A 57,005-nucleotide genomic window follows, 5' to 3' on the forward strand; every position below is an offset into this window, starting at 1 on the left:
TCCATCACTACAATCATCATCGAGGCCACACCTCACTCAAAGGTCAGCCACCAGCCAGCCGCGTCACCAACCTCCGTGGGCAATACATCTAGGCCGCGCATAGTTGTTCCAACGCGGGGTCAGTTAGGGTCCCTCACCGCTGTCGGGAGGGTGCTTAAGTGACCCCGCGTTGTTCTAATCGTCCGGGGTGGAACCGTCGGCGGCTGCCCTTTGGACAACCGCTTCAAGCTCATCCTTGGTGAGCAGTTCGCGGTGCCCATGCTTGGTCCGGTAAGCGGAGCGGCCCACCATATGTGCGGAGACCGGCGCAGTCAGCAGCTGGAAAATCCAGGCCACCACCAGAACCGGCCAAACCCACCATGTGCGCATTTGCAGACCCATGGCTGCAAGCATGAGGAATAGGCCCAAGACCTGCGGCTTGGTTGCCGCGTGCATGCGGCTCATGAGATCGGGAAACCGCAGGAGGCCAATTGCGGCTCCGAGCGACATCAGGGCACCCACCACAAGAAACACGGCCGTCACCGCATCAATGACTGCATCCACTCCGGTCGCTTCAGGACTCATTGCTGTGATCCCTCCGATCCGCTACGAATCGGGCAAATGTTACCGAGCCTACGAAGCCAATTACCGCAAGAGCCACGAGCAACACCAGGTTGTTCAGGTGCCGGTTCATCGCCATGTCGATGGCAAGCGCTGCGCCAAGAATGGCCAGCAGGACGTCCGATGCCAAGACGCGGTCCAACAAGGACGGGCCGATGGCGATGCGGATGATCGCGCCCACCGCAGCCAAACTCAGGATCACCGCCGTTACCAGCAGAACAAGTTCTTTCACAGGGTTGCCCCTTCCATGCCCGCACCGGGTTCAGCCTGGAGTGCGTGGAGTTCCTCGCGCGTTCCCATGATCCGGATTAGCGCGGCCTCGATGTTCTGGACTTCCTGGCGGATCTTAGTGATATCAGCATCCTCATAAATGTTGAGCGCGTGCAGGTAAAGCGTGGACGTCGAGCGGTCCACTTCCACCACCAGCGAGCCCGGAATCAGCGAGATAACGTGCCCGGTTGCCGTGACTATGAGGTCAGAATGGCTGCGCAACGGAACACCGACGACGGCGCTGCGCACCTTTGGACCCTTCACTACGGCCAGGTAGAGGACCAGGAAGCTCGCTGCCGCCACTCTGCCCAGGAACATCAGGGCGAATGACATGGCGCGCAGCACGTTGAACCTGCCCCCGAGCTCCACTGGCGGAAGGTAGAAGAACTTGGCCACGAGCACGGCGATGAGCGCACCGAACAGCAGGTTTCCCGGACTGAAGTCCCTCCACAGGGCACCCCAGACGATGACCAGCCATATCAGCAGCGGCAGTTCAGTGCGGAAGGAGATCGGTTTACGGCTCATTTGGCAGCCCCTGACTGACCCACCGCTGGTACCTCCGCGGAGTCCCCCAGGACTGAATGGATGTAGGCAGTGCGGTCCAACATGATTTCCGCCGAGCCGTCGGCGAGGTGAAAGAGTGGGCCAGCAAAGACCGTGAGCGCAACACCGAAGGCCACAAGGCCAGCCGTGGAGCCCACCATTGTCCGGGGCAGTACCCCAACATTGCCTGGAGTCTGAAGCACGGGGTCCGGGTACTCGGCGTCCTCGGGCTTGCGCCAAAATGCCCTGTTCCAAACACGGGCAATTGCCAACAGCGTCAGGAGGCTGGTGACGACGCCGCCCACCACCAAAACGATGGCAAGCGGCGTACCCAGTTGCACGCCCGCTTGGAGAAGCCCGAGCTTGCCAAGGAAACCCGAGAATGGCGGGATGCCCGCAAGATTCATCGCAGGGACGAAGAACAGCAAGGCAAGGAGTGGCGAGAGTTTGGCCAGGCCACCCAAGCGGTCAATGGACGACGATCCGCCCCTGCGCTCAATCAGGCCAGTGACCAGGAACAGGCTGGTCTGCACTGTGATGTGGTGCGCCACGTAGAACACGGCAGCGCCAAGCCCCGCGACGGACGACATTGCCAAGCCGAACACCATGTAGCCGATGTGGCTGACCAGGGTGAAGGACAAGAGACGTTTGATATCGCTCTGTGCCAAGGCACCCAGGATGCCCACCACCATGGTTAGCAGCGCCACCACCATTAAGGGCACGTTGAGGGTGTCCCCGGGAAAGAGGAGTGTCTCGGTGCGGACCATGGCGTAAACACCCACCTTGGTCAGCAAGCCAGCAAAGACGGCTGTGACGGGAGCCGGGGCTGTCGGATAGGAGTCGGGAAGCCAGAAGGACAGAGGGAACACGGCCGCCTTGATCCCAAACGCCACCAGCAGCATCACGTGCAGGAGATTCTGGGTTCCTTGATCCAGTTCGGCCAGCTTGATGGCGAGGTCCGCCATAGTGATGGTCCCTGTAGCTCCGTAAATCATGGCGATAGCGATGAGGAACAAGACGGACGAAACCACGGAGACCACCACGTAGGTGACGCCGGCACGGATGCGCGGCCCCGTCCCGCCAAGGGTCATCAGCACATAGCTGGCCGTCAACAGGATTTCGAAGCCCACGTACAGGTTGAAAAGGTCACCTGTGAGGAAGGCGTTGGATACGCCCGCCACCAGGATCAGATAAGTGGGGTGGAAGATCGAGACTGGCGCTTCCTTGTCGCCATCTGCCATGCCCTGGCCGGTGGCGTAGATCAGGACCGCGAGGCTGACAACGGTGGAAACCACGAGCATGAGTGAGGAGAACTGATCCACCACTAACACCACGCCCCATGGCGGCAGCCATCCACCGAGCGTGACGGAAGTGGTGCCTCCCTCCCACACGGACGCCAGGAGCAGGCATTCGAGCAGGAGTGTCGCGCTGAGGATCACAATGCTGACTACCCGCTGCGCAGCCGTATGCCGGATCAGCACGAACGCGAGGGCCGCCCCGAGAATCGGAAGGAGGACGGCCAGTGGCGACAGGTTGGCGAGGTTCACGGGCTGCCTCCTTCCTTGGTCCTTACAGTGTTGGGCTTTTCGGTCGCGTCCGGCTGGGCGCGGTCTTCGGGGCTGGCCGGAGTGATCGCGAACTCCGATGTTTCCAGCGGGACAATGGCGTCGTCTTCCTTGTCGAAGCTGGGAGTCCGGGCTACGCGGCGGTCTTCGATGTCATCCTGTATCTCGTCTTGCCGTGCCAAGGCCCAAGTCCGGTAGATGATGCCGAGCATGAAGGCAGTGACGGCGAATGAAATGACGATCGATGTGAGGATGAGCGCCTGTGGCAGGGGGTCGTTGTACTCACTGGAGCCTGTTTCCTTGTCGAATAAAGGAGCGAGTCCGGCGTACCCTCCCGTACTGAGGATCAGCAGGTTGGTGGCGTTGGCAAGCAGCATCAAGCCAAGCAGGACGCGAGTCAGGCTTCGCTCCAAAATCAGGTAGATACCGCAGGCATACAGGACGCCCATGACGATCAGGAGGGTCAGGTTGATGCTCATGGGTTGCCCTTCCCGGAGGCGGCCGTTTCGGCGGACTCAGACTCGGCGGCTCGGGTCTTTACGGCCCTTGGCACCTTCCCTTCAAAATGTTCGTCGATCTCAGCGCCCAGGCTGCGTAGAACGTCGAGCGCCAGTCCCACCACCACGATGTAGACACCGATGTCAAAGATCGTGGACGTTACGAACTTGACGTCTCCGAATACGGGCAGCCAAAACTCGATGATCGCGCTCTGGAACACCTGGCCGCCGAGGAGGAGCGGCACGAAACCGGACGCTGCCGCCGTCGCTAGTCCTGTCCCCAACAGCGTTCCTGCACTCACTGTCGCCGCTTCACTCAACTCGAAGCGTCCTCCGGCGAGGTAGCGGATGGTGAGCGCGATGCCTGCGGTCAGACCGCCTGCGAAGCCGCCGCCGGGCAAGTTGTGACCCGCAAGGAGTAGATAGATGGAAAAAACGATCATCGAGTGGAAGATCAGCCGGGTGACCACTTCGAAGATAATGGACCTCCGTTCGGGAGCCAGCGTCCGGCCTGCTACGAGCCAGGCATCGCGGGTAACGTCCGTGAACTTCCTTGCCACGGCCAGCCGGGCACCGTCGCGGGAGTCGCGGTCGACGCCGGTGCGCCGCCCCACGCTACCTTCCGGTACTGCCTCTGAGGTTTTGATGCGATCGCCGCGGCTGCGCACGAAGATCAGGCTGGCAACGCCAGTGGCGGCCACGGCCAGGACCGAAATTTCGCCGAAGGTGTCCCACGCGCGGATGTCCACGAGGGTCACGTTGACCACGTTCAGGCCACCGCCGCCTTCGTAGGCCAGGCGTGGGAATTCAAGGGAGACAGGCGTGGCCACCCGGGCACCCATGGCGTAGATGGCAACGAAGATCATGGTGATGCCGAAAGCAGCACCTACGATCACGCGGATCACCCGGAGGCGGCCACCCGTTCGGTCCCGTAGTTCGGCGGGCAGGCTGCGCATGGCCAAAACGAAGGCCACCAGCACGATGGTCTCCACCAGCATCTGGGTCAGTGCAAGGTCAGGCGCTCCTTGCAAGGCAAACATGAGCGCGATGCCGTAACCGGTGACAGACACCATGAGCACCGCCAGGAAGCGCTTGTTGGCGCGGACAGCGGCCAGCGCGCCCACCACGATGCCCACTCCCGCGATCAACTGCAACGGTGAGTTCGGATCGATGAAATAGATGCCGTCAGGCAACGGTTTGTTGGTCACGAGCAGAGCTGCGAGGGGCACTGCGAAGGCAACCGTGAGGATGACCGTCAGATAGAAATACAGTGAACCACGCTGGGTGCGGCCCGTGACCCACACTGCGACGTCATCCAAAGCGCCAATCGTATGTTGGTAGGCGCGGTCGCCGTCCACCCAATCGGGAACCAGGCCTTGCACGCGTGAAACGACGTTGCGGCCGTAGAACATGGCGGCACCGACAACAAAAGTGATCGCGGTCAGTCCCAAAGCCGGAGTGAGCCCATGCCACAAAGCCAAGTGCCCGGCGTCGACGGCTTCCTCCCCATCTGCGAACAGCGCTGCGTAAGGCTGGATCCAACTATCCACCGGCGCGGGCCACAGTCCGTAAACAATGGTGAGGAAACTCAGAAGGGCAGGCGCAGCCAGGAAGGCGGGCTTGATGGCTTTGAACGGCGTGTGCTCTATACCGGGCTTCGTGGCAAAGGCACCCCACATGAAGCGTGCGCTGTACGCGAAGGTAAGGATTGAACCGATCACGAGCCCGATCAGAATCCAGATGCCCCAGGCAGGTGCGTCATGGCCCATGCCGTAGTGCACGAAGGCTTCAAACACGGACTCCTTGGCCACGAAACCCGCCAGCGGCGGCACGCCCGCCATGGAGGCGGCGGCAATCGCGGCCACCACCCCGAGGGCTCGTGAGGAGCGGAAGACGCCGGAGAGTTTCCGGATATCGCGTGTCCCCGACTGGTGGTCGATGACGCCGACCACCAGGAACAGTGCCGCTTTGAACAAGCCATGGGCCAGCAGAAGCCCAAGCCCGGCAAGGGCGGCGTCAGGTCTGCCCAGGCCCACCACCATGGTCAGGAAGCCGAGCTGGCTCACCGTTCCATAGGCCAGGATGAGCTTGATATCTGTCTGTCGGAGGGCCCTGTATCCGCCAACCAACATCGTGGCCAAGCCGAGGCCGAGGACCATTGGCGGCCACAATTGCGATTCCGCGAAACCTGGCGCCAGCCGCGCGACGATGTAAATACCGGCCTTCACCATGGCCGCGGCATGCAGGTAGGCGCTCACGGGAGTTGGAGCCGCCATGGCACCCGGAAGCCAGAAGTGGAAAGGGACCAGCGCCGATTTGGTCACTGCACCCACCAGGATGAGAACGACGGCGGCCCCCACCATCCCACTTGTGGTGCCGTTAACGAGCGTCCCGGCTTGGTCCAGGATGGAGGAGATCCGGTAGGTTCCTGCCGCTTGGCCAAGGATGATGAGACCCACGAGCATCGCCAGCCCGCCGGCTGTTGTAACCATCAGCGCCTGAAGGGCAGAACGCCGCGCGGCCAGGCGGGTCCGGGCATAGCCGATGAGCAAGTATGACAGGACGGTGGTGAGCTCCCAGAAGATGAACATCATCAGGAGGTCGTCGGACGTCACCAGGCCGAACATGGCACCAGCAAAAGCCAGGAGCTGGGCGCCGAACCCACCGAGCCCAGGGTCCTTGTTCTTGAAGTACCGGGCGCAATAGACCAACACCAGGGCGCCAACGCCGAGGATGAGCAGTGACATGACCCAGGCGAGTGCGTCCATCCTGAACGCAAACTCGAGCTTCAGGTTCGGAACCCAGGGGAATACTTCTTCTATACCGCCGCCGGAATATACGGGGCCATACTGCAGGACCAGCCAAACGAAGGCGATCGCGGGAACCGCTGCCAGGACATAGAAGGCGTTCCGACCAAGTTTTCTGAAGATCAAGGGCGCCACAGTTGCCGCTACAAAGGTGGTGGCGAGAACTGTGATCACTGTTTTCTCCGCAAAGTCAGAAAAGAATTGTCAAAAGTTGGAGCAGGCGGTCATACGTTGGGTTCAGTTGGACCAGTTTATCAAGGGGCCCGGACAGTTTTTGGCCGGAGCCGATGGGGCCTGCGAATGAATTCCCACTGCGTTATTCACATAGCGGTCTGTCATCTGCCCGCCACTGTCCGAGTCCCGATAGCATTCAGGCTATGAACGCGGCCGCAGTTCCCGAAGCCTCCCACCCAGCATCCGAGCTTGCCTCCGGACCTGCTTCCTCCAAGAAGGGCCAAATCCTTGCCTGGGCGTCCTGGGACTGGGGCTCGGCTGCCTTTAACGCGATCATGACCACATTCGTCTTCACGGTGTACCTGACCTCGTCTGCCTTCGGTGGAGAGGACGCCGCGTCTGCCGCACTTGGTGCTGCGTTGGCCGTCGCGGGCCTGGCCATCGCACTGCTGGCCCCGGTGACGGGCCAACGTTCGGATGCCGGCGGCCGGCGCAAGCTCTGGCTCGGAGTCAACACCGCTGCCACAGCCGTCCTCACGGCCCTGTGCTTCTTTGTGTTCCCGCAGCCGGGATTCCTTCTTCTTGGTGTCTGCCTGATCGCGCTTGCCAATATCTTCTTTGAGTTCGCCGGCGTGAACTACAACGCCATGCTGGCCCAAATCTCCACACCCAAAAACATCGGCAAGGTCAGCGGTTTTGGCTGGGGCATGGGATACCTCGGTGGGATCGTGGCCCTGTTGCTGGTCCTGCAACTCTTCGTGCAGCCATCTTTCGAATGGTTCGGTGCTTCCACTGACGAATCATTGAACATCCGGCTTGTGGCCATTTTCTCGGCTCTGTGGTTCTTCATCTTCGCCCTGCCCGTGCTGTTCGCCGTTCCGGAAGTTTCCGTGAAGAAGGACACCGCTTCCCTGGGCTTCATCGCGTCGTACAAGCTGCTGCTCCGGCGGATCGTGGCCATTTATCGCACCAGTCCCCACACCATTTACTTCCTGCTGTCCAGCGCGATCTTCCGCGACGGCCTTGCTGCCGTCTTCACGTTCGGCGGGGTGATCGCTGCCGGGACCTTTGGTTTCGAACTCAAGGAAGTTATCTTCTTCGCGATTTTCGGCAACGTCGTCGCAGCCGTTGGTGCCATCATCGGCGGCTTCCTGGACGACAAGATCGGACCAAAGGCAGTCATCGTGATTTCCTTGGTGGGTCTGCTGATCGCGGGCACCTTCATCCTGGTGCTTGGTAACGGAAACTACGTGTTCTTTGGAAACAGCTGGCCTGCCGCCAATACTTTCTGGATCTTCGGCTTGCTGCTGTGCCTTTTTGTTGGGCCAGCCCAGTCTTCGTCAAGGGCCTATCTGGCCAGGCTCGCCCCCGACGGCGAGTCGGGAGAACTCTTCGGGCTCTATGCCACCACGGGCCGGGCTGTCAGCTTCCTTGCTCCCACCCTCTTCACCCTGTGCATCACAATTGCGGCTCCAATTGTTGAAGAAGGTGGAGCCCAGCGATGGGGCATCCTCGGCATCATGGTTGTCCTGCTCGCCGGCCTTCTGGTGATCCTGCCGGTAAAGCCGCCCACCAGGGTGGAAATAGCGGTGGTACCAGAACGTTAACTAGATAAGACCGGCTGAATACGAACGCCGTACCAGACGGTACAACAGAGTTAGGGTGGAGATATGAACGTGGATGAGACTGAACTCCCGGGCCTTGGGATCCGTAAGGATTTCGTCACGGCCTCGGGCCGTCGCATCGGTGTCGTTGAGCTTCGCGAAGGCGAGACAGAGCTCTTCGTGTCCACCTGGGATGACCCGGACACCTGCCAGGCTTCCATTCCCCTCACAGCCGATGAAGCCGCCACCCTGGGCAACCTCCTGGGCGGGCAGCACATCGCCATGCGTCTGGCAGAAGCCCACCGCGAGATACCTGGCATCGTAACCCGCCAGTTCTCCATCACCCCTGATTCCCCATTCGTGAACCAGCCCATGGGCAAAGCCCAGATCCGTACCCGCAGTGGCGTTTCGATCGTTGCGATTATGCGTGAAGGCGAGGTCGTCCCGTCGCCCGCACCCGACGTCGTACTTCACACTGGTGATTTGCTCGTTGCGGTTGGCACCCAGGAAGGCCTCGACTCGGCGGCCGATATCCTCCGCAACGGCTGACCCGCTATGGATCCGCTCGCACTAGCCCTCGTTGAACTGGGGGCCGTCGTCTTCTGCCTCGGTCTCCTTGCTCGACTAGCGGGCCGGATCGGCATGTCCCCCATTCCGCTTTACCTGGTGGGTGGCTTGGCCTTCGGTGCAGGCGGCTTCGTCAAATTGGATGGCATGCATGAGTTTTCGCATCTGTCGGGCGAAATCGGGGTCATCCTGCTGCTGTTGATGCTCGGATTGGAATACACCGCCTCTGAACTCGTCACCGGGCTTAGACGTTCATGGCAGGCCGGTGTCCTGGACTTCGTGCTGAATTTCCTCCCGGGCGCCGGGATTGCCGTTCTTCTGGGGTGGGGTCTTGTGGGCGCCATCGTGATGGGTGGCGTTACTTACATCTCGTCCTCAGGAATCGCCGCGAAGGTCATCACTGACCTCGGCCGGATCGGTAACCGCGAAACTCCCGTAGTGCTTTCCATCCTCGTTTTCGAGGACCTCGCCATGGCCATTTACCTTCCCATTCTTACTGCCATCCTGGCCGGTGTCGGGTTCCTGGGTGGGCTGCAGACGGTGGGCATCGCGCTGGCTGTCGTCACAGTTGTTCTGATGATCGCGCTCAAGCATGGGCACCGCGTCTCCCAAGCCGTTCACAGCGAGAACTCCGAAGTGTTTCTGCTGAACGTGCTCGGGCTGGCTCTTCTGGTAGCCGGGATCGCCTCTGCCCTCCAGGTCTCAGCCGCAGTGGGTGCATTCATGTTGGGCATCGCCATCTCCGGCGCCACAGCCCACAATGCGACCCGCATCCTTGAGCCCCTCAGGGACTTGTTTGCCGCGATCTTCTTCGTTGCCTTCGGCCTGAACACGGACCCCACGTCCATCCCACCGGTCCTGGGCTGGGCACTGCTGCTCGCCGTGCTGACAACTGCCACCAAAATGTTCACAGGTTTCTGGGCAGCCAAACGTGCGGGCATCGCAATGCCTGGCCGCTTCCGCGCGGGAGCGGCCCTGATTGCGCGTGGCGAATTCTCGATCGTCATTGCTGGCCTGGCGGTAGCTTCGGGAGCTGTGCCGGACGAAGTCGCCGCCTTGGCTACGGCTTATGTCCTCATCATGGCCATCACGGGTCCGCTGGCCGCTCGCTTCGTGGAGCCTGTGGTCAAGGCACTCCGCAGGAGCCCCCGCACACCGCCGCGGGCGGCCGAGCGCGCCACCGCCTGATGGGTCAGCGCCTGAGGGGTCCGCGCCGGACGGTTAGCGCCTGAGACTCTGGGCCTGACGATTCGCGCCTGAGGCCCGGCCCATTTCCGGCTAGATGGCGGTCCGGTGGAAATTCTGGTGGCTGCGGCTGGCCGTAGGTCCTCGCTGGCCCTGGTAGCGGTTACCGTACTCACCCGAACCGTAGGGGTGTTCCGCTGAGGATGTCAGGCGGAAGAAGCACAGCTGGCCGATCTTCATGCCCGGCCACAACTTGATAGGCAGCGTCGCCACGTTGGAAAGCTCCAGCGTGACGTGCCCTGAGAAGCCAGGATCGATGAAGCCCGCGGTGGAGTGCGTCAACAAACCAAGCCGGCCGAGGGACGACTTACCCTCGAGGCGGGCAGCGATGTCGTCGGGCAGGCTCACTGTCTCGTACGTTGAGCCCAGTACGAATTCACCCGGGTGCAGGATGAAAGGCTCATTGCCTTCCACCTCCACCAGCCGGGTCAGCTCGGGCTGCTCCTCGGCGGGATCGATGTGGGCGTATTTGTGGTTATCGAAGAGCCGGAAAAACCGGTCAATCCGCACGTCCACGGAAGACGGCTGAACCATCGCGGGATCGTACGGTTCAAGGACAATCCGTTGGGAGTCTATTTCGGCACGAATATCGCGGTCAGAGATCAGCACAGCATCAAAAATACCCCATGCCTTGTCCGGGCCATGCATTGTCCGGGCCGCCCCATGGGACTATAGTTCCCGGACATGTAAAGCCGCGCCCGTACTTGGGGGCAACGAGCATTCGCGGGGTAATTGTGGGGAAATTGTCAGCGCCTACGGCTATCGTGCTGGCTGGCGCGCTGGCCATATTGGTAGCCGCGTCCAGTCAAATCCTGCCAGCGACAGACGCCGTACCGGGCGGCGGCACTACTTCTTCGGGCAGTGTTCCTTCCGGCCTCACGGCCCCTGCAACCAGTACGACGCCGGACGCCGCACCTTTGGGGGCGACCCCCGCGCCCAGCGAAGAAGTCGGCGCCGAGCCTTCGCCAGGGCCGGGTTCGGGGACCAGCCCCGGTTCAGAAAATGGTGCGCCGAGTAGACCGATCGCGATAGATCCGACTGTTGAGACGCCCCCTCCGGTGCCGAACATCGGGCCCTCATGGGGCCCGGATAATCCTTCCTTGGACGGCACGAATCCAGAGGCCAACGAGCCACCCGCCCCAAGTCCTCCCACCGCATCTGCACCGTCGTCGGCTTCCCCCACCTCCGTTCCAACGCCAACAGCGCCTGCCGCAGGACCTGGCCCGTCGGAGTCACCGACGCCAACAGCGCCACCGACTCAAACGCCGTCGCCAACACCCTCAGCAACTCAAACACCGACGCCGTCACAAACGGCACCCGCGCCGTCACCAACGCCGGTCACACCGACACCCACTCCATCGTCAACGACGTCCTCGCCCACACCAGCCCCCACGCCCTTCCCCGGCAAGACCCCGAGCAGCGATGCGGATCCGGACAACGGTGCCCTCGCGCTTCTCCCGGACGACAACACCGCGGCCATCCTGACCGTGTTCAACGCGATCAACAGCTACCGCGCTTCTCTGGGCCTGGCCCCGGTGAAGTATCACGCCACGGTGGCGAGCATGGCGCAGGAATGGTCGAACAGCATCGCCAGCCGTGAAGTGATCCAGCACAGGGCGAACTTTTGGACGGATCCGCGCGCGCTGAACCCGAACAACGGCGCTGGTGAGGTCATTGCTGTCCGATGGGATCGTGACGCTGCCCAACTGGTGGAGTGGTGGAAGGGCTCCCCCGGTCACGACGCCCTGCTGCGCGATCCACGCTTCAATGTGATGGGCATTGGAATCACGTACACGGATGGCAATTGGCAAACGACTCCCAACCGCTACACGCTGTGGGGCGTGGTCAATTTCTTCGGCTACACCACGTTGCCTGCCGGAACCACCACGCGGCCCGGCGGGACGGTTACGCCGCCCACGGATCCTGTGGGTGTGTGCGAACCCGGCGGCAAGTACCAGCCGCCTACCCTGAATCTCAGCGCGGCAGCCATCGGCAGCGCTGCAGACCTTGTATCCATCAGCTCGGACGGAACGGTGTATTCCTACCCGTCCTTGGGTAACGCCAAGTACGGCACGGCCCGCAAGATCGGAATCGGTTTCACCGGGCTCAAGGAGTTGTTCGTATCGGATTGGGACCGCGACGGCGTCTTTGACCTCATCGCCCAACGTCTGGATGGAGCGCTCCTGGTGTACCCGGGCAGACAGTCAGGTGGCTTCGGATCGCCGGGAGTCCTGGGCCAGGGGTGGGAGTCCCTGAACATAGCCGTGGGTAATTGGTGTGCAAACAACCGCCTGCCTCAAATTGTCGCCATGGATGCATCCGGCGGGCTCTGGTTCTACAAGAATTCCGGAATGACGTACATACGAACCCAGGCGGCAATCGGAACAGGCAACAAGGCCGTCCGGCTGAGCATGGTGGACTATAACGCCGATGGTTTCCAGGATCTCCTCACGGTGGAGCCCAACGGATACCTGAGGCTGTACCGGGGCATCGGGCTGGGCACCCCGAAGCAGGAGGCCAGGCCTGTGGTGGGTGCGGCGTGGACCGACTACACCGGTTTGCGTTCACTTCAAGGAGTGACCGGCGCAAACACCACAGGCGTCGCTGGCCTGGGCACCAATGGAGTATTGGAGTATTGGGACCTCACGTCGGGAGGACTGACGACGCCGGTGATCATCGGCAGTGGTTGGAGCGGCTTCAAGCTCGCCCAGTAGGGAACCGCCCAGTAGTCAAACCGCCTGGCCGGACTCGATGACGGTCTTGAGTTGCTCCAACTGGGCAACTTCACTTTCCATGGTTTTCTGGATCATGCCGTTCATGAGTTTTTGCAAGCCCTTGGGGTGGTACTCCAGAGCAAACCTGAGCCGCGTCGTCTTGCCCTCGGTGCTGAGGTAGTAGCCGCCCGTGGGGCGGGCCGGTCCGGCCACCACCGCGAAGCGCACTTCTGCGCCCGGCCGGGCTTCTGTGATTTCGAAGTCGGCCGCGATCGGCCGGCCTCCCGGGCCAGTGAGCGTCTGCTGATAGACCGCGCCCTTCTGGCCGCGCACCCCGGATCGAACCGATATGCTGCGGATGCCGGAACGCCAAAGGGAGTTGTTCATGCCATCCATCAGGAATCCATAGACGGTCATGGCATCCCTGCTGATCACCACTTCGTAAGCTGCAAATGCCACGGAAACCTCTTTCGGCGTACGGTTCGAATGTCGTAGCCCGGTTCCCCATACACTGCAGCTAACACCTTCAGAATAGTCAGCCTCGCTTCCCTGCGACACAAGACAAACGAGCCTTGACCGAATGGTTACCTGGCGGCGTATCTGAGACACAGCTGACACATAGTCCCGCGCCGGGTAGAGTTCGTGCCGCTGGCAAAAACCAAATTGGGGGCGTAATGCGAGTACTGAAACATCCGTTTGTCCACGGCAATGCACGACGACGGCTGGCCGCCTGCGCGGCGTTCCTCGCCATGGCCGTGGCTGGCGGAGTCATCACGGCGACGCCTGCGTCGGCACTTCCAACAATGGCACCCTCGGCGGCAGCATCAGCGGTGGCATCCACAGTCGCGAACAAAGTGGCAGTGCCCACCACGGTGAATCCCCTGCCAAGCCTGGACCCCATCGGGAACCCTGCAAGCTTCTCTGTCCTGGTCAATAAATCCAGGCCACTGAATCCCGTCAGCTACGCCCCCAGCGACCTCATCAATGCCCGCGGCTCTGGCCAGTACATGCGGGCCGAGGCCGCCGCCTGGCTCAACGGCCTCTTCCAGGGGGCAGCCGATGCTGGTACCGGCGGTCTGTCGATCGTGAGCGGCTACCGTTCGTATGCTCAGCAGCAGGAAGTGTATGCCTACTACGTCAGGATCTACGGCCAGGCTTACGCGGACACCATCTCGGCACGTCCCGGGTACAGCGAACACCAGACCGGCCTCGCGATGGACATCGGCAATGCTGCGGGTTCCTGTGGCCTGAGCACCTGCTTCGGAGACACAGCCGCCGGCAAATGGGTGGCAGCGAACGCGCACAAATACGGCTTCATCGTCCGGTACCCCAACGGCTACACGGGCACCACCGGGTACAGCTATGAGCCGTGGCATCTGCGGTACGTTGGCGTAGCGCTGGCCACTGACATGAACCGTCGCGGATTCCCGACGCTGGAGCACTACTTCGCTGGAAACCCGGCAGCCGCCGCCAGCATCAAGTCCGGCGCCGACCTCGTAGCTGCCGACTCTTCAGGCCGGATGCTGCGTTACCCCGCGACGGCGGCAGGCGGGTATGGGGCGCCCGTCCAGATCGGTTCGGGCTGGACGGGTTTGAAGCAAGGCTTCGTGGTGGACTGGGACATTGATGGCGTGTACGACATCCTTGCGCAGTGGGACAACGGCGTCCTGGGCGTTTACCGCGGCCTTCCCGACGGCGGCTTCGCTGGCCAGGTTGTCGTGGGCAATGGCGGTTGGGATCGCATGACCATCACCGTGGGTAAGTGGACGCACGCGCACCCCCGCCCCGGCGTCGTCGGGTATTTTCCGGATGGTGTGCTGCGCTACTACCCCAACACCTTCGGCGGTGCGCTGAGCGCTCCGCAGGTCATCGGCAAGGGCTGGAACGGCATGGAACTGACCATGGCCGACTGGGAGGGCGATGGAGCCAACGACATCCTGGCGAGGACAGCTTCCGGATCTTTGGTCAACTATCGGGGAGACGGCTGGGCTGGTTTCTTTGGCCCGGCCACCACCGTAGGTACGGGTTGGCAGTACATGCGCACGCTGCTGCCTAGCTTCGGGCTGACGGGCGCAGGCACACGCGGCATCACTGCCCAAACTGCTGACGGCAACCTCTACAACTACGGCCTCGGCAGGGGTTCCTGGACTACCTACGAGCAGGTTGGATCCGGTTGGAACAGCTTGAAGCTCTTCAAGTAGACATGGCGTGTGCGCCTGTCATGAGGACCGCCGTAACTGCGCTAAGCTAGGACTCGCTCCGGCGAATAGCCGACAGCGATGCGGGCGTAGCTCAATGGTAGAGCGCTAGCTTCCCAAGCTCGATACGCGGGTTCGATTCCCGTCGCCCGCTCCATCATGACCCCTTGCCTCCGGGCAGGGGGTCATCTTGTTGGGAATTACGACGGCGGCACTCATCAGATAAGCCCCCGCACCCGTCGACCCCGGCCGTCCCCGAGCCTAAACTCGTAGATACATCCACCTATCCGGGAGGTCCCCCAATGACTCTCACCGACGATGCTGAAGCGGCTCCCCTCGCCGTCATCCACCGCCTGCTGGAAGCCACGAACAAGCACGATCTGGAAGCTTTGGCCGAATGCTTCGCGCCAGGCTATGTCAATGAGACGCCTGCCCACCCCACCAGGGGCTTCACGGGCAGGGACGCTATCCGTAGCAACTGGGAGCAACTCTTCACGGGAGTGCCGGACATCAAGGTTCGAATGGTGTCCCACAGCGTGTCCGGCAACCAGGCCTGGACCGAGCTGCACATGCAGGGCGCGTGGCGGGATGGCACGCCACATGAGCTCACGGGCGTCATCATTTTCGGCGTGGAAGAGGGCGTCATTAACAGTGCCCGGTTCTACATGGAGCCTGTGGAGCACTTCGTCCGCGTTGACGACACCGCGGATCGCGTCAGCCACCGTGTGACCCATGGTCGGCCCGCCGTCGAGCCTGTGCAGTGAGTCATCCCGATACACAGCGGCTCAGGTGCTGGGTGTATCGTCAGGAGTCAGGAGCCATTTCGGCTCCGCTCTAGGGAGCGATCATGGGCGACAAATCACCGCGCCAAGCTGCATCGAAGAAGTCCAGTAAATCCATCAAGGAAAAGCGCGCGGACAAACGGGCTGCCGACTCGCCCGACACTGCGGCCGCGAAACCCGCAACCGGCAATAAAAAGTGATTGGGGCGCAAAGTCCGCTTAGCATTGGCGTTCTGGGTTCTTCGCTGAAGCCCAACGAGCAACGGCTACCGATCCACCCGGAACATCTTGAGCGCATCGCTCCGGAACTGCGCCAACGGCTGCACCTTGAATATGGCTATGGCGAATGCTTTGGTGTTTCGGACAGCAAACTCGCCGGACTTGTCGGCGGACTGGGCACACGGCGAGAGCTCATCGCCCAAAACGACGTTATTCTGCTGCCCAAGCCGCAGGCCGAGGATCTTGCTGAACTCCGGGACGGGCAGACCCTCTGGGGTTGGCCACATTGCGTTCAGGACGAGGCCATCACCCAGCTCGCGATCGATAAAAAACTAACGCTCATCGCGTTTGAAGCCATGAACCACTGGGCTGCCGATGGCGGTTTCGGACTTCATGTCTTCCACAAAAACAACGAGCTTGCCGGATACTGCTCCGTGCTGCATGCGTTGGCTTTGACCGGTTCCACGGGTGATTACGGTCGCCGCCTGACGGCAGTGGTCATTGGTTTCGGCGCCACTGCCCGAGGTGCAGTGACCGCCCTGAATGCTCACGGCGTCCATGATGTCCAGGTGCTGACCAACCGCGGAGTCGCCGCGGTTGGATCCCCGATTCACTCAGTGCGGATCGTGCAGTTCGACCACGACAACAATGCACCATTCCTGAGCGAAGTCATCACAGATGGTGGTCGCAAGCCACTGGCCCCGTTCCTTGCTGCCGCGGACATTGTGGTCAACTGCACCTTGCAGGACCCAAACTCGCCGCTGACGTACCTGCGGACCGAGGACCTGGCCGATTTCCGGCCGGACAGCCTGATCGTGGACGTGTCCTGCGATCCCGGCATGGGATTCAGCTGGGCAAGGTCCACAACATTCGATGAGCCCATGTTCCGGGTGGGCGGGCATGTGAACTACTACGCCGTTGACCACAGCCCCTCCTACCTGTGGAACTCGGCCAGCTGGGAGATCAGCGAGGCCTTATTGCCATTCCTGGAGACAGTGACCGCGGGTCCTGACGCATGGGACGCCAATGAGACGATCTCCCGAGCGATCGAGATTCGCGACGGCGTCATCCGCAACCCCGATGTGCTCGAGTTCCAGGGACGCTCGGCGGAGTCCCCACACCTGCCGGCTGCGGTCCAAGCGCCCGTAGCCTAAAGGCCCCGCAACAAGAAGGCAGTGCCTGCGGCTCCACCGCAGGCACTGCCTTTCTGTTTGCGTGCGGTTAGGCCGCTTGCGTCCGTTATGCAGTCTGTGTCCGGTCGACAATGCGGAGCACCCGACGCCTGTCCCGCAAGTCCACCTTGATGTGCAGGGATGCCTTCCGGGCCAGCACGACGGCGACCACGGCCGCCGCCGTTGCCGGCACCCCGCCAGCCACAAGGATGGCCAGGTGCGGACCAAGGTGCTCGGCGAGCCAGCCCATCACGGGACCGCCAATTGCCTGGCCGCCAATGAGTACCACCAAGTAGAGGCTCATGACCCGGCCACGAATGCTCATATTGGAACTGGTCTGCACCATCTGGTTTGCCGCGGTGAGGAACATGAGGCACCAGAATCCGGCCAGGACCATCGAGACGCTGAACCAGACCATCGACGGCATCACGGACGATAGGCAGAGCATCAGGCCGTACAAGCCTGCCGACAGCACCACCGACCGCAACCGAAGCTGACGGCGCCGGGTGGACGTCACAGCGCCCGTCAGTGCACCGAGCGCAACCATCGCGTTCAGCAGGCCGTAGCCTCCGGCCCCGGCGTCGTACACGTGGTCCGCAAAGGCGGCCAGCAGCACCGGGAGGCTCATAGCGAAAACGGCCACGAACCCGGCCATCAACCATGGCCAGTAGATGGTGGGTTTGCTGAGTGCGTACTGGAGGCCTTCGCGCAGCATGCCCTTCTTGCGCGGTGTCGGTCGGCTAAGGTGCAGCTGGTCTTTGCGGAGGATCAGGAGCATAGTCACGGTCGAGCAGCACGCCACGGCATTGGCCGCGAATGCCCAACCAGCGCCCACAGCAGTGAGCAGCCATCCTGCGAGTGCCGGACCGATCAGGCCACCGAGCTGGAAGGTTGTTGAGTTGACGCTGATGGCGTTGCGCAGGTATTTGGGACCCACGAGTTCATTGACGAACACCTGCCGCGCCGGCTGGTCCAGGACGGTCACAAAGCCCAGGACCAGGGCTATTGTGTAGACGTGCCAGACTTCTACGCGCTGGCTGAGGGAAAGCGCCGCCAATGTCGCAGCAAGCACGGCTGCCGCCGACTGGCAGATGATGAGGATCTTTCGCTTGGCGAAGCGGTCGGCCATCATGCCGCCCCATGGGCCAAGGAACAACGACGGCATGAACTGCAGGGCCACGGTAATTCCGACGGCGGTGACGGACCCGGAGAGTTGGAGCACCATCCAGTCCTGTGCGATGCGTTGCATCCAGATCGCAATCACGGCAATGAAGTGGCCGATTGCGAAGATCCTGAAGTTGGGTACCTTCAGGGAGATAAAGGTGTGCCGCCAGGGCAGCTTTTCGCTTACGACGGCGAGTGGCTGGGTGACGGTGTCCGGCGTCTGCGGCGCGGACAGGGAATCGATGACGGGCTGGCTGACATTTGCCGCTGAAGGCGGTGGGGGTGCCAAAGGTAGTCCTCGGATCGAGAGTTTCGGTGGGATGCCTTTAACGCTATGGTTGCCAGCAGCAATTATGGAAGCGTATTACGTCTATAACTAGCATTGCGGATTGCAATGAGGCTCCCGCACTTCCGCAGTAATTCGACCCAGCGCTTGAGGAGTTCCGTGTTTGAACCTGTCCAGCTCCGCTCCTTCCTGGCCGTCGCCGAAACGCTGAGTTTCACCAAGGCGGCCGAACGATTGGGACTAGCCCAGCCAACAGTGAGCCAGCACGTACGCAAGCTCGAAACCGCCGCCAAGCGGGTCCTCGTGGCCCGCGACACCAGGGAAGTTCGGCTGACGGACAATGGCGATGCCATGGCCGGGTTTGCCCGCAGCATCCTTGCAGCCCACGATTCCGCAGCACGATATTTTTCCGGTTCCGCAATGCGAGGGCGCCTCCGGTTTGGCACTGCCGACGACCTCGCCATCACAGGCCTTCCCCGTATCCTGCGCGAATTCCGCCAACTGTATCCGCAGATCAACCTCGAATTGACCGTCAGTCAGAGTGACCAACTCTACAAGCGCCTCAACGCCGGCCAGCTGGACCTCGTGTTCGTGAAGTGGGTGGCAGGCGCCAAGGAAGGCACGGTTGTTCGGCATGACAACTTCGCGTGGGTCGGCGTTGAGCAAACAGTCCTGGAACCCGCCGCCCCCGTGCCGCTGATTGCCTATCCCGCGCCAAGCCTGAGCCGGAAGTTGGCCATCGACGCTTTGGAAGCGGCGGGCCGCACATGGCGCATCACGTGCAGCACCAAGCAGATCAGCGGTGTGCTCGCCGCAGTCCGGGCGGGTATTGGCGTTGCCGTGATGCCCGCGTCCCTGGTCCCCGAGGACCTCAAAGTCATCACCCAGCGTTTCGACCTCCCGCCCGTGGGAGACGTCGACTTCACCTTGATCCGGAATCCCTTGGCCAACGCTGAAGTCATCGATGCACTCACCCAGGCGATCATGGGGAGGGCGCTGAGTAAATCGAACTAACTGCTGAGTCGGCCCACCTCGTGGCGGCGACGTTGCCCGGCCCACCATCGTGCGATACGGAGGTCGTCCAGCGTGAAACGTCCATCGGGCAGCGCGGCCTGGATCCGATCGGCGTCGAACCTCAAAACTGGGCGAATTTCCTCCGGGAGCTCGGACGCGAACGGCGCGGGCTCGCTGACACCTTCCGCCAGCATTTGCGCTTGTGCTTTCGCCACGAGTGGGACCACCATTGTCCACTCGGTCAGCTGGGCAAGCATACGGATGGCCCACACCGGGACGGGTACGTAGACAGGGCGCCTACCCGCCACTCGCGCAATGCGACGAACAGCCGCGCCAAGTTCCAGTTCCTCGGCTCCAACAACGGCGACCGTCGGGCTTGGAATGCGCCCCTCAAGGGCAGCAAGCAATACGTTGACGGCTTCCTCGACCGGTATAGGTCGGACTGTCCGCTCGCCAAAACCTACGGTCGCGAATACTGGAAAGGTGCGCACGGCGCGAGTTACATGGTCCACCATATGATCACCAGGGCCGTAGATCATGCCCGCCTTAAGGATGGTGTGGTCGATCCCGGACCGCCGGACGAGTTCCTCAGCAGCCCACTTCGTCTCGTGGTAGGGCGATCCGCAGTCAGGCCTTGCCCTGAGAAAGCTCAGCATAACGATCCGCTTCACGCCCGCTCGTCGGGCAGCCTCAATGACAGCCTGGGTACCGTCCACATGGACACGCCGGAAAGTCTGGTCTCCGATCTCACGGTTTATCCCCGCGCAGTGCACCACCACGTCACACCCGGCGAATGCCACCGTCAGAGCGTCCGCATCATTGATCTGCACGCCAGTCCGACGAGAGATCACCACCACGTCCTCGCTGCCAAGACGCGCCGCCAAGTGACGACCAACAAAACCGGTACCACCAGTAATAGCCACACGCATAACCTTGCTCCTTCGCTTATTAGCAATGAAGCTAAACTGTATATAGCAATCGTGCTATATTGCAAACATGGCAGATACAGCATCCGATATCTTCGCCGCGCTCGCGCATCCTACGAGGCGGCAGATCCTGCAGGACCTCAAGGACGGCGAGATGGCCGCGGGCGAGATCGCTGCGAGATTCAGCGCTACGGGCCCGACCATTTCCCGACACCTGAGCGTTCTCCGCCAAGCAGGCCTGATCTCAGAGCGGCGCGATGCCAATCGCATCCTGTACTCACTCGTCGGTGAGCGGCTCGCCCTCTCAGTCGGCGACTTCCTCTCGACAGTCTGCCCAGAGCAGATCGTGTTGCGTGAGGTCCGGAAGCGCAGCACAAGCCGTGGAGCAGAGGCGTAGCGTCCAGCCATCGGTCTCATCTATTCGGGTAAGCGCATTCCAGCTATCCTGAACCAATGATCGACCTCACTACGTTGGCGGACCTCACGCCCGGCATTTGTTCCGTCACGCTCAGAAAGTCAGGGATCGACGACGTCGTCCGTATTTCTTCGGACGCAGGCCTGGCCGGCATCGAGTGGGGTACGGATATCCACGTCAGTGACGCTGCATCCGCTGCCCATGCCAAGGAAGCAACGGAAGCTGCTGGCCTCACGGTCCTTTCGCTTGGCTCCTACTATCGCGCCGGCGACTTCGGCGATTTCGGCCCGACATTGGAGCTGGCGGCGACCTTAGGCGCACCTCGAATACGCATCTGGGCCGGGAAGCTTGGTTCGGCAGACGCTCAAGACAGTCAGTGGGACGCTGTCGTGAAGGACACGCAGCGGGTGGCAGACCTGGCCGCCGAGCGAGGAATCGCCATCGCCTTCGAGTATCACGGGAACACCCTCACCGACTCCCCCGAAACGACACTTGAACTCCTGCAGCGGGTAAGCCATCCCAACGTCGGCACTTACTGGCAACCCGCCGTCGGGCTTTCCGACCAACAAGCGCTTGACTCGCTGCACCGGGTGTTGCCTCATGTCGTCGGCGTCCACTGTTTTTCCTGGGGACCGAATGCCGAGCGCTTCCCGCTCCGGAACAGGAAGTTATTGTGGCAAACAGTTTCCGACGCCCTGCGGGGAAACGGCAAGGACATGGACATCATGTTGGAGTTCGTTGAGGATGACCTCCCGGACAACGTGCTCAACGACGCAGCATTCCTGCACACCATCACGCTCGGGGAAGACTAGCTTCGCTCCTGCCCTGGTGAGTGGACTCGTAGCGAATTCATCAGTCGGCTCTTCTAGGGCTTGCGAAAGTCGGCCCGCTCCATCAGCGGTCCGGAAGCCGTTGGTGTACGCCCGTGCAGTTGGGACAGACAGGCATTTCTTTGTGATCTTGAGAAGGGACGAAGTAAACGCCACATAGGGCGCGGATGCTCTTCCCAAAGACGCTGCTATCAGCAATATGCCGCTGATGAGCGTAATGGCTAGCGTTTCCAAGCTCTGCCTGCATAAGCTGCCCGTCAGAGTTGGCAGTGCGAAGAAGCTCCACTTGACGGGCGCAAAAACCAGGCTCCATAACGATCGAGTAGATGTCTTTTGTTCGGTCCCACTTCTGAACCGGCGGGCACAAGGTGTTGAGTACTCGTGTTCTTGCTTCCCAGCCAAGTTCACTGCCCACGAATTTGTTCTCAAAGATGAACTCGACAACGAGCTCCTCGCAGCCGTCGCTCAAGTCCGCAACGGATGCGTAGGCGAGTTCAATCGCGGCAAACTTCTCCGGCCTCAAGGGATGACGGATATCTATTCGGTGGATTCCGAGGGACAGGACGGCTTCAAGAGCTAGCGTTATACTCTCTTGAATTTCCATTTCCCATCTGGTCAGCTCTCTGGCCATGGTCTCCCGCTTCAGCAGGAGGCGATCCTTTTCGCTCGGCAGCAAACTGTTCGCCTTGCCGAGTCCAACCAGCAGCTCAAGCTGCTCGTAGAAGTCGTCGTGGTCTTTATGGCCTCCCTTGGCCAGGCCGGCTGTTACTACCCAACGCACACCCGACTCATGGTCAGTCCACACACCAGCACGCCACTGGGAATGTCTGATTTCAATCAGCCTCAGGTCACCGGAACAACTAATCAATTGCGTCGTCGAGTCAAAGGCAGGGTTGGGCCCGAGAGACTCGGACGCCTTACGGACAATAGGATGATCAACGGCGGCAAATGGATGTAGATCGTCCCACTGCTCTTGCGCCGCGGCGCGGAACTGCTCTACTTGCAACCAGCCTTCAGGCAAGTCCTCGCGGAGGAGCCGAATCGTGGGCCTAGCTGCCTTATCATGCGCCATGTAGCGATCTTGTCAAGAATGCCGCTCCTTGAGCCTTAAGGCGCGGCTTTCCTGCAGAAATCGTTAATCTTCGAGAAGAAGCTCATCAATGACTCGTGTGCGCGTTTTTCGAGGGCTGGCAAGGCGCTCTGCAAGTTCGTGTCGATCTAGCTGGCGCTGCCGTTCGAACTCAACAACATCGCTGAATCGAATGCGACGGTCGCGYCCAACTCGATGAGAGGGAAGCGACCCATTGTCGAGCAACTTGTAAAGATGAGTGCGGCTCATTTTGAGGCGGCTCGCCACTTGGCTGGGCGTCAGTTCGGCATCGGCTTCCAAGAGGGCGACGTCGGAGCCATGCTCGACATGGCTGGTTAGCCCAAGGAGCAGATCACGCAATTGAGATTGCTCAAGAGTCCAAGCGAACTGGCGCAGGGCGCCAAGTTGTTCAGTCGGAACGTTAACGGCAGAGACCTCAAAAACGGTCATGATCGAATGCCCCTTACACAAATGTCACACCTGTTCTAGATGTCACAAATGACACTATGGCTTTGAGGGCCTCCTAGTCAAGCCAGCACGGGTGCAAGCAATCCAAGCCGAATCCCGCGGGCGGACGCACCAACTAACCCGCCTGGCCCTCCACCGGAAGCTCCGTGCTTCGGCGGAGCTTGACGGAACCAACCACAGGGCCGTCGTCCGGGTCGCCAGCCGCCAGCCTCCCAATGTCCTCCAGCGGCAGATACACGGTGGACAGGGCGGGACGGAAGTCCCGCAGGGTTTCGATGTCGTCAAAACCGGCGATGTTAGCGTCACGCGGAATCCACACGCCCTCTGAGCGCAGTGCGGCGGTCACACCGATGGCCATGACGTCGTTCACGGCGAAGATGCAGAGGCGTTCGCCCGAGGCCTTGATTCGTTCGGCCAGCGCCAGCCCGGAGTCGTATCCTCCCGCACGGTTGAAGCCTGTTCGGATGACCTCGGCGCGGTGCCGGCCGGCGTCGGCGAGTCCGCGCTGGAAGCCGCGGATCCGGTCATCGGAGGTAAAGAGTCCCTCAGGGCCGCCAACAATGACGAAGGCGCCCTCATGGGAGGCAGCCAACTCGTCAGCAAGCTCCGCGGCGAGGTCCTCGTTGGGCACCTCAACTACGTGGTAGCCCTCGTCGGCAGTGGAGCCCACGATCGGGTGGCCCACTACGCCGACATGCCCACCATTACGGCAATAGCGGTCCAACTCGGCAGCGAGCTCCAGGTTGCTTTGCTCATCCTCGGGCCGTGCCGAGCGTGAACCCGCAATGACAATTGAATCTGCGCGACGGGCAGCGAAGGCTGCCACGGCTTCACGCTCATCCGAAGGGGCGCCGGACGTGCTGGCCAACAGCACCATACGGTTCTGTTGGCGGGCTGCCTCCTGGACGCCGCGGGCAATGGCGGAAAAGTAGGGGTCGGCGATGTCGTGGACAATCAAGCCGATGAGCCCTGAGCTGGACTTTGCGAGCGCCTGGGCTTGGGCATTGGGGACGTAGCCGAGCTTTTCCGCAGCCTCCCGGACGCGCTCCGCAATATCCTCCGCGGGTTTACGGGTGGAACCGTTGAGGACACGGGACGCTGTGGCAAGGGAGACCCCTGCCAAACGGGCAACTTCACTTAGTGTGCTGGCGGCCACGAGGCCCTCCTTTTCTGCAAGCCTTCGAGACTGGCGCTAAAGAAATTATGGCAGTCTTCACCCATTTTTGGGAAAGCGCTTGCCAACCCATCCCAGCATGGTGCATGATCGAAGCAACGGGAATGCGCTTTCCCACCCTTCGAATTGCAAACACCGGAAACGCACAGCGGCCGGCACACAAGGACCTGGAGAAAACATGGGCTACGAAACAAAGACGATCCGCATTGCCATGAACGGCATCACCGGCCGTATGGGTTACCGCCAGCACTTGCTGCGGTCCATCCTCCCCATCCGCGACGCCGGTGGCTTCACGCTCGAAGACGGCACCAAGGTACAGGTCGAACCGATCCTCGTTGGCCGCAACGAAGCCAAAATCCGCGAACTCGCCGAACTCCACAAGGTCTCCGAATGGTCCACCGACCTGGACGCCGTCATCGCCGATCCCACCGTGGACATCGTGTTTGACGCCTCCATGACCAGCCTTCGCGCCGCCACCTTGAAGAAGGCCATGCGCGCCGGCAAGCACATCTTCACCGAAAAGCCCACGGCTGAGACTCTCGAAGAAGCAATCGAGCTCGCACAGATCGGCAAGGAATCCGGCGTCACTGCTGGCGTCGTGCATGACAAGCTGTACCTCCCCGGTCTGGTCAAGCTCCGCCGCCTGGTCGACGAAGGCTTCTTCGGCCGCATCCTCTCCATTCGTGGCGAATTCGGCTACTGGGTCTTCGAAGGCGACGTCCAAGCTGCACAGCGTCCGTCCTGGAACTACCGCAAGGAAGACGGCGGCGGAATGACCACGGACATGTTCTGCCACTGGAACTACGTGCTCGAAGGCATTATCGGCAAGGTCAAGAGCGTCAACGCCAAGACCGCCACGCACATCCCCGCACGCTGGGACGAAGCCGGCAAGGAATACAAGGCCACCGCTGACGACGCTTCCTACGGCATCTTCGAACTCGAAACCCCTGGCGGCGACGACGTCATCGGCCAGATCAACTCCTCCTGGGCCGTCCGCGTCTACCGCGACGAACTGGTTGAGTTCCAGATCGACGGCACGCACGGTTCCGCCGTCGCCGGTTTGAACAAGTGCGTTGCACAGCAGCGAGCCCACACTCCCAAGCCTGTCTGGAACCCGGACCTGCCCGTCACCGAGTCCTTCCGTAGCCAGTGGCAGGAAGTTCCGGCCAATGCTGAACTCGACAACGGCTTCAAGCTGCAGTGGGAAGAATTCCTGCGCGACGTGGTCGCTGGCCGCGAGCACCGCTTCGGCCTGCTCTCCGCAGCCCGCGGCGTGCAGCTCGCCGAGCTCGGCCTGCAGTCCTCGGCAGAGCGCCGCACCATCGACATCCCGGAGATCACCCTCTAATGACGTCACTCATTCTTCCTACCGACGACGGCGGCACCCGCGAGTACCGCCTCCAGCCCGCCACTGCCTGGGTCAAGCCGAGCGCTCCCCTGACGGCCCGCCGCGCTTACGCCGCAGCCCACGTCATCCCGGAGGTCGCGGCTGACAACACCCCTGGTGCCCCGGCCCAGCTCGACTGGGATGCAACGCTGGCGTACCGGCACGAACTCTGGTCCTACGGATTGGGCGTCGCTGACGCCATGGACACCGCGCAGCGCGGCATGGGCCTGGACTGGGCAGCCACGCAGCAGCTCATCAAACGAACCGGCGCCGAGGCCGCTTCCGTAGTGGCAGCAGGCAACGCCGCGACAGCAGGCAAGTCCGTCCGCGACCTCGTCTCCTGCGGCGCAGGCACCGACCAGCTGGATATCGCTGTACTTCCCGAGGGCGCTGCCGGCATTCAGGCAGTTATCGATGCCTACCGCGAGCAGATCGCCGTGGTCAGCGAGGCCGGCCCCAAGGTCATCCTCATGGCCTCCCGTGCCTTGGCAAAGGTGGCCAGCGGCGCCGACGACTACCTTCACGTCTACTCGACGCTCCTGCAGGAAGTTGACCAGCCCGTCATTCTGCACTGGCTCGGCACGATGTTCGATCCCGCACTGGCCGGCTACTGGGGCTCCGACGACGTCTCTGTGGCCACCGAAACGTTCCTTAGCCTGATCCGCGAGCACGCGGACAAGGTCGACGGCGTGAAGGTTTCGCTGCTGGATGCTTCCCATGAAGTCGCCCTCCGTGCCAACCTTCCGGAAGGCGTCCGCCTCTACACAGGCGACGACTTCAATTACCCGGAGCTGATCGACGGCGACGACACCCACCACTCAGACGCCCTGCTGGGCATCTTTGCCGCCATTTACCCTGCCGCTTCGGTTGCCTTGCAGAAGTACGACGCCGGCCAAGGTGCAGAAGGGCGCGCGATCCTGGACTCCACCCGTGAGCTCGGAAAGCACATCTTCAGCGCACCGACGTTCTACTACAAGACCGGCATCGCGTTCATGTCCTGGCTCAACGGCAAACAGCCGGGATTCCAGATGGTTGGAGGCCTGCACTCGGGACGATCCGTCCTGCACCTTGCCAAGACCTTCGAACTTGCCGATCAGGCCGGCTTGCTGAAGGACCCGTCATTGGCGGCATTCCGGATGTCCGACTACCTGCGGATCAACGGAGTGGGCGCATGAGCGACTTTTCCAGACTCTCGCTGAACAGCGCCACGACCAAAAAGTGGACTCTTGCCGAAGCTGTGGACGGTTGTGCGCGCGCGGGCATCCCCGCAATCGGCCCATGGCGTGATCGCGTAGCGGAAGCCGGACTGGACAAGGCGGCCAAGCTCATCAAGGACGCCGGCCTCCGTGTTTCGTCACTGTGCCGCGGGGGCTTCCTCACAGCGCCTGATGCCGAAGGCCAAGCTGCGGCCCTGGCCGACAACTTCAATGCCGTCCGCGAAGCTGTAGCGCTGGATACGCAGGAGCTGTTCCTGGTGGTCGGCGGGCTCGCTCCTGGCGAGAAGGACGTCGTCGCGGCACGCCAGCGCGTGGCTGACAGGCTCGAGGAACTCGTCCCGTTCGCTTCCGAGAACGGTGTGCGGCTGGTGCTGGAACCGCTGCACCCGATGTATGCGGCAGACCGCGCCCTCATCTCCACTCTTGGACAAGCATTGGACCTGGCGGCGCCTTACGACGCGAAGGCAGTGGGTGTCGCCGTCGATACGTTCCACGTCTGGTGGGATCCCGAACTGAAGGCCCAGATCGAACGTGCCGGCCGCCATAACCGCATTGCCTCCTACCAGGTATGCGATTTCAACCTGCCGATCGCTTCGGACGCGCTGCTGTCCCGCGGAATGATGGGCGACGGGGTCATTGACTTCGCTACCATCGGCACCTGGGTGCGCGACGCCGGATATACGGGCGATATCGAGGTTGAGATCTTCAATCAGGAAATCTGGGATGCCGATGGCGATACCGTCCTGGAAACCATGAAGCAGCGCTACGCGGAACTCGTTCTGCCGTACGCCTAAAACGTGGTCCTCCCGCAGATGCCCTAAGCTCCGCGGGAGGACCGCCCCCAAGCAAGCGAGCCCCTGCCCGGTCACGGCAGGCGCTCGCTTTTGTCACGCCCTGTTTGTTTCAGCAGCAAGGCCCGGAATGCCCATGTTAGATAAGTGGTACATAGCTGAAACATTGCGTCGATGAGAGGAAACAATGGCCACCTACGCTGGTTTCACCTGGACAAAGAAGTCCAAGAAACCACTGAAAGGACACCACCATGATGCTCTTGAAGACACTCAACTTTTTCCTCGACGCCAGCAGTAGCCACAGCGGGTCCTCGGGCGATTCCCCTGAAGAAACGACGCCTGCTGCCACCTTCGCTTTTGAGCGCCTGTCCTCCAGCGCCTGGGAGGGCTGGTGGGATGACGCCGATCAGGGCTTTACTGCAGGGGCGTAATCCGAGCGGGATCCTGAGTCCGGCTACACGTTGGCGGGCACGTGGACCTGGGCGCGTGGAACACCGATCAAGGTGAGAGTGCCGCCGTCGTTGGCTTCTAACTCCAGCCGGATGTTACGGGTTCCCTCCTCCGGCTGGACGGAGCTGACACGGAAAACCTCACCGTGGATTTCCACACGGTCGCCGTCTCGGACGCTCTTGAGCTTCCGGTTGGTGCCGGTCCCGTTGACGCGAGGTTCACTTCTTGTCTTCGGCATCGGCTGTGCGTTCCTGTGATTCGTTGGTGCGTGTTTCGTCATCGTAGTTTTCCCGAAGTTCCTGCCCGCGGCGGATAATCTCCTCTTCCTGTTTCTGCTGCTTGTCGCTGCGCTTGGTACCCCGGGGCGGAAGTTGGATTGTCTCTTCAGCTTCAATCCCTCCCTGCAATTCGCGCCCGCGTTCCATTTCGGCGTCGAATTCTGCACCAAAAAGCAGCGACATATTAAGGATCCAGAGCCACAGCAGCATGATGATGACGCCTGCCAGCGTTCCATACGTCTTGTTGTAATTGCTGAAGTTCCCAACGTAAAAGGCAAAGCCCAACGATGCCAGGGCAAATATCACCAGGGCGATGAGGGACCCCGGGCTGATCCAACGGAACTTGGGCTGCTTGACGTTTGGGGTGAAGTAGTAGAGCACGGCGATGACAATGACCACCAGCAGGATCAGGACCGGCCATTTGGCAATGTTCCACACGGTCAGGATCGTGTCGGACATTCCGATTGCCTTACCGATAGCCTTAGCCACTGGTCCGCTGAGGACGAGCATCGCGGCGGCCAATGCCGCGCCCACAAGCGCAACGATGGTAACGGCAAGCATCGTGCCGCGCAGTTTGACGAAGCCACGGCCTTCATCCACTTCGTACACGCGGTTCATCGCCCTGCTGAAGGCCGTGGTGTAACCGGAGGCAGACCACAACGCCACCAAGATGCCGAGGGCCAGTGCAAAACCTGCCGCGTTGGAGCGTGTCAGCTCCTCGATGGGCTGCCGCATGGCGTCAACACCAGGCCCTGGAGCGAACTGCTGCACGATGTCCAGCAATGCCGTGGTGGTTTTCCCGGCGTCGCCAAAGATCCCGATGAGGGAAACCAACGCCAAAAGCGCCGGGAAAAGGGAAAGCACTGCATAGTAGGTAAGGCCGGCAGCGGCATCAGGACATTGATCCTTGTTGAACTCCCGCAGTGTCCGTTTTGCGATATACATCCAAGTGGGTTTGACGAGGTCGTTGAGACTGTCCGGCTTACGGTCGTCGTCAGGGGCGGGAGCGTTGCCCGCCTTCGCTGTGCTGGTGTGTGCTGAATTCTGAGTAGTCATGGGACACCTGTTCGTGGGTTGAGCATGCGCGAACAAACTGACCACTTAATAGTAAGCATACTGATGATTCGCATGGAAGAACCAAGTGCCGGGAACCTGCGAAAACCCACACCCCAGCGAAAAGATGCCCTACGCGGGTTTGCCCGCCACAAGGAATTCGAACGGTGACTCAATGACAGTGCGGATCACTTGGCCCGCGGCCCCCAGCAGCGTCCCGGAGTGCTCCAAGCGGGAAACTGTCAGGTTTTCAGGCTCCAGGAGCCCGGGCGCGTACCTTTCCAAACTTGATAGCACCGCAGGCCTCAGCCAATCGGCGAGCACTGCAAAGTGGCCGCCCAGCACTACAGCTTCGATGTCCATCAGACGCGCAGAAGAGGCGAGTGCGACGCCCAAGTACCTCCCGGCGTCGCGCACTGCACGTGTTGCAAAGGGCTCATTGGCGGCCAGAGCCGCGAGCAGGAGTTCCGTTCGCTGGCCAAGGGACCCCTCCGGGATACGCGCAGCCTCAAAAATGGCTTCCTGTCCAGCGAATGTTTCCAGGCAGCCAGCCCCTCCACAGGAACATGTTGGCCCTTCGGGATGCACCACGATGTGGCCCAACTCTCCAGCTGAACCGCCAGGTCCCGTGTAGAGCTCCGAACCGATAATGACCCCGCCGCCAACGCCAACCTCGCCGGAAACGTAGAGGAAGTCTGCTGGACCGTCGCCGTACCAAAGCTCACCAAGGGCAGCACTGTTTGCCTCGTTGGACAGCCTGACACCGAGCGGCGCGTCTTCCAGCAACGCCTGCGGATTCAATTGCTCGTGCTCCCAGTGGAGGTTTGGAGCGGACAGGACGATGTTGCGCTGCTCATCAACCAGGCCGGGGACTGCAAGTCCGCCACCCAGGATCGTGATGCCTTCAGCAGCGGCTGCCGCTTTGGCCTGATCGGCGAGTTCACCCAGATGCTCCATGACCGCGCCCGGCTTGAGCCCCCGGTTGCGGGACTCCACTGCGGAACTGAAGCGCAAGTTTCCGCCGAGGTCCACCAAGCCCACGGCCAGATAGTCGACGTTGATTTCCATTCCTACAACGCCTCGGCGGGAGCTGAGCTCGAGGCCCTGACCTGGCCGGCCCCGCTCCCCATCGCGATACAGGCCAACCTCGGAGACGAGGCCTGACTCCACCAGATCAGCCACCAAGCTCGATACTGCGGCCTTGGTCAGCCCTGTTCCAGCAGCCACCTGGGCGCGGCTGGGCTTGGCATCGCCGTTGCGGGCGATCGAATCCAGGACAAGCGAAAGATTACGACGGCGGACGTCGCCTACGCGCCCGGGGGCAGCTTGCTCATTCACTCTCGCAGCCTCCTCACGGGGTTGAAAGATTTTTGCCGGTTTCCATTGACCATGATCCATCATCCCCCATATAGTTCAGATTGAAAACTAATTGGAGTGCTTTTCATCCATGGCCTCCTCGCCGCCTTGCAAAGGAGCAACAATGACCCCGCAGCCAACTCCCCAGGACCGTTTCACGTTTGGCCTTTGGACCGTGGGATGGACAGGCGCCGATCCCTTCGGCGTTGCAACCCGGGCAGCCCTGGACCCGATTGAGGCCGTTCACAAGCTCAGTGAACTCGGCGCTTACGGCATCACTTTCCACGACAATGACCTTGTCCCCTTTGACGCCAGCGCATCCGAGCGTGACCTCACCCTGAAGAACTTCAAGGGCGCATTGGCCGAAACGGGCCTCAAGGTTCCGATGGTTACCACCAACCTGTTCAGCCACCCCGTCTTCAAGGACGGCGGATTTACCTCCAACGACCGCTCCGTCCGACGCTTTGCCTTGAGCAAGATCCTGCGCAACATCGACCTCGCCGCTGAACTCGGCGCCGAGACGTTCGTGATGTGGGGCGGCCGCGAAGGCAGCGAGTACGACGGCTCCAAGGATCTCTCCGCGGCTTTGGACCGGATGAAGGAAGGCGTGGACACCGCCGCCGGATACATCAAAGAGAAGGGCTACGGCCTTCGGATTGCCTTGGAACCCAAGCCAAACGAGCCCCGCGGCGATATCTTCCTGCCGACGGTTGGTCACGGCCTTGCGTTCATCGCGCAGCTGGAACACGGCGACATTGTGGGCCTCAACCCCGAGACCGGCCACGAGCAAATGGCGGGCCTGAACTTCACCCACGGCATTGCCCAAGCCCTCTGGGCCGGCAAGCTTTTCCACATCGACCTCAACGGCCAGCGTGGGATCAAGTACGACCAAGACCTCGTCTTCGGCCATGGCGACCTCACCAGCGCCTTCTTCACCGTGGACCTCCTGGAGAATGGCTTCCCCAACGGCGGACCCAAGTATGACGGCCCGCGTCACTTCGACTACAAGCCCTCCCGCACCGACGGCTACGACGGCGTGTGGGAATCGGCAAAGTCGAACATGTCCATGTACTTGCTCTTGAAGGAACGCGCCCTCGCTTTCCGCGCCGATCCTGAGGTCCAGGAAGCGCTCACTACCTCGGGCGTGTTCGAGCTCGGCGAGCCCACGTTGAACGCTGGCGAAACCACTGCGGACCTGCTGGCTGACGCCAGCGCCTTCGACACGTTCGACGCCGACAAGACCGCCGAGCGCTCGTTCGCCTTCGTCCGCCTCAACCAGCTGGCCATTGAGCACCTTCTGGGCGCGCGCTAAAGGCATCAGCCTCCAGGAAAAATCAGCCATTCGCATTACCGTCGCCGGGGTCACCAGGATTGCTTCATTTCGGGGCTGCCAGCCCCGGCGACGGTCCGTACCGGAACAAGTCCCCAAAGGAACAAATCGCATGCCTCTCGTCGCCGGGATCGACAGCTCCACCCAGTCCTGCAAAGTGGTCATCAGGGACTCAGACACTGGCGCCCTGGTGCGGCAGGGCCGCGCTTCGCATCCCGAGGGCACCGAGGTCCATCCAGATCACTGGTGGACTGCCCTTCAGGAAGCCATCAGCCAGGCGGGCGGCTTGGACGACGTCGATGCTGTCTCGGTGGGTGGCCAGCAGCATGGAATGGTGTGCCTGGACGAATCAGGAAACGTGGTCCGCCCAGCACTGCTGTGGAATGACACCCGGTCCGCACTGGACGCGGAAGAGCTGATCCTGGAAGCCGGCGAAGGTGATCCCGCGGCGGGAGCCGCATATTGGGCCGCCAGCACGGGGACTGTACCGGTGGCATCGCTGACGGCCACCAAACTACGGTGGCTGGCTCGAAACGAACCCGAGAATGCCCGACGCACTGCGGCCGTTTGCCTCCCGCACGACTGGCTGTCCTGGCGTTTGGCCGGTCATGGGCCGGGCACCGGGCCGTCATCTCTGGAGTTGCTCCGGACTGATCGTTCCGACGCTTCCGGTACCGGCTACTTCTCCTCCGAGACGGGGGAATACTTGCCGGAAGTCTTGAAAAGCACGCTCGGCCATGTCCCGGTGCTGCCGGCCGTCGTCGGGCCTTTAGATGCTGCCGGAAAGATGCCGAACGGTGCCTTGATCGGGCCAGGCGCAGGCGATAACGCCGCAGCGGGGCTGGGAGTCAGCGCCGCCGTCGGGGATGTTGTTATCTCGATCGGAACGTCCGGAACTGTCTTCGCTGTCTCGGACGTCCCTTCCCAGGACGCGAGCGGGCTGGTGGCAGGTTTTGCCGATGCCACGGGGAACTATCTGCCGCTTGCCTGTACGCTCAACGCCACCCGCATATTCGATGCCACTGCCGCACTGCTTGGCGTGAATTTGCCGGAACTCGGCAAGCTGGCCCTGTCCGCCGAGGAAGGGGCCGGCGGTCTGACCCTGGTGCCATACTTTGAAGGCGAACGGACGCCGAATCTTCCGGACGCCACAGGTTCACTCCATGGGCTCACAGTTTCCAACTACACGCCCGCCAACTTGGCCAGGGCCGCCGTCGAGGGTGTGTTGTGCTCCCTGGCCGATGGCCTTGCTGCTCTGCAAGCGCAAGGCGTGGCGGCCCGACGCATCATCCTTGTGGGCGGCGGCGCCCAGTCCGAAGCTGTGCAGCAGGTTGCCGCTGATGTGTTCGGATTGCCGGTGTTCGTACCCGCTCCGGGCGAATACGTTGCAGATGGTGCTGCACGGCAAGCAGCCGGCGTCCTCACGGGAAGGCTGCCTGATTGGCCACTTGAAGGAATCGAGGTTGCTGAGTCGAAGACCTCCGGGACGCCCGAGTTCCTGACGAGGTACCGCCATTACGCCGCCAAGGCAGCTGTGGGCTGATCACCCCGCAGGTGCTCTATCGTGACAGGGTGAGCACTGAACAATCCGCACCAAGCAGGCCGCCTGTGATGGAAGACGTCGCCCGCGTTGCCGGCGTTTCCCATCAAACTGTGTCGCGTGTTCTGAACAACCATCCCAATGTGAGCCCAAAGACGCGCGAGCGCGTTGAACAGGCCATCACTGAACTTGGGTACCGCCGCAACACTGCTGCACGCAGCCTGGTAACCCGACGCTCCCAGACCATCGGCGTCCTGGGAAGCGAGTTGGCTCAGTACGGCCCGTCCCACACCCTCCTCGGAGTGCAGCAGGCGGCCAGGGAAGCGGGCTATTTTGTCAGTGTCGCGGGCTTGCGGGACGTCACGCCAGAGACCATCAAGGACGCCATGGCGCATTTCATGGACCAAGGCGTGGACGGCATAGTTGTCACAGTGCCGCATCCCGGGACCTTTGAAGTCCTCAAGGACATCACCGCTCAAGTGCCCCTTGTGGCAGTGGGCTCTCTCGGCGACGAGCACCTCAGCGGCGCCACTGTGGACCAGCGCGAGGGAGCCCGTCTGGCCGTCCAGCACCTCCTTGAGCTGGGGCACAAGCACATTGGGCATCTTTCCGGACCCGCTGATTGGATTGACGCCGTTGCCCGCACCGAGGGTTGGCGGGACGCCCTGCGTGAGGCCGGATTGGAACCAGCGGCCCTGATCGAAGGCGACTGGAGTGCTGAGTGCGGTTATCGCGAGGGCCTGAAAATAGCCGCCGAACGTTCCATGACGGCGTTGTTTGTGGCCAACGACCAGATGGCCCTCGGGGTGCTCCGGGCGTTCCATGAAGCCGGTGTCCAGGTCCCCTCCGATATCAGTGTTGTGGGCTTCGACGATCAACCCGAAGCCGCTTACTTCATCCCGCCGCTGACTACCGTGGCCCAGGACTTTGAAGAACTCGGCCAGCGCTGCATCGGCTTGCTGCTTGATCGCTTGGAGACCGGCAGCACGGGTACGCCAGTGACGGTGAAGCCCCGGCTGGTCGTCCGGTCCACGACGGCGCGGCTCGCTAACTAAACCCAAGTAGGTCGCAGCAGAGCGCGTTCTGGACGTTCAAAACGCGCTGATCTGCTACCAACTTGGGTCGGAGTGTCTGAAACAGTCCCACATGACGCGCATCCTCTTGACATCAAAGTTGTGAGCGCTAACAATTGCATCAGACCTTCTTCATTTCTTCCACCCCGACCCCCGGCAATGAGGCCTTGGCCAGCCGGATGGAGACCTCATGAATACCACTGAAAACCTCCCGCTCGACGAGCAGTTCGTCATCGGCGTGGACTATGGCACTTTGTCTGGTCGCGCCGTCGTTGTGCGCGTCTCGGACGGTGCCGAACTCGGCAGTGGCGTGTTCGAATACCCGCACGCCGTCGTGTCCGACCGACTGCCCGCTACCGGCCAGCGGCTGCCCGCCGACTGGGCGCTCCAAGTGCCCAACGACTACCGCGACGTCCTGCGCAACGCAGTACCAGCCGCCGTCGCCGATGCCGGCGTCAACCCCGCTCATGTGGTGGGCATCGCCACTGACTTCACCGCCTGCACCATGGTTCCGACGACGGCGGACGGCACTCCGCTGAACGAACTGGAACGATTCGCGGACCGTCCTCACGCTTACGTGAAGCTGTGGCGTCACCACGCCGCACAGCCCCAGGCCGACCGCATTAACACGCTCGCCGAGGAACGCGGGGAGGCCTGGCTTCCCCGGTATGGCGGCCTGATCTCTTCAGAGTGGGAGTTCGCCAAGGGACTGCAGCTGCTCGAGGAAGATCCCGAAGTTTACGGCGCCATGGACCATTGGGTCGAGGCGGCCGACTGGATCGTCTGGCAGCTGTGCGGCAGCTACGTTCGGAATGCCTGCACCGCTGGCTACAAGGGCATCTACCAGGACGGCAAGTACCCGTCGGAGGATTTCCTCGCCGCGCTGAACCCGGAGTTCAAGGGCTTCGTTTCGGAAAAACTGGAGCACACGATTGGCCGCCTGGGCGACGCCGCGGGCTACCTGACGGAAGAAGCTGCGGCCTGGACCGGCTTGCCTGCGGGAATTGCTGTAGCCGTGGGCAACGTGGACGCCCACGTCTCCGCGCCCGCAGCCAACGCTGTTGAGCCCGGGCAACTCGTGGCGATCATGGGAACGTCCACATGCCACGTCATGAACGGTGACGTCCTGCGTGAAGTCCCGGGCATGTGCGGCGTCGTGGATGGCGGCATCGTGGACGGATTGTGGGGCTATGAAGCCGGACAGTCCGGGGTTGGCGACATCTTCGGCTGGTTCACCAAGAACGGCGTCCCCCCTCACTACCACCAAGCTGCAGCCGCCAAAGGCCTGGGCATCCACGAATACCTCACCGAACTCGCAGAGAAGCAGGCAATTGGCGAGCACGGCCTGATTGCCCTGGACTGGCACTCAGGCAACCGCTCAGTGCTGGTGGATCACGAACTGTCCGGCGTCGTAGTGGGCCAGACCCTGGCCACAAAGCCCGAGGACACTTACCGTGCGCTGCTGGAGGCCACGGCCTTCGGCACCCGCACCATCGTGGATGCATTCCGTGACTCTGGCGTACCGGTCAAGGAGTTCATCGTGGCTGGCGGACTGTTGAAGAACAAGTTCCTGATGCAGGTCTACGCAGACATCACTGGCCTGCAGCTCTCCACGATCGGCTCGGAGCAGGGGCCCGCCCTCGGCTCGGCAATCCACGCCGCCGTAGCTGCCGGGAAGTACAAGGACATCCGCGAAGCGGCAGCATCCATGGCAGCTGCCCCGGGTGCCGTCTACACGCCGATCCCTGAAAATGTCAGGGCCTACGAAGCACTTTTCCAGGAATACCGCACCCTGCACGACTACTTCGGCCGCGGGACCAACAGCGTCATGCATCGCCTGAAGGCAATTCAGCGCGCTGCCCACACCGCCATCACAGAAGGGATCAACGCATGAGCACGCTCTTGGAAACCATCGCGAAAGTCCGGCGCGAAGTCTGCGACCTCCACGCTGAGCTGACCCGCTACAAGCTGGTTGTCTGGACTGCGGGCAACGTCTCCGGACGGATCCCTGGCTACGATCTCATGGTCATCAAGCCCTCCGGTGTCTCCTATGACGAGCTGACGCCCGAGCAAATGGTGGTCACGGACCTCTACGGAACTCCCGTCAGGGGCATCAACATCGGAAGCGGAGGAACCGTTGACTGGGGCAACCCGGACCTCTCGCCGTCCTCTGACACTGCAGCACATGCCTACGTCTATCGGCACATGCCCGAGGTTGGCGGTGTGGTGCACACGCACTCCACCTATGCCACGGCCTGGGCCGCCCGCGGTGAAGAGATCCCCTGCGTGCTGACAATGATGGGCGACGAATTCGGTGGCCCGATCCCGGTAGGCCCGTTCGCGCTGATCGGAGACGACTCGATCGGACAGGGAATCGTGGAGACCCTCAAGAACTCCCACTCCCCCGCCGTGCTCATGCAGAACCACGGACCTTTCACGATCGGCAAGGACGCCAGGTCCGCGGTGAAGGCAGCCGTGATGTGCGAGGAAGTGGCAAAGACCGTGCACGTCTCCCGCCAACTCGGCGAACCCCTGCCCATTGACCAGGCCAAGATCGACTCGCTCTACAACCGCTACCAAAACGTCTACGGCCGCTAAAGCGGACGTCTCAACACTTTCAGGAGCCATGAAAATGCCCAGCGCCAACACCACGTCCCTTGATCAGTACGAGGTCTGGTTCCTCACCGGAAGCCAGCACCTCTACGGCGAAGATGTCCTCAAGCAGGTCGCCTCGCAATCGCAGGAGATTGCCAACGCCCTCAACGATTCCTCGGACGTGCCGGTCAAACTCGTGTGGAAGCCGGTCCTCACGGATTCCGACGCCATCCGCCGCACTGCGCTGGAAGCAAACTCGAACGACTCCGTGATCGGCGTGACCGCCTGGATGCACACGTTCAGCCCGGCCAAGATGTGGATCCAGGGCCTGGACGCCCTGCGCAAGCCGCTCCTGCATCTGCACACCCAGGCCAACCGTGACCTGCCGTGGGCCGATATCGACTTCGACTTCATGAACCTGAACCAGGCAGCCCACGGGGACCGCGAATTCGGGTATATCCAGTCGCGCCTCGGCGTGCCACGGAAGACCGTCGTCGGGCATGTCAGCAATCCTGAGATCGCCCGCCAGGTGGGCGCTTGGCAGCGCGCCTCGGCAGGTTGGGCCGCTGTGCGGACACTGAAGCTGACCCGTTTCGGTGACAACATGCGCAACGTCGCCGTCACCGAAGGCGACAAGACCGAAGCCGAGCTGCGCTTCGGCGTCTCGGTCAACACTTGGTCAGTGAACGAGCTCGCCGATGCCGTTCACGGCGCTGCGGAGTCCGACGTCGATGCCTTGGTTGCCGAGTATGAGCGCCTCTACGAGGTGGTTCCCGAACTGCAAAAAGATGGCGCACGCCACGAGTCGCTGCGCTACAGCGCGAAGATCGAACTCGGTCTCCGCAGCTTCCTGGAGGCGAACGGCTCAGCCGCGTTTACGACGTCGTTCGAGGACCTCGGCGAACTCCGCCAGCTCCCCGGCATGGCAGTCCAGCGGCTCATGGCTGACGGCTACGGCTTTGGCGCCGAGGGCGACTGGAAGACCGCCATCCTGGTCCGCGCCGCCAAGGTGATGGGCGCGGGGCTGCCCGGCGGCGCCTCGCTCATGGAGGACTACACGTACCACCTCCAGCCAGGCTCGGAGAAGATCCTGGGCGCGCACATGCTGGAGGTTTGCCCCTCGCTGACTGCCAAGAAGCCGCGCGTGGAGATCCACCCGCTGGGCATCGGCGGCAAGGAAGACCCCGTACGCATGGTGTTCGATACGGACGCCGGCCCCGGCATCGTGGTCGCATTGTCCGATATGCGCGATCGGTTCCGCTTGGTAGCGAACGTAGTGGACGTCGTCGATCTCGACCAGCCTCTGCCCAACCTCCCGGTGGCCCGCGCACTGTGGGAGCCCAAGCCCAACTTCGCTACGTCGGCCGCAGCCTGGCTCACTGCCGGCGCCGCCCACCACACGGTGCTCTCCACGCAGGTGGGCCTGGAGGTGTTCGAGGACTTCGCCGAAATCGCCAAGACCGAACTCCTGACCATCGACGAGGACACCACCATCAAACAGTTCAAGAAGGAACTGAACTGGAACGCCGCCTACTACAAGCTGGCCGGCGGCCTGTGAGCACCGAATTCACGCTGCAGTCCGGCGGCTACCGGGCTGTCATCACAGCCCGGGCCGCGGCGCTGCGTGTCTTACAGTTCCAGGGCCGCGACCTCGTTGTCCCGTTCCCGGAGGGTGGCCCGATTCCGGACTACCGGGGAATTATCGCGGCGCCCTGGCCCAACCGGATCGCCGACGGCGCCTACCGCTTCGATGGCACGGTGCACCACTTGCCCGTCAACGAACCGGACCGGGGCACATCCTTGCACGGTCTCGCCTTCCCGCTGGATTGGGAACTGAAAGAGTCCGACGGAGGTTCACTCACGTTGACCTGCACCGTTGGGCCTACACCGGGATATCTGTTCGTACTGGAGCTCTCGGCTCGGTACGTGGTGGACGACGCCGGGCTGCACACGCGGCTAACTGCCTTGAACGTAGCCGACGCTCCAGCACCGTACGGAGTGTGCCCACACCCGTATCTGGTGGCCGGTTCTTCGCCGCTGGATCAGTGGGTCCTCGATTTTGCTGCGGATAGCTTCCTTGAGGTCACCCCTGACAGGCTGCTGCCGGTTCGTGTTGTGGGAGTTGAGGGCCACGCTTTCGATTTCCGGACCCCGCGGGCCATTGGCACCACTGAGATCGACCATGCGTTCACAGGAACAGGGTTCGACGGCGGGCTGGCGCGGCTTTCGCTGCGCGACCCGGCGGGCACCGGCGTCGGGATGTCCTGGGACGAAAGCTGCCCATGGCTGCAGATCCATACGGCAGACAAGCCGGAACCACTTCCGAATCGGCTGGGCTTGGCCGTAGAGCCAATGACCTGCCCGCCAGACGCGTTCAACAGTGGCACGGACCTGATCCGGTTGGAACCCGGCGCTGAGCACACCGCTGCGTGGAGCATCTACGCGCTGTAGTTACCCAACTAAGTAGCATTAGTGCGCGTTTTGACCGTTCAAAACGCGCACTGCTGCGACCTACTTGGGTACGCCGGCCGTGCTTTGACGCACCACGAGCTCCGGCGTGAACACCACGGCCCGGTGTTTGGTTCCGCCGCTGTCCTGCTCCTCCGCCAGCAACTCGATCGCCGTGCGGCCCAAGGCCTCCGTTGGCTGGCGGATGGAGGACAAGGGCACGACGGCGGAGACGGCGAAGTCGATGTCGTCGTAGCCGATGAGGGCGATGTCTTCCGGGATACGAACGGTCCGGAGCATGGTCAGCGACTGCATGACGCCGAGCGCCAGGAGGTCGTTGGAACAGAACACGGCTTCCGGCCTTTCGGCTGGCGCCCGCTCCACCAAATCGTTGCCCACTTGGCGTCCGGCTAGGACGGTCTGCCCAGCGGAGTCCAGGACCTCGATGGTCGCCCCTGCTACTTCCGAGACGGCCCGCTGTGCGCCGTTGAGTCGGTGGGCTACCTGGCGAATTGATGGGGCGCCAACAAAAGCCAGACGACGCCGGCCCGTGTCCAGCAGGTGCCGGGCGGCAAGATATCCGCCTTCTTCGTCATCCACGGAGACTGAGCTGCACCGCTCGGTGTCGGCGAGTTGGTCCACCAGGACAGTTGGCACGCCGCGTTCACGCAGCGTATCGATCCGATCCCCGACGTCCCCTACAGGCGAGATCAGCAGGCCCTGGACACGCTGTTCCTGGAACAGGTCCATATAATGCGCCTCCCGGGAAGCGTCCTGGCCGCTGTCCCCTACCAACACCACGCTACCCAAGGCTGTGGCTGCATCTTCCGCGGCACGGGCAACCGAGGAGAAGAACGGGTTGCCCACATCCAGCACGATCAGTCCGATAGTCCGGCTCTGCCCTGCCCTGAGTTGACGGGCGGCGTCGTTGCGGACGAAACCGAGTTCGGCGATGGATTTGAGGACGCGCTCCTTGGTCCTTTGCGATACGCGGTCCGGATAATTCAGCACGTTGGAAACAGTTCCCACGGCTACTTGTGCGTGGGTGGCAACGTCTTTGATGCTCGCTGTCTGGGACATGCTTTCCAATCTCCGCTGGTTGTCATCGATTTGCAGGAAACGCCTTGACACCCTCCTTCTCACGAGGGTAATTTGAATCGTAACAAATGAAACGATTCAAAGACGAGTGACCTGGAGAACCGCACATGAGGGTCTGTTTCCGCTCTTCCGTCCAGCCCGAGCTGATGGACGAATACAAGCGCCGGCATGCAGCCGTTTGGCCGGAAATGCTGCACGCCCTCAAGGACGCGGGATGGAACAACTACTCCCTCTTCCTGGCTCCCGATGGCCAGTTGATCGGATACCTCGAATGCGATGACTACCAAGCCGCCCAAGCCCAGATGGCCATAACGGACGTCAACGCCCGCTGGCAGGCCGAGATGGCAACCCTGTTCTCGAACAGCGAGCTGCCTCCGGACCAGGGATTCGAAATCGTCGAAGAAGTTTTCAATCTTGAGGATCAACTGGCCAAGGCCAGCACCGCCGCAACCCAGCAGAAGGAACAAGCATGAACACCACAGAGTCGGCCGCCACAGAGTCGGCCTTGGGCCGCTTGGGAGAACTGGCCATCGAAGTGCCGTCCTGGGCCTACGGAAATTCGGGGACCCGGTTCAAGGTTTTCGGCACCCCGGGTACGCCGCGCACGGTCCAGGAAAAGATCGCCGACGCCGCCAAGGTCCACGAGCTGACGGGCCTGGCGCCTACAGTCGCGCTGCACATTCCGTGGGACAAGGTTGACGACTACTCCGCGCTGCGCGAGTACGCTGCAGGCTTGGGTGTTGGCCTGGGCACCATCAACTCCAACACCTTCCAGGATGACGAGTACAAATTCGGTTCCCTGACCTCGTCCAACGAGTCCGTGCGCCGCCGCGCGATCGACCACCACCTTGAGTGCATCCAGATCATGGACGCCACGGGATCCAAGGACCTGAAGATCTGGTTGGCCGATGGCACCAACTACCCCGGCCAGGACGATATACGCGGCCGTCAGGACCGCCTCGCGGAATCCCTCCAGGAGATCTACGCAGGTCTGGGCGACGAGCAACGGCTGGTCCTGGAGTACAAGTTCTTCGAGCCGGCTTTCTATCACACAGATGTTCCGGACTGGGGCACTTCCTACGCGCAGACCCTTGCCCTTGGCGAGAAGGCCTTCGTCTGCTTGGACACCGGCCACCACGCGCCAGGTACCAACATCGAGTTCATCGTCATGCAGCTTCTGCGGCTGGGCAAGCTCGGCTCGTTCGACTTCAACTCCCGCTTCTACGCAGACGACGACCTCATTGTGGGCGCAGCCGATCCGTTCCAGCTGTTCCGCATCATGTACGAGGTGATCCGCGGTGGCGGCTTCCGGAAAGATTCAGGCGTTGCCCTGATGCTGGACCAATGCCACAACCTGGAAGAGAAGATCCCGGGCCAGATCCGCTCGGTCCTGAACGTCCAGGAAATGACGGCCCGCGCACTGCTCGTGGATACCGCAGCATTGTCCGAGGCCCAGCGTGCCGGGGATGTTCTGGCCGCGAACGGCATCTTCAACGATGCCTTCTACACCGACGTCCGCCCGGTCCTGGCCGAGTGGCGTGAATCCCGCGGCCTGCCCGCCGACCCGATCGCTGCCTACAAGGCCAGCGGCTACCAGAAGAAAATCAACGAGGACCGCGCTGGCGGCCAGCAAGCCGGATGGGGCGCATAAAGCATGACCACCAACAAGACTGTTGAAGACCTGATTTCCCGCTCCAACCGCCTCGGCGCGGACAAGCGGAACACCAACTTCGCCGGCGGCAACACCTCCGCCAAGGGGATCGAGAAGGACCCGGTCACTGGCCAGGACGTCGAGCTCCTCTGGGTCAAGGGCTCCGGTGGCGACCTCGGCACGCTGAAGGCGGAGAACCTCGCTGTACTCCGGCTGGACCGGCTGCAGGCACTGAAGTCCGTTTACCCCGGCGTCGAGCGTGAAGACGAAATGGTGGCCGCCTTTGATTACTGCCTCCACGGCAAGGGCGGCGCTGCGCCGTCGATCGATACTGCCATGCACGGCCTGGTGGACGCTGCGCATGTTGACCACCTGCACCCCGATTCGGGCATCGCGATTGCGACGGCGGTGGACGGCGAAGCGCTGACCTCGAAGGTGTTCGGCGACAAGGTCGTATGGGTTCCGTGGCGCCGCCCCGGTTTCCAGCTCGGCCTGGACATCGCCGCGATCAAGGAAGCCAACCCCCAGGCCATCGGCACCATCCTGGGTGGCCACGGCATCACTGCGTGGGGCGCCACGAGTGAAGAGGCTGAGGCCAACTCGCTGTGGATCATCGACCAGGCAGAAAAGTTCATCGCGGAGAACGGCAAGGCCGAGCCCTTCGGCGCCAAGCTCCCCGGCTACGGCGCCCTCCCCGAAGCTGAGCGTAAAGCCAAGGCAGCCGCCCTCGCCCCGGTAATCCGCGGCCTGGCCTCCACGGACAAGCCGCAACTGGGGCACTTCAGTGATGACGCCGTCGTTCTTGAATTCCTTGCCTCGGAAGAGCACCCCCGCCTGGGCGCTCTGGGCACCTCCTGCCCTGACCATTTCCTGCGCACCAAGGTCAAGCCACTGGTCCTGGACCTGCCCGCCGATGCTTCGATCGAGGATTCCGCCAACCGTTTGAAGGACCTGCACGCGGACTACCGCGAGGACTACCAGGCGTACTACGACCGGCATGCAGACGCCGATAGCCCGGCATTGCGCGGCGCGGACCCGGCCATCGTGCTGATCCCAGGCGTCGGCATGTTCTCCTTCGGCAAGGACAAGCAAACCGCCCGCGTGGCCGGGGAGTTCTACATCAACGCCATCAACGTGATGCGTGGCGCCGAGGCCATCTCCACCTACGCGCCGATCGAGGAATCCGAGAAATTCCGCATCGAGTACTGGGCCTTGGAAGAAGCCAAGCTCGCCCGCATGCCAAAGCCCAAGTCCCATGCCACCCGCATCGCACTGGTGACAGGCGCGGCGTCGGGTATTGGCAAGGCGATCGCCACTCGCTTGGCGTCCGACGGCGCGTGCGTCGTGATTGCCGACCTGAACCTTGAGAACGCCCAGGCCGTCGCCGCGGAACTGGGCGGACCCGACGTCGCCATCGGCGTCCAGGCCGACGTGACGGACGAAGCCCAGATCGCAGCAGCGATCCAGGAGGCCGTTCTCGCATTCGGTGGCCTGGACCTGGTGGTCAACAACGCCGGCCTGTCCATCTCCAAACCACTTCTGGAAACCACCGAGAAGGACTGGGACCTGCAGCACAACGTCATGGCCAAGGGCTCGTTCCTGGTCTCCAAGGCCGCGGCCAAGGTCATGATCGATCAGGGCATGGGCGGGGACATCATCTACATCTCGTCCAAAAACTCCGTGTTCGCCGGGCCCAACAACATCGCCTACTCCGCCACCAAGGCCGATCAAGCCCATCAGGTCCGTCTACTCGCCGCTGAACTGGGCGAGTACGGCGTGCGCGTCAACGGCATCAACCCTGACGGCGTGGTCCGCGGCTCGGGCATCTTCGCTGGCGGCTGGGGCGCCAAGCGCGCAGCTGTGTACGGCGTGGACGAGCAGGAACTGGGCAAGTACTACGCCCAGCGCACGCTGCTCAAGCGGGAGGTGCTGCCGGAACACGTCGCCAACGCAGCCTCCGTGCTCACCAGCAACGAACTGTCCCACACCACCGGGCTGCACATCCCCGTTGACGCGGGCGTGGCTGCCGCATTCCTGCGATAAGGCCAAGCATGAGCAACGGTTCACCTGCGAGGCCAGTCTTCGCAGCAGTCGATATTGGCGCCTCCTCCGGCCGCGTCATGCTGGGCCGCGTCTCGCCTGAATCCGGCGTGTCGCTCGAGACGATCCACCGCTTCCCTAACGGAGTGGTGGAGCTCGACGGCGGCCTCCGCTGGGACTTCGACGCCCTGTTCGCGGAGGTACTCAAGGGCTTGACGGCCGCCGCTGCCGTTGCGCGTGGGAATGGCGAGCGCATCGTGAGCATCGGCATCGACACCTGGGCTGTGGACTACGGCCTGGTGAACGACGCCGGCGAACTCACCGCGCAGCCGTACAGCTACCGGGACGAGCGCAGCCGCGCGACTGTGGAACGTGTGCATGCCGCGATCTCCCCGGAGAAGTTGTATGCCACAACGGGTTTGCAATACCTGCAGTTCAACACGCTGTACCAGCTGGCGTGCGAGCCCACCCTGGAAGGGCGCCAGGCTCTCCTCATCCCGGACCTGATCGCTTTCCTGCTCACGGGAGAGCGCCGGACGGAGGCCACAAACGCCTCCACTACAGGGCTCTTTGATGCTGTTGCGGGAGAGTGGGCCACACAGTTCCTGGATGCACTCGGCCTGCCGAAAGATATCTTCCCTCCCCTCATTCAGCCGGGCGAAACCGTGGGCACCCTCCTGCCGGGCATCCTCGAAAAGACGGGATTGCCCGCGGACACCAGGGTGGTTGCGGTTGGATCGCACGACACGGCTTCGGCCGTGGCCGCCGTGCCCGCCGAGCAAAAGGACTTCGCCTACATCTCCTCGGGAACGTGGTCCTTGGTGGGCGTGGAGTTGGACAGCCCAGTGTTGAGCGAGGCAAGCCGCAAGGCCAACTTCACTAACGAGCGCGGTGTGGACGGAACAATCCGGTACCTGCGGAATGTCGGCGGGCTCTGGCTGCTCAGTGAGTGCCAACGTGCTTGGGCGGCACAAGGTTTCAACCAATCGTTGACGTCACTGCTGGACGCAGCCTCGGCTCTCCCCAGCGGCGGCCCACGAATCAACGCCGATGACCCGGCCTTTACGGCCCCGGACAACATGCCGGACCGCATCCGCGCAGCCGTGCGGAACACAGGCGCCGTGCTCGCGGACCGGCCTGCCGCCGTCGTGCGTTGCATCATGGACAGCCTCGCGGCCGGGTACGCCCGCACGCTGGCGGACGCTGAACGGCTCGCGGGCCGCAGTGTGGACGTGGTTCACATTGTGGGCGGTGGTTCGCAGAACCGGCTCCTGTGCCAACTAACGGCTGACGCCACGGGCAAGCCGGTGGTTGCCGGACCTGTTGAGGCGACTGCACTGGGCAACGTCCTGGTTCAGGCGCGCGCTGCCGGTGTGGTGGAAGGTGGGCTGCCTGAATTGCGCGCCCTGGTAGCGGCTGGGACGAACCTCGAACGCTACGAGCCGGCCCAGACGGTCAGTGCCGTACCTTCCTGACCTGTTTTGAACTGATGGCAGCCCCGAAACACCCGAAACAGGGTGTTTTGGGGCCGCTTCCTTGTCCAGCTCCTGTGAATGTCTATGAATGTTGTGAATCTTGTGAATCTCTACCAGTCTGCAAGCAACGCCGCCGACGCCCGCCGAACGTCTGGTACGTCACAGCGCTGGATGAGGGTGCCGCGCTAAACTGATCGCATTATGATCCGCACAATGTTCAAGTCCAAGATCCACCGCGCAACGGTGACCCATGCCGATCTTCACTACGTCGGTTCGGTCACTGTCGACCTTGACCTGCTGGACGCGGCTGACATCCTTCCGGGCGAACTCGTCTCCATCGTTGACGTGACCAATGGCGCCCGGCTGGAGACCTACACGATCGCCGGCGAGCGCGGTTCCGGCGTCATCGGGATCAACGGTGCTGCCGCCCACCAGGTTCATGTAGGGGATGTCGTCATCCTCATCACCTATGCCGAGATGACCACCGAGGAGGCGCGCGCTTACGAACCCAGGGTCGTCCATGTCAGCAAGGACAATAAGATCCTGCAGCTTGGAAACGACCCCGCGGAGGGCCACACACCCGGGCTGATGCGTCCGCCCCACGCGCTGAGCAACGCCGCGCACATGAGCTAACCCGGCCAAAAGCCAACCTCGACGTCGGAACCCATGTGAGTGCCGACGTCGCGCTTTGGTGTCCGTATGACGGAACTCTCGCCAGAAAACGCTTACTCAGCGCGGCGATGTGGCTAGGCTGTTGTTCGTGACCCAACACCTCCCCGCCAGCACGCCCTCATGATCGGCGTCCTGTCCGGGTTCTTCGTGGTGTGGGCCATCATCCTGGTGGGCATGTTCGTTGGGCGCCGCGGGATCCTGGGTGAGAATGCGCGCACGGTCCTGAGCTCGTTGACATTCTTCGTCGCAAGCCCGGCGTTGCTGTTCGAAACCCTGAGCAAGGCGAAGTTCCACGAGGTGTTTGCCGCCCCGCTGCTGGTCACCGCAGTGGGTGCCATCATCACGGGCCTGCTGTTCTTCCTGATCGTGAAATTCTGGCTCAAGCGCACTCTGCCCGAAGCCCTGATGTCATCAATGAGTGCCTCACTGGCGAACTCCGCGAACCTGGGCATCCCGATTGCGGTCTTTGTGCTGGGTGACGCAAGCTACGTGGCGCCGCTGCTGATTTTCCAGCTCGCGTTCTTCACGCCCCTGTACCTGATGGCCCTGGACGCCAGCACGAGTACCCACCGCACCACTCCCCTGCGGTTCCTGCTCATGATTGTGAAGAACCCGATGATCGTGGGCTCGGGACTTGGACTTCTGGTGGCAGGAAAGGGATTTCAGGTGCCCGCGCTCATTCTGGAGCCGATCCACTTGATTGGCGGCGCCGCGATTCCCGCCATGTTGATGGCGTTCGGCATGAGCCTGAACGGATCACGGCCTTTGCAGAAGGACGCGGGACGACGCCTGGACACACTGCTGGCCAGCGGGTTCAAGCTGTTCGTGCACCCATCCATCGCCTATGTGTTTGCCCGCTTTGCCTTAGGGATGGATGGTCACGCCTTATTCGCCGTGGTGGTGACGGCGGCGCTCCCTACGGCCCAGAACGTGTTCGTGGCAGCCACCCGCTACCGCGCCGGCATCACAGTAGCAAAGGACACTGTGCTCATCACGACGATCGTGGCGGTGCCCGCGATGATCGCCGTGGCCCTGCTCCTCACCTAGCGCCGTCCGGCCCAAGTAGGGGACAGATAACGCTCTACTCAGGCCTGGGAGGAGCGTTATCTGTCCCCTACTTGGGGTTACTCCACGTCTGCGCTGGCCAGGTAATGGTCCAGGAGCTGTGCACACCGGATGAAGCCCAGATGCGAGTACGCCTGTGGATGGTTACCCAGATGCGTTTCCGAGGCGGGATCGTACTCCTCCGGCAGCAGACCTGTAGGACCGAACAAAGCCACCAACTGGTTGAACAGCTCCAGCGCATCATCCAAGCGTCCAACAGCAAGGTACGCCTCAATCAGCCAGGTAGTGCAGATGTGGAAGCCGCCCTCCAAACCCGGCAGGCCGTCGTCGTACCTGTACCTGAAAACGGTGGGACCCACACGCAACTCGCGCTCAACGGCCGTTACGGTATCCAGGAACCGCTGGTCCTGGACATCCAGCAGGCCGGACAAGCCGATATGCAGCACGGCGGCGTCCAGGTCGGGGCTGTCGTAGGCCACGGTGTACGAGGCCGCAGATGAATCCCAGCCCTCGCGGAGGACTTCCTCGCGGATCTTAGCGGCTATCGGCGACCAGTCCTCGTGTGCAACACGACCATGCAAGGCAGCGGTTCGCAAGGCCCGGTCCAGCGTCACCCAACACATGACCTTGGTGTACACGTGGTGGCGTGGCGGGCGGCGCGCTTCCCAGATTCCGTGGTCTGGCTCGTGCCAGCGGGCAATGACGGCGTGGGCCATCTGCTCCATCAGGAACCAGTGCTCATCCGGCAGGTACCCGCGCCGCTCGCCAAGATCGTGAATCAGCTCGGCAATCGGGCCAAAGACGTCCAACTGCACCTGGTGGTCGGCCGCGTTCCCGATCCTCACGGGACGCGAACCGGCATAACCTGGGAGGCTCTCGACGATCGCTTCCGTGGACAGTGGCGCACCGGTCACCGAGTACAACGGGTGGAGCCATTCCGGCCCGGGCGCAGTTTCCAGGATGCGGCCAAGCCAGCGAAGGAACCCGTCGGCCTCGTGCGTGGAGCCCAAACTCACCAAGGAATTAACGGTCATGGAGCCGTCGCGCAGCCAGCAATACCGGTAGTCCCAGTTGCGCGTCCCGCCGATTCCCTCGGGCAGCGACGTGGTTGGCGCCGCCAGGACAGCACCTGTTGGCTCGTGCACCAGCGACCTCAGAACCAGTGCCGAGCGCCGAACCAGCGAGGTCTTGATGGTGGGCAGCTGCAGCGTCCTGACCCACTCCCGGGCGGACTGCCCGACGGCGGCACGACGGGTCGGCTCGCCAGTCGGGTCCGCGGGCGGCGGCTCCGTGTCACCGCAGCGGAGGTTCAGCACAACGGGACCGTATTGCAGGGGCACCTCGGCGGTGGCGGTGGCGTACCTGCTATCACTGGTGATCTGGAAGGCAACCCCGGGCGCCGAAAGGATGATGGGATCCGAGGTGCCCATGATGTGGACTTCCTCGCCACGGATCTCCATGCTGAACGGCGCAGTGGCATAGTCCGGCCGCGGCGCGAACACCACCCGCGCGGTGCCCGTCCCGGACAGAACGCGGACCAGGCTGGTGATGCCTTCCGGGGCGGGCTCAAGATAGTCCGTCACTGTCACGTCTGCCCAGCGGGTTTCCACGATCATGGTGTTGTCCACATAGCGCTGAGCCAATACTTGGGAACGCTTGACGGGCTCAATGCTGAAGTGGCCCGCCGGGTCACCGCCCAGGATATGGGCAAACAGGGACCCCGAATCCGGCAAGGGGTGGGTCATCCAGCAAACCTTGGCGTCAGGGGTGAGCAACGCCGTCGACGTGCCGTTTCCGATCATCGAATGCCGCTCCAGCCCCACGGCGTCCTCGCCGAAAAGCCATGCCCGCCGCAGTTCGAACAACAAAGCCAGCACACGGGCAAAGGCTTCCGGATCCGGAATGGTGTGTGCCGCCGTCGTACTTCCGGCGCCGACGTGAAGGCCAAGGTCGGGGCCCCGCAAGGTGGCGAGCGCCATTTCGTCGCTTGCGGCGTCGCCCGCGTAGAGCGCAGCGCTCACACCCAGGCGGGAGCGAAGCTGCTCCAGGGCCTGGCCCTTCGCTGGTTCCTCAACGGTGAGGTCCAGCACGGAGCCGTCGATGATGAAGTAGAGCCCATACTCAATGGCGATCTGCTGGGAACGGAAAATGACGCGCTCCACCACTTCCGGCGTCGCAGGCCGGGTGTGGACAGCAACGCCCACCGGTTTGCGGACAATGCTGATGCCTTTCTCGAAGGCGACCGCCTCAGTCAATGCCGTCGCTACCTGCTGGAGCAGGGTTTCCGTGGCAAGTGACAGGTTGTAGGCATAGCCCATGTCGAACTCAACGCCGTGCGAGCCCACCAAATGGACCTCAGCCGGCAATCTGGACACTGCAGCAAGGTCGCGCAAGGACCGGCCGGAAATGATGGCCGTATGCGTGTTGGGGAGGGCTGCGAGCGCGCGGAGAGCCACAGCCGCACTATCCAGCGGCAGCGTCTCGGTGGAGACACCTTCAGCTGCACAGAGCGTGCCGCCGTAGTTGCACGCCACCAGCAGGCCCGGAACGCGGGCAATGGCCCTCAGCTCCGCCATCAACTGCGGAGTGATGCCCTGCTGCGCGTCCGTCCGGAGCAAGGTCCGGAGCAGGCCAAGCGGCAGCGAGTTCATCAGCAGCGCGGAGTCTGCGGCTGATTGATTTAAGGGCGTGGGCATAGCGGATCCTTCCACTGCGGATAGCTATAGTCTCCGCCTGTGGGGTTTCGGCGTCATGCCTGAATCATTGCAAATGCGTAAAGCTTTCGAATTTATTTTCGATGCCAGCGCCTACGCCGTTACAAGCCCCGCAACCTCGGCAACCAACTCCACCGAGCGCAGGCGTTCCTCGGTGCCAATGCTCTGGTGGGCAACGATGAGTTCGTCCGCATCAGCGTGCTTGGCGAATTCGTCAAGGTAGTCGCGCACAACGTCCGGCGTACCGACGGCAGAGAACTTCATCATTTGGGAGATGTGCTGGCCTTGAGGGGAATCCAGGACCATGTCCGCTTCGTCATCCGTGAACTGTCGGCCGCCGCCAAAGAACAGCGACACACGGGCACGCTTCACGGCGAGATGGATCGCCTGCGCTTCGGCATTGCTGTCAGCCGCCGTGACGTTGACGCCTGCAATGACGTGCGGCTCGGACAGCTGTTCCGAGGGCTGGAAGTCCCGGCGGTAGATGGCCACGGCATCCTGCAAGGCGGCGGGCGCGAAGTGCGAAGCGAAGGCGTAGGGCAGCCCAAGCTGTGCAGCCAGCTGTGCTCCAAACAGCGAGGAACCCAGGATGTACAGCGGCACGTTGGTGCCCTTTCCCGGAGTCGCCTCGACGCCCTGGATGCGGGTAGGTCCGGTGAGGTAGCCCTGCAGTTCCAGGACATCCTGCGGGAAAGCATCCGAGGACGTATGGTCACGGCGAAGCGCACGCATGGTGTTCTGGTCACTGCCCGGCGCACGGCCAAGTCCCAGGTCAATGCGTCCCGGGTGCAGCGTCTCCAAGGTGCCGAACTGCTCGGCAATGGTCAGTGGCGAGTGGTTGGGAAGCATGACGCCACCTGCACCCAGCCGGATGGTGTTCGTGTGGGCTGCGACGTGGGCGATCAGGACACTCGTGGCCGAGGAGGCGATGGCGGACATGTTGTGGTGCTCGGCGTACCAGACCCTGCGATAGCCCAGCTCTTCGGCCTTCTGCGCCATGGCCACGCTGCCGGCGAGGCTTTCCGCCACGGTCTGGCCCTTTCCGATGGTTGCCAGGTCCAGGATGGAAAGAGGAACAGTCACGGGGAATGCCTTTCGGTACGTTTCGCGGCACCCGCACTGTTGGTTGGCGGGCACTCTAGCGACAACGACGGCGGCCCCCGGCTTATTTCTGTGAGTTGCGTCGCGGCCGGTTCCCTAGGAAGTTTGTGACCTCGTTCGACTCCCGATTAACCGCAATTACCCCCTGTATCCCAGCGTTTCAGAGTGCTTTGACCGTGTTCCTGCCCTGCCGGATAGTTGCAGCAACAAGCACGCATACGACGTCCCAATCCGGGAAAAATAAGGGGAAACCATGGCACGTTTTGCAGCCAAGACCGGCCTGACCGCGGCGCTGGCCGCTACGGCTCTACTCGGGCTCGCAGCCTGCTCGGATCCGGGCGCGACGGCGGCGACAGCACCGTTATCGGGCTCTTCAACGGCATCTACCAGCGTGGCCAAAGAGTTCAACCTGTCGCCCGAACAGGACCGCATCAAGGTGACCGTCGACTCCGCGGCCGCAGCCCTGGTTCCGGAAGCCATCAAGGCAGATGGCAAACTGACGGTGGTCTCAACCGGCGGGACGCCGCCGCTGAGCCTGTTCGCCACGGACAACAAGACCCTGATCGGCAGCGAGGTTGACCTCGCGTACGCCATCGGCGAGAGCCTTGGCCTGCAGGTTGAAGTATTGCCGGTAGCGTGGGCCGATTGGCCCCTCGGCGTCGAGTCCGGCAAGTATGAGGCCGTCCTCTCCAACGTCACGGTCACCGAAGCACGCAAGGAAAAGTTCGATTTCGCGACCTACCGCAATGACCTCCTGGGCTTCTATGCCAAGACCGATTCGGATATTTCAGAGGTCAAGGAGGCCAAGGACGTCGCCGGCAAACGCGTGATCGTCGGCTCCGGCACCAACCAGGAAGCCATCCTGGTGCGGTGGGACGAAGAGAACAAAAAGAACGGCCTGAAGCCGGTTGAGTTCCAGTATTACGACGACGACTCCGCCTCCCAGCTCGCCCTCCAGTCCGGACGCGCGGACCTGACGTTCGGGCCCAACGCCTCCGCAGCCTACAAAGCGGCCAAGGACGGTAAGACCAAGGAAGTGGGCACGCTCAACGGCGGCTGGCCGCTGAAGGCTGAGATCGCCTTCACCACCAAGAAGGACAACGGGCTTGCTGCGGCAGCGCAGGTTGCCATCAACCACCTTATTAAGGACGGCAGCTACGGCAAGATCCTGGACCGTTGGGGCCTGTCCTCCGAGGCCATCCCGACGTCCGAATTGAACCCGGCAGGCCTGCCCAAGAAGTAGGAACCGCTGTGGCAGGGCACACCTGCCGACGTCGAATCCCCGCCGGACACCAACCGGCGGGGATTCTTGCGCTGGACCCTGCTAGAAGTGTGCTGGATCGGTGTTGGCGCCGCAGAGAATGACCGCGACCGTCTCACCATCCTTGGGCACGTACGCGCCGGAAAGCAGGGCGGCATATGCTGCGGCCGCACCATGTTCCACCACCATCCGGTACTCCTCCCACAGCTTGCGGCGGGCCTGGACGATGTCTTCGTCGCTGACCAGTACGCTCTGCACGCCCGTCCGTCGGGCAACACCAAATCCAATCTCGCCGATCCGCCGGGCGCCCAGGGAATCCGCGGCGATACCGGAAACGGCCACATCCACGGGCTCTCCCTTGGCCAAGGCCGTGTGCAGCGTGGGAACCGTTTCAGGCTCAACGCCCACTACATGGGCCCGGCCTTCAACCGCTGCCGCAATGCCTCCCATCAACCCGCCGCCGCCAACAGCAACGAGGATGGTATCGACGTCGGGCAGTTCGTCCAGCAGTTCCAAGCCAACGCCCCCTGCGCCGGCCACAATCTCGGGTTGGTCGTAGGCGTGGCAATAGACCGCACCCGTTTCCTCGGCGAACTTCACGGCGGCGGCGTAGGCCTCGGCGTACTCAGAGCCTCCCTGGACCACCCGTGCTCCGCTGGCGAACAACTTATGGACCTTAGTGGCGGGCGCTGCCTCGGGGACGAACACCGTAGCGGGGACGCCGAGCTTGGACGCTGCATAGGCGTTGGCCAGGCCCGCGTTGCCCCCGGAGGCCACCACAATGCCAATCTCCGGGTTCAGTTCGCCATTCTCCCGGGCCGTGAGCAACCGGTTGAAGGCACCGCGCGCCTTGAACGTGCCAGTGTGCTGCATGAACTCGCACTTGAACCACAGGTGATACGGCTCTTGGTTGCCGCTCTCAGCGACCGGTGTATGCCGTACCCAGCCTGCCGTCCGTGAGTACGCTGCTTCTACCTCTTCGCGTGTGACCATCGTGTGCTGCACCTTTCGTCCGTTTCATCCTATGGTTCGGACGGTGGTGCTGGGGCTGGAAGTTTCTGCGTTCCGGGTTTACGGGGGTTCGGCGCTCAGGCCTCGGGGATCACCAGGGCGAAGCGCTCTGGGCGCGAGACATCTGGATCGGGTCCATTGCGCACGCCCAGATCCAACGCGTCGATTGCCGCGAGTTCTTCTGTGCTGAGTTCGAAGTCAAAGACACCGAAGTTCTCCGCGATGCGCTGTGGGTTGGTCGACTTGGGAATGGCTGAGCGGCCTTGCTGCAAGTGCCAGCGGATCATGACCTGGGCCGGTGTTTTGGCGTGGGTCCGCGCGATGACTGCGATGGCAGGATCTTCCATCACGTTCCGTCGGTCTCCGCCCCAGCCCGGGTAGAAAGTGATTCCGCCAATGGGTGACCAGGCCTGGGTGAGGATACCGTTTGCTGCATCCGCGTCCTGGGCATCGGGCTGCGTGAAGTAGGGGTGAAGCTCGATCTGGTTTACCGCAGGCACGATGTCGGTGGAGGCGAGCAGGTCCTTGAGGTGGTGCGGCATGAAGTTGCTGACACCGATCGAGCGCACGCGCCCGTCCTCGAGGAGTCGCTCAAGCGCCTTGTACGCTTCGATGGTCTTCTCGAACCGGTCCGGGGCGGGCTGGTGCAGGATGAACAGGTCAATATATTCGACGTTGAGCTTGCCCGCTGCCTTGTCCCAGGCGTGCAGCGTCTGCTCATAGCCAAAGTCGCTGACCCAGACTTTTGTCTCGATGAAGACCTCCTCCCGCTGCAGGCCCGATGCACGGATGCCTTGGCCCACCTCCCGCTCGTTTCCATAGGCTGCGGCGGTGTCAATGTGCCGATAGCCGGTGGCAAGGGCTGCCGCGACGGCGGCGGTGGTTTCCTCGGGTGCGCTCTGGAAGACGCCCAAGCCGAGTGCCGGCATCGTGACGCCATTGTTGAGGGTTAGTTCAATAGTCATGGTGTCCACGCTATTCAGCCCTGGCACGCTGTGGGAGTGCCCGTCATTACCCCCTTGGGCGTCCCAAGTAATCCCAGGCCCTCCCTCGCTCCCTTGCTGACGGCGTAGCGTTGCGTTCATGACTCATAGCGAGGACGTACGGAAGTTCCTGACCTCCCGGCGTGCAAGGATCAAGCCCGACGCCGCCGGGTTGCCAGCCTACGGGGGCAACCGCCGCGTGGCAGGGCTGCGCCGCGAGGAAGTAGCGATGCTGGCCGGGATGAGCATCGATTACTACATACGGCTCGAGCGCGGAAACCTTTCCGGAGCTTCGGACAGTGTCCTTGAGGCACTCGCCCGCGCCCTGCAGCTTGACGACGCCGAGACAGCGCACCTTTTCGATTTGGCACGCGCGGCCACGGTGGCGCCGCGGGTGAGGCGGAAGCGCAGTCCGAAGACGGTCCGGCCAAGCGTGCAACGGGTCATTGATGCCATCACCACGGCACCGGCGTGGGTTCGGAACGATCGCGGCGATGTCCTCGCTGCCAACGACCTTGGCGCTGCCCTCTACATGGACCTGATGGACGAAGAAACAACCCCGCCAAACAGCGCACGATTCACCTTCCTCAACCCCAAGGCACGCCAATTCTTCGCAGATTGGGAGCGCAGCGCCGACGATATTGTTGCTGTGCTGAGGTCTACCGCCGGGAAGAACCCCTACGACAAGGACCTCACTGATCTGATTGGGGAGCTCTCCACACGCAGCGAGGAATTCCGGGTCAGGTGGGCCAGGCACGATGTGAAGTACCACCGCACGGGCCGTAAACGCCTCCACCACCCCATCGTCGGTGACCTTGACCTGAGCTTCGAAGCCCTCGAGCTGTCTGCAGACCCAGGGCTGCGGATCAACGTTTACACCGCAGATCCCGGCACACCTTCGGAGGACGCATTGAAAGTGCTCGCCAGTTGGGTGGCGACCCAGCGGATCAGGGACGAGGCCAGCGAAGACGCTGTTCGGGAATAGGAGGGGTCCGGAAGAGGAGGTGTCAGGAACAGCGCTGAAACATCTAGGCTGGGAAGCGTGCCTCCAGAGTTCACCTTGCGCCCCTCTTACAGTTCCGATGCCATCTGGATCGCCGAGCTTCGTGCCGTGGTGATGCGTCCCGACCTCGAACGGCTGGGTCGCTGGGATCCGGTGCGGGTTCGGGAGCGCTTCCTGAAAGCGTTCCAGCCGGAGCACACCTATGTGATCCATACTGCAGGCGTGGATGCCGGGGTGATCGCAGTTCGCCAGGAGCCGGACGCCCGGTGGATTGAACACTTCTACGTGGCCCCGGCCCATCAGGGCAAAGGGCTGGGCGGCGCTGTACTTCGGCACGTCATGGCGGCCTCCGTGGATGAGAGGCCCTTCCGTTTGAACGTGCTGCAGGGAAGCGCGGCGCGCCACCTGTATGAGCGGCATGGTTTTGTTCTGGAATCCGAGGACCAGATCGACGTCTTCATGCTGGCGGCGGGCATCCCCTAATCAGCAGACTTCCGACCCGGCAACCCCTGACCAGCGCACCCCAAGTGCGGTAACGTCAACACATCGATGCCAGCTTCCGGGGGGAACATCATGGGGAACGTTCAAGCGCGCACCAAACGATTCACAACGGGCTCAGCGATGGCGATTGCCATGGCGTTGGCAGCAGGGCTCCTGGCCGCCGGAGCACCGCCCGCCTTCGCGGTGTCCCAGCCGACACCCTTCATCGACGGCGTACCGTATGTCGGCGCGGAACTGCGCCGCCAGTACAACTACGACTACTCCGCTTGCAGGAATCCAGACGGCACGGGTGAGGGCATCACCCTGGAGTGGTTGAGGGATGGCGTGCCGCTTCCTGCTGAGCGGCAGGGTGAAACCCTGCGAGTCCTTCCAGAAGACCAGGGTCACCGTATTTCGATGAAGGTCTACCCGCTTACCCCGGGCCAGTCGGGTTGTCCGACGGGTTCCCAGGTAAGCCCGGAAACACTGCCCATCAAAGCCTCCAGCCGGGCCATGGGCTGGACCGGCCGCGGCAACTTCGAGCCACTCGCACGAACCCATGATGGCCGCCTCATCCTGTATCCGCGGACTTACACCTACTACAAGGGAA

Annotated in this window: 54 protein-coding genes and 1 tRNA gene (1 of these 55 running past the window's edge); 33 read left to right on the forward strand and 22 right to left on the reverse strand. The window is 62.4% G+C overall.

Annotated elements, in window-relative coordinates; translation table 11 throughout:
* Positions 1–174: 174 nt before the first annotated feature.
* The 6 genes from mnhG to AB4Y87_RS20215 are packed head-to-tail and all read right to left on the reverse strand — an operon-like array spanning position 175 to position 6,456.
* Positions 175–564, reverse strand: coding sequence for a monovalent cation/H(+) antiporter subunit G (mnhG, locus tag AB4Y87_RS20190; protein WP_442006065.1), 390 nt, complete (start codon positions 562–564; stop codon positions 175–177).
* The gene (locus AB4Y87_RS20195) at positions 554–832 is read right to left on the reverse strand and encodes a monovalent cation/H+ antiporter complex subunit F (RefSeq protein WP_442006066.1); all 279 of its coding nucleotides are present in this window, start codon (positions 830–832) and stop codon (positions 554–556) included. The genes mnhG and AB4Y87_RS20195 overlap by 11 nt, the downstream gene beginning before the upstream one ends.
* Positions 829–1,395: a Na+/H+ antiporter subunit E gene (locus tag AB4Y87_RS20200; protein WP_442006067.1), complete on the reverse strand. Its 567-nt coding sequence runs from the start codon at positions 1,393–1,395 to the stop codon at positions 829–831. Before AB4Y87_RS20200 ends, AB4Y87_RS20195 begins: the two co-directional genes overlap by 4 nt.
* On the reverse strand, positions 1,392–2,960 hold the full coding sequence (locus AB4Y87_RS20205; protein WP_442006068.1) for a Na+/H+ antiporter subunit D: 1,569 nt from the start codon (positions 2,958–2,960) through the stop codon (positions 1,392–1,394). Before AB4Y87_RS20205 ends, AB4Y87_RS20200 begins: the two co-directional genes overlap by 4 nt.
* Positions 2,957–3,457 carry a Na(+)/H(+) antiporter subunit C gene (locus AB4Y87_RS20210; protein WP_442006069.1) on the reverse strand — a complete coding sequence of 167 codons (501 nt, stop codon included), beginning with the start codon at positions 3,455–3,457 and terminating at the stop codon, positions 2,957–2,959. The genes AB4Y87_RS20205 and AB4Y87_RS20210 overlap by 4 nt, the downstream gene beginning before the upstream one ends.
* Positions 3,454–6,456, reverse strand: coding sequence for a Na+/H+ antiporter subunit A (locus AB4Y87_RS20215; protein WP_442006070.1), 3,003 nt, complete (start codon positions 6,454–6,456; stop codon positions 3,454–3,456). The genes AB4Y87_RS20210 and AB4Y87_RS20215 overlap by 4 nt, the downstream gene beginning before the upstream one ends.
* 203 nt (positions 6,457–6,659) lie before the next feature.
* Between AB4Y87_RS20215 and AB4Y87_RS20220 the strand changes: the two genes are divergently transcribed.
* From AB4Y87_RS20220 to AB4Y87_RS20230, 3 genes are all read left to right on the forward strand, one after another.
* Positions 6,660–8,063 carry an MFS transporter gene (locus AB4Y87_RS20220; RefSeq protein ID WP_442006071.1) on the forward strand — a complete coding sequence of 468 codons (1,404 nt, stop codon included), beginning with the start codon at positions 6,660–6,662 and terminating at the stop codon, positions 8,061–8,063.
* Between the two features lie 63 nt (positions 8,064–8,126).
* Entirely contained in the window at positions 8,127–8,609 is a 483-nt protein-coding gene (locus AB4Y87_RS20225) for a cation:proton antiporter regulatory subunit (protein ID WP_442006072.1), read from the forward strand.
* A 6-nt stretch (positions 8,610–8,615) separates the two neighbouring features.
* Positions 8,616–9,815 carry a cation:proton antiporter gene (locus AB4Y87_RS20230; protein ID WP_442006073.1) on the forward strand — a complete coding sequence of 400 codons (1,200 nt, stop codon included), beginning with the start codon at positions 8,616–8,618 and terminating at the stop codon, positions 9,813–9,815.
* Between the two features lie 90 nt (positions 9,816–9,905).
* Here AB4Y87_RS20230 and dcd read toward each other — a convergent pair whose 3' ends face one another.
* Both dcd and AB4Y87_RS20240 read right to left on the reverse strand, forming a co-directional pair.
* Entirely contained in the window at positions 9,906–10,481 is a 576-nt protein-coding gene (gene dcd / locus AB4Y87_RS20235; RefSeq protein ID WP_216927188.1) for a dCTP deaminase, read from the reverse strand.
* Between the two features lie 196 nt (positions 10,482–10,677).
* A complete protein-coding gene (locus AB4Y87_RS20240) occupies positions 10,678–10,941 on the reverse strand; it encodes a hypothetical protein (protein ID WP_442006074.1) in 264 nt (87 codons plus the stop codon).
* A 31-nt stretch (positions 10,942–10,972) separates the two neighbouring features.
* Between AB4Y87_RS20240 and AB4Y87_RS20245 the strand changes: the two genes are divergently transcribed.
* Positions 10,973–12,586, forward strand: a complete 1,614-nt coding sequence (locus AB4Y87_RS20245; RefSeq protein ID WP_442006075.1) for a CAP domain-containing protein — start codon at positions 10,973–10,975, stop codon at positions 12,584–12,586.
* 15 nt (positions 12,587–12,601) lie between these two features.
* Here AB4Y87_RS20245 and AB4Y87_RS20250 read toward each other — a convergent pair whose 3' ends face one another.
* Positions 12,602–13,045 (reverse strand): SRPBCC family protein, encoded by a 444-nt coding sequence (locus AB4Y87_RS20250; protein WP_442006076.1) that lies wholly within the window; start codon positions 13,043–13,045, stop codon positions 12,602–12,604.
* A 215-nt stretch (positions 13,046–13,260) separates the two neighbouring features.
* On the opposite strand from AB4Y87_RS20250, the gene AB4Y87_RS20255 reads away from it, so the two are divergent.
* The 5 genes from AB4Y87_RS20255 (at position 13,261) to AB4Y87_RS20275 (ending at position 16,938) form a co-directional block, all read left to right on the forward strand.
* Positions 13,261–14,787 (forward strand): M15 family metallopeptidase, encoded by a 1,527-nt coding sequence (locus AB4Y87_RS20255; RefSeq protein WP_442006077.1) that lies wholly within the window; start codon positions 13,261–13,263, stop codon positions 14,785–14,787.
* Between the two features lie 80 nt (positions 14,788–14,867).
* Positions 14,868–14,941 (forward strand) — tRNA-Gly (locus AB4Y87_RS20260).
* Positions 14,942–15,086: 145 nt separating this feature from the next.
* Positions 15,087–15,548, forward strand: coding sequence for a nuclear transport factor 2 family protein (locus AB4Y87_RS20265; RefSeq protein ID WP_442006078.1), 462 nt, complete (start codon positions 15,087–15,089; stop codon positions 15,546–15,548).
* Positions 15,549–15,631: 83 nt separating this feature from the next.
* On the forward strand, positions 15,632–15,766 hold the full coding sequence (locus tag AB4Y87_RS20270; RefSeq protein ID WP_442006079.1) for a hypothetical protein: 135 nt from the start codon (positions 15,632–15,634) through the stop codon (positions 15,764–15,766).
* Positions 15,763–16,938, forward strand: a complete 1,176-nt coding sequence (locus tag AB4Y87_RS20275) for a N(5)-(carboxyethyl)ornithine synthase (RefSeq protein WP_442006080.1) — start codon at positions 15,763–15,765, stop codon at positions 16,936–16,938. The genes AB4Y87_RS20270 and AB4Y87_RS20275 overlap by 4 nt, the downstream gene beginning before the upstream one ends.
* Positions 16,939–17,023: 85 nt before the next feature.
* Here the strand turns inward: AB4Y87_RS20275 and AB4Y87_RS20280 are convergent, their stop codons facing one another.
* Positions 17,024–18,409, reverse strand: a complete 1,386-nt coding sequence (locus AB4Y87_RS20280; protein ID WP_442006081.1) for an MFS transporter — start codon at positions 18,407–18,409, stop codon at positions 17,024–17,026.
* Positions 18,410–18,565: 156 nt separating this feature from the next.
* On the opposite strand from AB4Y87_RS20280, the gene AB4Y87_RS20285 reads away from it, so the two are divergent.
* A complete protein-coding gene (locus AB4Y87_RS20285; RefSeq protein ID WP_442006082.1) occupies positions 18,566–19,420 on the forward strand; it encodes a LysR substrate-binding domain-containing protein in 855 nt (284 codons plus the stop codon).
* On the opposite strand, the gene AB4Y87_RS20290 is transcribed toward AB4Y87_RS20285, so the two are convergent.
* On the reverse strand, positions 19,417–20,349 hold the full coding sequence (locus AB4Y87_RS20290) for an NAD-dependent epimerase/dehydratase family protein (RefSeq protein ID WP_442006083.1): 933 nt from the start codon (positions 20,347–20,349) through the stop codon (positions 19,417–19,419). The two genes, AB4Y87_RS20285 and AB4Y87_RS20290, sit on opposite strands and share 4 nt — an antisense overlap.
* Before the next feature lie 67 nt (positions 20,350–20,416).
* Here AB4Y87_RS20290 and AB4Y87_RS20295 point away from each other — a divergent pair, with 67 nt between their 5' ends.
* Both AB4Y87_RS20295 and AB4Y87_RS20300 read left to right on the forward strand, forming a co-directional pair.
* Positions 20,417–20,743: a metalloregulator ArsR/SmtB family transcription factor gene (locus tag AB4Y87_RS20295; protein WP_442006084.1), complete on the forward strand. Its 327-nt coding sequence runs from the start codon at positions 20,417–20,419 to the stop codon at positions 20,741–20,743.
* Between the two features lie 56 nt (positions 20,744–20,799).
* Complete coding sequence (locus AB4Y87_RS20300; protein WP_442006085.1) at positions 20,800–21,573, forward strand: sugar phosphate isomerase/epimerase family protein; 774 nt, start codon at positions 20,800–20,802, stop codon at positions 21,571–21,573.
* A gap of 82 nt (positions 21,574–21,655) precedes the next feature.
* Here AB4Y87_RS20300 and AB4Y87_RS20305 read toward each other — a convergent pair whose 3' ends face one another.
* From AB4Y87_RS20305 to AB4Y87_RS20315, 3 genes are all read right to left on the reverse strand, one after another.
* The gene (locus AB4Y87_RS20305; protein ID WP_442006086.1) at positions 21,656–22,663 is read right to left on the reverse strand and encodes a DUF3039 domain-containing protein; all 1,008 of its coding nucleotides are present in this window, start codon (positions 22,661–22,663) and stop codon (positions 21,656–21,658) included.
* A 63-nt stretch (positions 22,664–22,726) separates the two neighbouring features.
* The gene (locus AB4Y87_RS20310; protein WP_442006087.1) at positions 22,727–23,131 is read right to left on the reverse strand and encodes a helix-turn-helix domain-containing protein; all 405 of its coding nucleotides are present in this window, start codon (positions 23,129–23,131) and stop codon (positions 22,727–22,729) included.
* A gap of 133 nt (positions 23,132–23,264) precedes the next feature.
* Positions 23,265–24,305, reverse strand: a complete 1,041-nt coding sequence (locus tag AB4Y87_RS20315; protein WP_442006088.1) for a LacI family DNA-binding transcriptional regulator — start codon at positions 24,303–24,305, stop codon at positions 23,265–23,267.
* A gap of 196 nt (positions 24,306–24,501) precedes the next feature.
* Between AB4Y87_RS20315 and AB4Y87_RS20320 the strand changes: the two genes are divergently transcribed.
* From AB4Y87_RS20320 to AB4Y87_RS20335, 4 genes are all read left to right on the forward strand, one after another.
* Positions 24,502–25,671 (forward strand): Gfo/Idh/MocA family protein, encoded by a 1,170-nt coding sequence (locus AB4Y87_RS20320; RefSeq protein ID WP_442006089.1) that lies wholly within the window; start codon positions 24,502–24,504, stop codon positions 25,669–25,671.
* The gene (locus AB4Y87_RS20325; RefSeq protein WP_442006090.1) at positions 25,671–26,885 is read left to right on the forward strand and encodes a dihydrodipicolinate synthase family protein; all 1,215 of its coding nucleotides are present in this window, start codon (positions 25,671–25,673) and stop codon (positions 26,883–26,885) included. Before AB4Y87_RS20320 ends, AB4Y87_RS20325 begins: the two co-directional genes overlap by 1 nt.
* Positions 26,882–27,721 (forward strand): sugar phosphate isomerase/epimerase family protein, encoded by an 840-nt coding sequence (locus AB4Y87_RS20330; protein WP_442006091.1) that lies wholly within the window; start codon positions 26,882–26,884, stop codon positions 27,719–27,721. Before AB4Y87_RS20325 ends, AB4Y87_RS20330 begins: the two co-directional genes overlap by 4 nt.
* Before the next feature lie 248 nt (positions 27,722–27,969).
* Complete coding sequence (locus AB4Y87_RS20335) at positions 27,970–28,149, forward strand: hypothetical protein (protein WP_442006092.1); 180 nt, start codon at positions 27,970–27,972, stop codon at positions 28,147–28,149.
* A 23-nt stretch (positions 28,150–28,172) separates the two neighbouring features.
* Here AB4Y87_RS20335 and AB4Y87_RS20340 read toward each other — a convergent pair whose 3' ends face one another.
* The 3 genes from AB4Y87_RS20340 to AB4Y87_RS20350 form a co-directional block, all read right to left on the reverse strand.
* Positions 28,173–28,406 carry a hypothetical protein gene (locus AB4Y87_RS20340; protein WP_442006093.1) on the reverse strand — a complete coding sequence of 78 codons (234 nt, stop codon included), beginning with the start codon at positions 28,404–28,406 and terminating at the stop codon, positions 28,173–28,175.
* Positions 28,387–29,502 (reverse strand): YihY/virulence factor BrkB family protein, encoded by a 1,116-nt coding sequence (locus AB4Y87_RS20345; protein ID WP_442006094.1) that lies wholly within the window; start codon positions 29,500–29,502, stop codon positions 28,387–28,389. Before AB4Y87_RS20345 ends, AB4Y87_RS20340 begins: the two co-directional genes overlap by 20 nt.
* 129 nt (positions 29,503–29,631) lie before the next feature.
* On the reverse strand, positions 29,632–30,897 hold the full coding sequence (locus AB4Y87_RS20350; protein WP_442006128.1) for an ROK family transcriptional regulator: 1,266 nt from the start codon (positions 30,895–30,897) through the stop codon (positions 29,632–29,634).
* Positions 30,898–30,979: 82 nt separating this feature from the next.
* Between AB4Y87_RS20350 and xylA the strand changes: the two genes are divergently transcribed.
* From xylA to AB4Y87_RS20385, 7 genes are all read left to right on the forward strand, one after another.
* On the forward strand, positions 30,980–32,167 hold the full coding sequence (gene xylA, locus AB4Y87_RS20355; RefSeq protein WP_442006095.1) for a xylose isomerase: 1,188 nt from the start codon (positions 30,980–30,982) through the stop codon (positions 32,165–32,167).
* 130 nt (positions 32,168–32,297) lie between these two features.
* Positions 32,298–33,728, forward strand: a complete 1,431-nt coding sequence (gene xylB / locus AB4Y87_RS20360; protein WP_442006096.1) for a xylulokinase — start codon at positions 32,298–32,300, stop codon at positions 33,726–33,728.
* A 68-nt stretch (positions 33,729–33,796) separates the two neighbouring features.
* The gene (locus AB4Y87_RS20365; RefSeq protein ID WP_442006129.1) at positions 33,797–34,780 is read left to right on the forward strand and encodes a LacI family DNA-binding transcriptional regulator; all 984 of its coding nucleotides are present in this window, start codon (positions 33,797–33,799) and stop codon (positions 34,778–34,780) included.
* 208 nt (positions 34,781–34,988) lie between these two features.
* Positions 34,989–36,692, forward strand: coding sequence for a ribulokinase (gene araB, locus AB4Y87_RS20370; protein ID WP_442006097.1), 1,704 nt, complete (start codon positions 34,989–34,991; stop codon positions 36,690–36,692).
* Entirely contained in the window at positions 36,689–37,396 is a 708-nt protein-coding gene (locus tag AB4Y87_RS20375) for an L-ribulose-5-phosphate 4-epimerase (RefSeq protein WP_224089380.1), read from the forward strand. Before araB ends, AB4Y87_RS20375 begins: the two co-directional genes overlap by 4 nt.
* Positions 37,397–37,430: 34 nt before the next feature.
* Positions 37,431–38,951 (forward strand): L-arabinose isomerase, encoded by a 1,521-nt coding sequence (gene araA, locus AB4Y87_RS20380; protein ID WP_442006098.1) that lies wholly within the window; start codon positions 37,431–37,433, stop codon positions 38,949–38,951.
* A complete protein-coding gene (locus tag AB4Y87_RS20385) occupies positions 38,948–39,844 on the forward strand; it encodes an aldose 1-epimerase family protein (RefSeq protein WP_442006099.1) in 897 nt (298 codons plus the stop codon). The genes araA and AB4Y87_RS20385 overlap by 4 nt, the downstream gene beginning before the upstream one ends.
* 60 nt (positions 39,845–39,904) lie before the next feature.
* On the opposite strand, the gene AB4Y87_RS20390 is transcribed toward AB4Y87_RS20385, so the two are convergent.
* The gene (locus AB4Y87_RS20390; RefSeq protein ID WP_442006100.1) at positions 39,905–40,921 is read right to left on the reverse strand and encodes a LacI family DNA-binding transcriptional regulator; all 1,017 of its coding nucleotides are present in this window, start codon (positions 40,919–40,921) and stop codon (positions 39,905–39,907) included.
* A 125-nt stretch (positions 40,922–41,046) separates the two neighbouring features.
* Between AB4Y87_RS20390 and AB4Y87_RS20395 the strand changes: the two genes are divergently transcribed.
* The 6 genes from AB4Y87_RS20395 to AB4Y87_RS20420 all read left to right on the forward strand — a co-directional run bounded on the left by AB4Y87_RS20395 (position 41,047) and on the right by AB4Y87_RS20420 (position 47,824).
* Positions 41,047–41,412, forward strand: a complete 366-nt coding sequence (locus AB4Y87_RS20395) for an L-rhamnose mutarotase (RefSeq protein WP_442006101.1) — start codon at positions 41,047–41,049, stop codon at positions 41,410–41,412.
* The gene (gene rhaI, locus AB4Y87_RS20400; RefSeq protein ID WP_442006102.1) at positions 41,409–42,590 is read left to right on the forward strand and encodes an L-rhamnose isomerase; all 1,182 of its coding nucleotides are present in this window, start codon (positions 41,409–41,411) and stop codon (positions 42,588–42,590) included. Before AB4Y87_RS20395 ends, rhaI begins: the two co-directional genes overlap by 4 nt.
* Positions 42,591–42,593: 3 nt before the next feature.
* Positions 42,594–44,633, forward strand: a complete 2,040-nt coding sequence (locus AB4Y87_RS20405; RefSeq protein ID WP_442006103.1) for a bifunctional aldolase/short-chain dehydrogenase — start codon at positions 42,594–42,596, stop codon at positions 44,631–44,633.
* An 8-nt stretch (positions 44,634–44,641) separates the two neighbouring features.
* A complete protein-coding gene (locus AB4Y87_RS20410; protein ID WP_442006104.1) occupies positions 44,642–46,105 on the forward strand; it encodes a rhamnulokinase in 1,464 nt (487 codons plus the stop codon).
* Positions 46,106–46,306: 201 nt separating this feature from the next.
* On the forward strand, positions 46,307–46,738 hold the full coding sequence (panD, locus tag AB4Y87_RS20415) for an aspartate 1-decarboxylase (protein WP_431116915.1): 432 nt from the start codon (positions 46,307–46,309) through the stop codon (positions 46,736–46,738).
* A gap of 159 nt (positions 46,739–46,897) precedes the next feature.
* Complete coding sequence (locus tag AB4Y87_RS20420; protein WP_442006105.1) at positions 46,898–47,824, forward strand: AEC family transporter; 927 nt, start codon at positions 46,898–46,900, stop codon at positions 47,822–47,824.
* 77 nt (positions 47,825–47,901) lie between these two features.
* Here the strand turns inward: AB4Y87_RS20420 and AB4Y87_RS20425 are convergent, their stop codons facing one another.
* Both AB4Y87_RS20425 and AB4Y87_RS20430 read right to left on the reverse strand, forming a co-directional pair.
* Positions 47,902–50,538 carry a trehalase-like domain-containing protein gene (locus AB4Y87_RS20425; RefSeq protein ID WP_442006106.1) on the reverse strand — a complete coding sequence of 879 codons (2,637 nt, stop codon included), beginning with the start codon at positions 50,536–50,538 and terminating at the stop codon, positions 47,902–47,904.
* A gap of 111 nt (positions 50,539–50,649) precedes the next feature.
* Complete coding sequence (locus tag AB4Y87_RS20430) at positions 50,650–51,639, reverse strand: LLM class flavin-dependent oxidoreductase (RefSeq protein ID WP_442006107.1); 990 nt, start codon at positions 51,637–51,639, stop codon at positions 50,650–50,652.
* A 271-nt stretch (positions 51,640–51,910) separates the two neighbouring features.
* Here AB4Y87_RS20430 and AB4Y87_RS20435 point away from each other — a divergent pair, with 271 nt between their 5' ends.
* On the forward strand, positions 51,911–52,900 hold the full coding sequence (locus AB4Y87_RS20435) for an ABC transporter substrate-binding protein (protein WP_442006108.1): 990 nt from the start codon (positions 51,911–51,913) through the stop codon (positions 52,898–52,900).
* A gap of 81 nt (positions 52,901–52,981) precedes the next feature.
* Here the strand turns inward: AB4Y87_RS20435 and AB4Y87_RS20440 are convergent, their stop codons facing one another.
* Positions 52,982–53,911: a threonine/serine dehydratase gene (locus AB4Y87_RS20440; protein ID WP_442006109.1), complete on the reverse strand. Its 930-nt coding sequence runs from the start codon at positions 53,909–53,911 to the stop codon at positions 52,982–52,984.
* A 95-nt stretch (positions 53,912–54,006) separates the two neighbouring features.
* Positions 54,007–54,894, reverse strand: coding sequence for an aldo/keto reductase (locus tag AB4Y87_RS20445; protein WP_442006110.1), 888 nt, complete (start codon positions 54,892–54,894; stop codon positions 54,007–54,009).
* 118 nt (positions 54,895–55,012) lie between these two features.
* Here AB4Y87_RS20445 and AB4Y87_RS20450 point away from each other — a divergent pair, with 118 nt between their 5' ends.
* The 3 genes from AB4Y87_RS20450 to AB4Y87_RS20460 form a co-directional block, all read left to right on the forward strand.
* Positions 55,013–55,897 (forward strand): helix-turn-helix transcriptional regulator, encoded by an 885-nt coding sequence (locus AB4Y87_RS20450; protein ID WP_442006111.1) that lies wholly within the window; start codon positions 55,013–55,015, stop codon positions 55,895–55,897.
* Between the two features lie 57 nt (positions 55,898–55,954).
* A complete protein-coding gene (locus AB4Y87_RS20455) occupies positions 55,955–56,398 on the forward strand; it encodes a GNAT family N-acetyltransferase (protein ID WP_442006112.1) in 444 nt (147 codons plus the stop codon).
* Positions 56,399–56,488: 90 nt separating this feature from the next.
* Positions 56,489–57,005: the 5' portion of an FG-GAP-like repeat-containing protein gene (locus AB4Y87_RS20460; RefSeq protein WP_442006113.1), read on the forward strand. The gene runs 698 nt beyond the window's last position; 517 of the gene's 1,215 nt are visible here — the first part of the coding sequence; its start codon is at positions 56,489–56,491; the stop codon falls past the right edge of the window.

Source organism: Paenarthrobacter sp. RAF54_2 (assembly GCF_052113945.1).
Lineage (GTDB): Bacteria > Actinomycetota > Actinomycetes > Actinomycetales > Micrococcaceae > Arthrobacter.

Bases quoted from the DNA above. Each gene is read 5' to 3' on its own strand.
- AB4Y87_RS20240 (WP_442006074.1), bottom strand. From the start codon at position 10,941: ATGTTCGGCACCGGAGGGGGCGTCTCAACAGTCGGATCTATCGCGATC.
- AB4Y87_RS20270 (WP_442006079.1), top strand. From the start codon at position 15,632: ATGGGCGACAAATCACCGCGCCAAGCTGCATCGAAGAAGTCCAGTAAA.
- AB4Y87_RS20340 (WP_442006093.1), bottom strand. From the start codon at position 28,406: ATGCCGAAGACAAGAAGTGAACCTCGCGTCAACGGGACCGGCACCAAC.
- AB4Y87_RS20320 (WP_442006089.1), top strand. From the start codon at position 24,502: ATGGGCTACGAAACAAAGACGATCCGCATTGCCATGAACGGCATCACC.
- araB (WP_442006097.1), top strand. From the start codon at position 34,989: ATGAATACCACTGAAAACCTCCCGCTCGACGAGCAGTTCGTCATCGGC.
- panD (WP_431116915.1), top strand. From the start codon at position 46,307: ATGATCCGCACAATGTTCAAGTCCAAGATCCACCGCGCAACGGTGACC.
- rhaI (WP_442006102.1), top strand. From the start codon at position 41,409: ATGAACACCACAGAGTCGGCCGCCACAGAGTCGGCCTTGGGCCGCTTG.
- AB4Y87_RS20435 (WP_442006108.1), top strand. From the start codon at position 51,911: ATGGCACGTTTTGCAGCCAAGACCGGCCTGACCGCGGCGCTGGCCGCT.
- AB4Y87_RS20410 (WP_442006104.1), top strand. From the start codon at position 44,642: ATGAGCAACGGTTCACCTGCGAGGCCAGTCTTCGCAGCAGTCGATATT.
- AB4Y87_RS20405 (WP_442006103.1), top strand. From the start codon at position 42,594: ATGACCACCAACAAGACTGTTGAAGACCTGATTTCCCGCTCCAACCGC.
- AB4Y87_RS20290 (WP_442006083.1), bottom strand. From the start codon at position 20,349: ATGCGTGTGGCTATTACTGGTGGTACCGGTTTTGTTGGTCGTCACTTG.
- AB4Y87_RS20295 (WP_442006084.1), top strand. From the start codon at position 20,417: ATGGCAGATACAGCATCCGATATCTTCGCCGCGCTCGCGCATCCTACG.
- AB4Y87_RS20325 (WP_442006090.1), top strand. From the start codon at position 25,671: ATGACGTCACTCATTCTTCCTACCGACGACGGCGGCACCCGCGAGTAC.
- AB4Y87_RS20225 (WP_442006072.1), top strand. From the start codon at position 8,127: ATGAACGTGGATGAGACTGAACTCCCGGGCCTTGGGATCCGTAAGGAT.
- AB4Y87_RS20335 (WP_442006092.1), top strand. From the start codon at position 27,970: ATGATGCTCTTGAAGACACTCAACTTTTTCCTCGACGCCAGCAGTAGC.
- AB4Y87_RS20350 (WP_442006128.1), bottom strand. From the start codon at position 30,897: ATGGATCATGGTCAATGGAAACCGGCAAAAATCTTTCAACCCCGTGAG.
- AB4Y87_RS20305 (WP_442006086.1), bottom strand. From the start codon at position 22,663: ATGGCGCATGATAAGGCAGCTAGGCCCACGATTCGGCTCCTCCGCGAG.
- AB4Y87_RS20220 (WP_442006071.1), top strand. From the start codon at position 6,660: ATGAACGCGGCCGCAGTTCCCGAAGCCTCCCACCCAGCATCCGAGCTT.
- araA (WP_442006098.1), top strand. From the start codon at position 37,431: ATGCCCAGCGCCAACACCACGTCCCTTGATCAGTACGAGGTCTGGTTC.
- xylA (WP_442006095.1), top strand. From the start codon at position 30,980: ATGACCCCGCAGCCAACTCCCCAGGACCGTTTCACGTTTGGCCTTTGG.
- AB4Y87_RS20420 (WP_442006105.1), top strand. From the start codon at position 46,898: ATGATCGGCGTCCTGTCCGGGTTCTTCGTGGTGTGGGCCATCATCCTG.
- AB4Y87_RS20265 (WP_442006078.1), top strand. From the start codon at position 15,087: ATGACTCTCACCGACGATGCTGAAGCGGCTCCCCTCGCCGTCATCCAC.
- AB4Y87_RS20210 (WP_442006069.1), bottom strand. From the start codon at position 3,457: ATGAGCATCAACCTGACCCTCCTGATCGTCATGGGCGTCCTGTATGCC.
- AB4Y87_RS20390 (WP_442006100.1), bottom strand. From the start codon at position 40,921: ATGTCCCAGACAGCGAGCATCAAAGACGTTGCCACCCACGCACAAGTA.
- AB4Y87_RS20330 (WP_442006091.1), top strand. From the start codon at position 26,882: ATGAGCGACTTTTCCAGACTCTCGCTGAACAGCGCCACGACCAAAAAG.
- AB4Y87_RS20300 (WP_442006085.1), top strand. From the start codon at position 20,800: ATGATCGACCTCACTACGTTGGCGGACCTCACGCCCGGCATTTGTTCC.
- AB4Y87_RS20345 (WP_442006094.1), bottom strand. From the start codon at position 29,502: ATGACTACTCAGAATTCAGCACACACCAGCACAGCGAAGGCGGGCAAC.
- AB4Y87_RS20445 (WP_442006110.1), bottom strand. From the start codon at position 54,894: ATGACTATTGAACTAACCCTCAACAATGGCGTCACGATGCCGGCACTC.
- AB4Y87_RS20230 (WP_442006073.1), top strand. From the start codon at position 8,616: ATGGATCCGCTCGCACTAGCCCTCGTTGAACTGGGGGCCGTCGTCTTC.
- AB4Y87_RS20425 (WP_442006106.1), bottom strand. From the start codon at position 50,538: ATGCCCACGCCCTTAAATCAATCAGCCGCAGACTCCGCGCTGCTGATG.
- AB4Y87_RS20395 (WP_442006101.1), top strand. From the start codon at position 41,047: ATGAGGGTCTGTTTCCGCTCTTCCGTCCAGCCCGAGCTGATGGACGAA.
- AB4Y87_RS20365 (WP_442006129.1), top strand. From the start codon at position 33,797: ATGGAAGACGTCGCCCGCGTTGCCGGCGTTTCCCATCAAACTGTGTCG.
- xylB (WP_442006096.1), top strand. From the start codon at position 32,298: ATGCCTCTCGTCGCCGGGATCGACAGCTCCACCCAGTCCTGCAAAGTG.
- mnhG (WP_442006065.1), bottom strand. From the start codon at position 564: ATGAGTCCTGAAGCGACCGGAGTGGATGCAGTCATTGATGCGGTGACG.
- AB4Y87_RS20200 (WP_442006067.1), bottom strand. From the start codon at position 1,395: ATGAGCCGTAAACCGATCTCCTTCCGCACTGAACTGCCGCTGCTGATA.
- AB4Y87_RS20440 (WP_442006109.1), bottom strand. From the start codon at position 53,911: ATGGTCACACGCGAAGAGGTAGAAGCAGCGTACTCACGGACGGCAGGC.
- AB4Y87_RS20375 (WP_224089380.1), top strand. From the start codon at position 36,689: ATGAGCACGCTCTTGGAAACCATCGCGAAAGTCCGGCGCGAAGTCTGC.
- AB4Y87_RS20255 (WP_442006077.1), top strand. From the start codon at position 13,261: ATGCGAGTACTGAAACATCCGTTTGTCCACGGCAATGCACGACGACGG.
- AB4Y87_RS20450 (WP_442006111.1), top strand. From the start codon at position 55,013: ATGACTCATAGCGAGGACGTACGGAAGTTCCTGACCTCCCGGCGTGCA.